At 59.8% G+C, this 57,671-nt stretch carries 45 protein-coding genes, 1 tRNA gene and 1 pseudogene (1 of these 47 running past the window's edge); 22 read left to right on the top strand and 25 right to left on the bottom strand.

Annotated elements, in window-relative coordinates; all coding sequences use genetic code 11:
* On the bottom strand, positions 1-28 hold the 5' end (the start) of the coding sequence (locus tag ACLHZ1_RS16530) for a MurR/RpiR family transcriptional regulator (RefSeq protein WP_408797687.1). 704 nt of this gene lie to the left of the window's left edge; only the first 28 of its 732 coding nucleotides appear in the window; its start codon is at positions 26-28; its stop codon lies beyond the left edge, outside the window.
* 144 nt (positions 29-172) lie between these two features.
* Here ACLHZ1_RS16530 and ACLHZ1_RS16525 point away from each other — a divergent pair, with 144 nt between their 5' ends.
* The 10 genes from ACLHZ1_RS16525 to ACLHZ1_RS16480 all read left to right on the top strand — a co-directional run bounded on the left by ACLHZ1_RS16525 (position 173) and on the right by ACLHZ1_RS16480 (position 8,387).
* A complete protein-coding gene (locus ACLHZ1_RS16525) occupies positions 173-541 on the top strand; it encodes an ArsR/SmtB family transcription factor (RefSeq protein ID WP_427262958.1) in 369 nt (122 codons plus the stop codon).
* A 72-nt stretch (positions 542-613) separates the two neighbouring features.
* A complete protein-coding gene (locus ACLHZ1_RS16520) occupies positions 614-1,111 on the top strand; it encodes a tyrosine-protein phosphatase (protein WP_427262957.1) in 498 nt (165 codons plus the stop codon).
* Between the two features lie 10 nt (positions 1,112-1,121).
* A complete protein-coding gene (locus ACLHZ1_RS16515; RefSeq protein ID WP_427262956.1) occupies positions 1,122-2,138 on the top strand; it encodes an ArsJ-associated glyceraldehyde-3-phosphate dehydrogenase in 1,017 nt (338 codons plus the stop codon).
* A gap of 6 nt (positions 2,139-2,144) precedes the next feature.
* Positions 2,145-3,386 (top strand): organoarsenical effux MFS transporter ArsJ, encoded by a 1,242-nt coding sequence (gene arsJ / locus ACLHZ1_RS16510; protein WP_427262955.1) that lies wholly within the window; start codon positions 2,145-2,147, stop codon positions 3,384-3,386.
* Positions 3,386-4,462 carry an ACR3 family arsenite efflux transporter gene (gene arsB, locus ACLHZ1_RS16505; protein WP_427262954.1) on the top strand — a complete coding sequence of 359 codons (1,077 nt, stop codon included), beginning with the start codon at positions 3,386-3,388 and terminating at the stop codon, positions 4,460-4,462. The genes arsJ and arsB overlap by 1 nt, the downstream gene beginning before the upstream one ends.
* A complete protein-coding gene (arsC, locus tag ACLHZ1_RS16500; protein WP_427262953.1) occupies positions 4,459-4,890 on the top strand; it encodes a glutaredoxin-dependent arsenate reductase in 432 nt (143 codons plus the stop codon). Before arsB ends, arsC begins: the two co-directional genes overlap by 4 nt.
* Positions 4,887-5,435 (top strand): sigma-70 family RNA polymerase sigma factor, encoded by a 549-nt coding sequence (locus ACLHZ1_RS16495; RefSeq protein ID WP_427262952.1) that lies wholly within the window; start codon positions 4,887-4,889, stop codon positions 5,433-5,435. The genes arsC and ACLHZ1_RS16495 overlap by 4 nt, the downstream gene beginning before the upstream one ends.
* A 152-nt stretch (positions 5,436-5,587) precedes the next feature.
* Positions 5,588-7,024, top strand: a complete 1,437-nt coding sequence (locus ACLHZ1_RS16490; protein WP_427262951.1) for a glutathione synthase — start codon at positions 5,588-5,590, stop codon at positions 7,022-7,024.
* Between the two features lie 75 nt (positions 7,025-7,099).
* On the top strand, positions 7,100-8,143 hold the full coding sequence (locus ACLHZ1_RS16485) for a permease (RefSeq protein ID WP_427262950.1): 1,044 nt from the start codon (positions 7,100-7,102) through the stop codon (positions 8,141-8,143).
* A 13-nt stretch (positions 8,144-8,156) separates the two neighbouring features.
* Positions 8,157-8,387 carry a thioredoxin family protein gene (locus ACLHZ1_RS16480; RefSeq protein ID WP_427262949.1) on the top strand — a complete coding sequence of 77 codons (231 nt, stop codon included), beginning with the start codon at positions 8,157-8,159 and terminating at the stop codon, positions 8,385-8,387.
* A 38-nt stretch (positions 8,388-8,425) separates the two neighbouring features.
* On the opposite strand, the gene ACLHZ1_RS16475 is transcribed toward ACLHZ1_RS16480, so the two are convergent.
* The 6 genes from ACLHZ1_RS16475 to ACLHZ1_RS16450 all read right to left on the bottom strand — a co-directional run bounded on the left by ACLHZ1_RS16475 (position 8,426) and on the right by ACLHZ1_RS16450 (position 15,890).
* Positions 8,426-9,277, bottom strand: coding sequence for a universal stress protein (locus tag ACLHZ1_RS16475; RefSeq protein WP_427262948.1), 852 nt, complete (start codon positions 9,275-9,277; stop codon positions 8,426-8,428).
* Between the two features lie 19 nt (positions 9,278-9,296).
* Positions 9,297-10,787 (bottom strand): SulP family inorganic anion transporter, encoded by a 1,491-nt coding sequence (locus ACLHZ1_RS16470; RefSeq protein WP_427262947.1) that lies wholly within the window; start codon positions 10,785-10,787, stop codon positions 9,297-9,299.
* A 717-nt stretch (positions 10,788-11,504) separates the two neighbouring features.
* Entirely contained in the window at positions 11,505-11,768 is a 264-nt protein-coding gene (locus ACLHZ1_RS16465) for a hypothetical protein (protein ID WP_427262946.1), read from the bottom strand.
* Positions 11,769-11,912: 144 nt separating this feature from the next.
* Positions 11,913-13,115, bottom strand: coding sequence for an MFS transporter (locus tag ACLHZ1_RS16460; RefSeq protein ID WP_427262945.1), 1,203 nt, complete (start codon positions 13,113-13,115; stop codon positions 11,913-11,915).
* A 32-nt stretch (positions 13,116-13,147) separates the two neighbouring features.
* A complete protein-coding gene (locus tag ACLHZ1_RS16455; protein ID WP_427262944.1) occupies positions 13,148-14,653 on the bottom strand; it encodes a cyclophilin-like fold protein in 1,506 nt (501 codons plus the stop codon).
* 100 nt (positions 14,654-14,753) lie between these two features.
* Positions 14,754-15,890, bottom strand: a complete 1,137-nt coding sequence (locus tag ACLHZ1_RS16450; RefSeq protein WP_427262943.1) for an alpha/beta hydrolase — start codon at positions 15,888-15,890, stop codon at positions 14,754-14,756.
* A 202-nt stretch (positions 15,891-16,092) separates the two neighbouring features.
* Between ACLHZ1_RS16450 and ACLHZ1_RS16445 the strand changes: the two genes are divergently transcribed.
* Together ACLHZ1_RS16445 and ACLHZ1_RS16440 are read left to right on the top strand one after the other, a co-directional pair.
* Positions 16,093-16,977, top strand: a complete 885-nt coding sequence (locus ACLHZ1_RS16445) for a LysR family transcriptional regulator (protein ID WP_427262942.1) — start codon at positions 16,093-16,095, stop codon at positions 16,975-16,977.
* Between the two features lie 299 nt (positions 16,978-17,276).
* Positions 17,277-17,441 (top strand): annotated as a pseudogene (locus ACLHZ1_RS16440) (efflux RND transporter permease subunit); the annotation flags it as partial.
* Between the two features lie 806 nt (positions 17,442-18,247).
* On the opposite strand, the gene ACLHZ1_RS16435 reads toward ACLHZ1_RS16440, so the two are convergent.
* The 6 genes from ACLHZ1_RS16435 to ACLHZ1_RS16410 all read right to left on the bottom strand — a co-directional run bounded on the left by ACLHZ1_RS16435 (position 18,248) and on the right by ACLHZ1_RS16410 (position 25,458).
* On the bottom strand, positions 18,248-18,943 hold the full coding sequence (locus ACLHZ1_RS16435) for a family 16 glycosylhydrolase (protein ID WP_427262941.1): 696 nt from the start codon (positions 18,941-18,943) through the stop codon (positions 18,248-18,250).
* A gap of 242 nt (positions 18,944-19,185) precedes the next feature.
* On the bottom strand, positions 19,186-19,497 hold the full coding sequence (locus ACLHZ1_RS16430; protein WP_201276436.1) for a PTS lactose/cellobiose transporter subunit IIA: 312 nt from the start codon (positions 19,495-19,497) through the stop codon (positions 19,186-19,188).
* A 10-nt stretch (positions 19,498-19,507) separates the two neighbouring features.
* Positions 19,508-20,887: a glycoside hydrolase family 1 protein gene (locus tag ACLHZ1_RS16425; RefSeq protein ID WP_427262940.1), complete on the bottom strand. Its 1,380-nt coding sequence runs from the start codon at positions 20,885-20,887 to the stop codon at positions 19,508-19,510.
* Between the two features lie 57 nt (positions 20,888-20,944).
* Positions 20,945-22,288, bottom strand: a complete 1,344-nt coding sequence (locus tag ACLHZ1_RS16420; protein ID WP_339332018.1) for a PTS sugar transporter subunit IIC — start codon at positions 22,286-22,288, stop codon at positions 20,945-20,947.
* Between the two features lie 27 nt (positions 22,289-22,315).
* Entirely contained in the window at positions 22,316-22,621 is a 306-nt protein-coding gene (locus tag ACLHZ1_RS16415) for a PTS sugar transporter subunit IIB (protein ID WP_339332019.1), read from the bottom strand.
* Between the two features lie 608 nt (positions 22,622-23,229).
* Positions 23,230-25,458, bottom strand: a complete 2,229-nt coding sequence (locus tag ACLHZ1_RS16410) for a glycoside hydrolase family 9 protein (protein WP_427262939.1) — start codon at positions 25,456-25,458, stop codon at positions 23,230-23,232.
* Between the two features lie 832 nt (positions 25,459-26,290).
* On the opposite strand from ACLHZ1_RS16410, the gene ACLHZ1_RS16405 reads away from it, so the two are divergent.
* The 3 genes from ACLHZ1_RS16405 (at position 26,291) to ACLHZ1_RS16395 (ending at position 32,376) form a co-directional block, all read left to right on the top strand.
* Complete coding sequence (locus ACLHZ1_RS16405; RefSeq protein WP_427262938.1) at positions 26,291-28,969, top strand: glycoside hydrolase family 3 N-terminal domain-containing protein; 2,679 nt, start codon at positions 26,291-26,293, stop codon at positions 28,967-28,969.
* 94 nt (positions 28,970-29,063) lie between these two features.
* On the top strand, positions 29,064-31,037 hold the full coding sequence (locus ACLHZ1_RS16400) for a methyl-accepting chemotaxis protein (RefSeq protein WP_427262937.1): 1,974 nt from the start codon (positions 29,064-29,066) through the stop codon (positions 31,035-31,037).
* A 76-nt stretch (positions 31,038-31,113) separates the two neighbouring features.
* Complete coding sequence (locus ACLHZ1_RS16395) at positions 31,114-32,376, top strand: ABC transporter substrate-binding protein (RefSeq protein ID WP_427262961.1); 1,263 nt, start codon at positions 31,114-31,116, stop codon at positions 32,374-32,376.
* Positions 32,377-32,786: 410 nt separating this feature from the next.
* On the opposite strand, the gene ACLHZ1_RS16390 is transcribed toward ACLHZ1_RS16395, so the two are convergent.
* The 6 genes from ACLHZ1_RS16390 to ACLHZ1_RS16365 all read right to left on the bottom strand — a co-directional run bounded on the left by ACLHZ1_RS16390 (position 32,787) and on the right by ACLHZ1_RS16365 (position 39,388).
* Positions 32,787-33,809, bottom strand: a complete 1,023-nt coding sequence (locus ACLHZ1_RS16390) for a LacI family DNA-binding transcriptional regulator (protein WP_427262936.1) — start codon at positions 33,807-33,809, stop codon at positions 32,787-32,789.
* A gap of 139 nt (positions 33,810-33,948) precedes the next feature.
* The gene (locus ACLHZ1_RS16385) at positions 33,949-34,818 is read right to left on the bottom strand and encodes a MalM family protein (RefSeq protein WP_427262935.1); all 870 of its coding nucleotides are present in this window, start codon (positions 34,816-34,818) and stop codon (positions 33,949-33,951) included.
* A gap of 71 nt (positions 34,819-34,889) precedes the next feature.
* A complete protein-coding gene (locus tag ACLHZ1_RS16380; protein WP_427262934.1) occupies positions 34,890-36,179 on the bottom strand; it encodes a carbohydrate porin in 1,290 nt (429 codons plus the stop codon).
* 63 nt (positions 36,180-36,242) lie between these two features.
* Positions 36,243-37,583: a putative glycoside hydrolase gene (locus ACLHZ1_RS16375; RefSeq protein WP_427262933.1), complete on the bottom strand. Its 1,341-nt coding sequence runs from the start codon at positions 37,581-37,583 to the stop codon at positions 36,243-36,245.
* 903 nt (positions 37,584-38,486) lie between these two features.
* Positions 38,487-38,562 (bottom strand) — tRNA-Thr (locus ACLHZ1_RS16370).
* Between the two features lie 85 nt (positions 38,563-38,647).
* Entirely contained in the window at positions 38,648-39,388 is a 741-nt protein-coding gene (locus tag ACLHZ1_RS16365) for a phosphatase (protein ID WP_427262932.1), read from the bottom strand.
* A 503-nt stretch (positions 39,389-39,891) separates the two neighbouring features.
* Here ACLHZ1_RS16365 and ACLHZ1_RS16360 point away from each other — a divergent pair.
* The 4 genes from ACLHZ1_RS16360 (at position 39,892) to ACLHZ1_RS16345 (ending at position 47,205) form a co-directional block, all read left to right on the top strand.
* Entirely contained in the window at positions 39,892-40,545 is a 654-nt protein-coding gene (locus tag ACLHZ1_RS16360; protein WP_427262931.1) for a TetR/AcrR family transcriptional regulator, read from the top strand.
* 46 nt (positions 40,546-40,591) lie between these two features.
* Positions 40,592-42,916: an acyl-CoA dehydrogenase gene (locus tag ACLHZ1_RS16355; RefSeq protein WP_427262930.1), complete on the top strand. Its 2,325-nt coding sequence runs from the start codon at positions 40,592-40,594 to the stop codon at positions 42,914-42,916.
* Between the two features lie 168 nt (positions 42,917-43,084).
* Positions 43,085-46,147: an efflux RND transporter permease subunit gene (locus ACLHZ1_RS16350; RefSeq protein ID WP_427262929.1), complete on the top strand. Its 3,063-nt coding sequence runs from the start codon at positions 43,085-43,087 to the stop codon at positions 46,145-46,147.
* Between the two features lie 41 nt (positions 46,148-46,188).
* Complete coding sequence (locus ACLHZ1_RS16345) at positions 46,189-47,205, top strand: efflux RND transporter periplasmic adaptor subunit (protein WP_427262960.1); 1,017 nt, start codon at positions 46,189-46,191, stop codon at positions 47,203-47,205.
* A gap of 63 nt (positions 47,206-47,268) precedes the next feature.
* Here the strand turns inward: ACLHZ1_RS16345 and pyk are convergent, their stop codons facing one another.
* Complete coding sequence (pyk, locus tag ACLHZ1_RS16340; protein ID WP_427262928.1) at positions 47,269-48,708, bottom strand: pyruvate kinase; 1,440 nt, start codon at positions 48,706-48,708, stop codon at positions 47,269-47,271.
* 149 nt (positions 48,709-48,857) lie between these two features.
* The gene (locus ACLHZ1_RS16335; RefSeq protein WP_167335478.1) at positions 48,858-49,712 is read right to left on the bottom strand and encodes a MurR/RpiR family transcriptional regulator; all 855 of its coding nucleotides are present in this window, start codon (positions 49,710-49,712) and stop codon (positions 48,858-48,860) included.
* A gap of 342 nt (positions 49,713-50,054) precedes the next feature.
* On the opposite strand from ACLHZ1_RS16335, the gene glk reads away from it, so the two are divergent.
* Positions 50,055-51,023 (top strand): glucokinase, encoded by a 969-nt coding sequence (gene glk, locus ACLHZ1_RS16330; RefSeq protein ID WP_427262927.1) that lies wholly within the window; start codon positions 50,055-50,057, stop codon positions 51,021-51,023.
* A 280-nt stretch (positions 51,024-51,303) separates the two neighbouring features.
* On the opposite strand, the gene ACLHZ1_RS16325 is transcribed toward glk, so the two are convergent.
* Both ACLHZ1_RS16325 and ACLHZ1_RS16320 read right to left on the bottom strand, forming a co-directional pair.
* Complete coding sequence (locus ACLHZ1_RS16325; RefSeq protein ID WP_427262926.1) at positions 51,304-52,662, bottom strand: ATP-binding protein; 1,359 nt, start codon at positions 52,660-52,662, stop codon at positions 51,304-51,306.
* Positions 52,663-52,723: 61 nt separating this feature from the next.
* A complete protein-coding gene (locus ACLHZ1_RS16320; RefSeq protein WP_427262925.1) occupies positions 52,724-53,398 on the bottom strand; it encodes a response regulator transcription factor in 675 nt (224 codons plus the stop codon).
* A 495-nt stretch (positions 53,399-53,893) separates the two neighbouring features.
* Here ACLHZ1_RS16320 and ACLHZ1_RS16315 point away from each other — a divergent pair, with 495 nt between their 5' ends.
* Both ACLHZ1_RS16315 and ACLHZ1_RS16310 read left to right on the top strand, forming a co-directional pair.
* The gene (locus ACLHZ1_RS16315; RefSeq protein ID WP_427262924.1) at positions 53,894-54,778 is read left to right on the top strand and encodes a hypothetical protein; all 885 of its coding nucleotides are present in this window, start codon (positions 53,894-53,896) and stop codon (positions 54,776-54,778) included.
* A 94-nt stretch (positions 54,779-54,872) separates the two neighbouring features.
* Complete coding sequence (locus ACLHZ1_RS16310) at positions 54,873-55,391, top strand: phosphoribosyltransferase (protein WP_427262923.1); 519 nt, start codon at positions 54,873-54,875, stop codon at positions 55,389-55,391.
* Between the two features lie 108 nt (positions 55,392-55,499).
* Here ACLHZ1_RS16310 and ACLHZ1_RS16305 read toward each other — a convergent pair whose 3' ends face one another.
* On the bottom strand, positions 55,500-56,573 hold the full coding sequence (locus ACLHZ1_RS16305) for an AI-2E family transporter (protein ID WP_427262922.1): 1,074 nt from the start codon (positions 56,571-56,573) through the stop codon (positions 55,500-55,502).
* Between the two features lie 15 nt (positions 56,574-56,588).
* Entirely contained in the window at positions 56,589-57,386 is a 798-nt protein-coding gene (locus tag ACLHZ1_RS16300; protein ID WP_427262921.1) for an undecaprenyl-diphosphate phosphatase, read from the bottom strand.
* Positions 57,387-57,671 lie beyond the last annotated feature (285 nt).

The following is a 57,671-nucleotide window of genomic DNA, read 5'->3' as shown; positions in this document are numbered from 1 at the left end:
AGGTGGAGAGGGAGAGGTGATTGAACATGATGGATGCCGCTCGCTGGGGTGTCGGAAGGGGGCATGATGGCAATCATGCCCCCCCTTGTAAATTGGAACCTGGGGAGGATGGCTTGATCATTTCAATTACTCTTGTATAGTTGAAATCATGAAGTGATTGGAGAGGTTCCAAATGAACAAAGAGATCGCCACCAAGGTATTCGAGTCCCTTGCATCCGGCATTCGCCTCGATGTGTGGCGCCTGCTGGTCAAGGCCGGACTGGAAGGCCAGGTCGCCGGCCAGCTGGCCAGCGAGTTGGACCTAGCCCCCAACACCCTCTCGTTTCATCTGAAGGCCATGCTGCACGCGGGCCTGCTCTCGGTGGAGCAGGAGGGACGCTTCTTGCGCTACCGCGCCAACATCCCCCTGATGCTGGGCCTTATCGGCTACCTCACCGAGGAGTGCTGCGCCGGTCATCCGGAGGCCTGCGGTCTGGCTGAGAGCCGTCCCCAGGCAGCCAACAGCCAGTCGCACGCCTCCTGTTGCGACGAGCCGCGCTGACCCTGCCCGGTATCACCGCGTGCTGAGTCCCACTTTTACCCCCATCCTGACGAGACATGGAGTCGTTTTAACATGCACCCCTTTGACATCCTGAACCTGGACAATGGCGCCCGCCTTGTCTTCACCCCCTGCCCCGGCACCAGGGAGGCTTCCCTGCAAGCGTCCCTCAAGACATTGCAAGCCGCTGGGGCAGATGCGGTAGTCACCATGATGCCCGATGCCGAGCTTAGCGAATTCAAGGCCGATAGCTTGCCCGCCGAGTGCGAGGCGTTGGGGCTGGCCTGGTACCAGCTGCCGGTGGAGGATGATTGCGCCCCCGAGGCGCCCTTTGCCGCCGCCTTTGCCAGCCACAAGACGGCGCTGCTGGCGCGACTGGCGGCGGGCCAGACCCTGGCCATTCATTGCCGTGGCGGCTCGGGTCGTACCGGGCTGATGGCAGCCATCTTGCTGCTGGAGGCGGGCTATGCCCCCGCCAGGGTCAAGTCGCTGGTGCAAGGGCTGCGTCCCAAGGCGCTGACATTGGCGCCCCACGTCGACTACCTCAACAGCCACTATTCATTCGCCGATTAAGGAAAACAGCATGACCATCAAAGTGGGTATCAACGGCTTTGGCCGCATGGGCCGTCTCTCCTTTCGCGCCGCCTTCGACTGGGCGGATGTGGAGTTTGTGCGCATCAATGACCCGGCTGGCGATGCCGCCTCCCTGGCACACCTCATCACCTTCGATTCGGTCCATGGCCGCTGGCATCATGAAGCGAGCGCCGAGGGGGACCAGATGGTGATAGGCAACCATCGCATCCTCTGCACTCGCAACAAGGAGATCGGTCAGACCGACTGGTCCGGTTGTGATGTGGTGATCGAGGCTTCCGGCAAGATGAAAACCAAGGCCCTGCTCAATGCCTATCTGGCGCAAGGGGTGAAGCGTGTTGTGGTGACAGCTCCGGTCAAGGAGGAGGGGGTGCTCAACGTAGTGATGGGGGTCAACCACCAGCTCTACGACAAGGCGCAGCACCCCATAGTGACGGCGGCGTCTTGCACCACCAACTGCCTGGCGCCCGTGGTGAAGGTGATCCACGAGCGGCTCGGCATCAGGCACGGCTCCATGACCACCATTCACGACATCACCAACACCCAGACCATACTGGATGCCCCCCATGCCGATCTGCGCCGTGCCCGCGCCTGCGGTCTGAGCCTGATCCCCACCACCACGGGGTCTGCCACCGCCATCACCCACATCTTCCCCGAGCTCAAGGGCAAGCTGAACGGTCATGCGGTGCGGGTACCGCTGGCCAACGCCTCCCTCACCGACTGCGTGTTCGAGGTCAATCGCCCCACCACCGAAGCCGAGGTCAATGGCCTGCTCAAGGCCGCCGCCATGAGTGAGCTCGAGGGGATCATGGGCTATGAAGAGCGCCCCCTGGTGTCGGTGGATTACAAGACGGATCCGCGCTCCTGCACCATAGATGCGCTCTCCACCATGGTAGTCAACGACACCCAGGTGAAGATCTACGCCTGGTATGACAACGAGTGGGGCTATGCCAACCGCACCGCCGAGCTGATGCGCATGGTCGGTCAGATGGACAAGGCGCAAGGATAACCCGCCATGGCACTGACCCGACTCTCCCCTGAGATCCGCCAGTATCTGCTGGTGACCGGCAACTACTGGGCCTTTACCCTGACCGACGGCGCCCTGCGTATGCTGGTGGTGCTCTACTTCCACGGGCTGGGTTACAGCCCGCTGGCCATCGCCTCCCTGTTTCTCTTTTACGAGATCTTCGGGGTGGTGACCAATCTGGTGGGGGGCTGGCTCGGGGCTCGCCTCGGGCTCAACCGCACCATGAACATCGGCCTCGCCCTCCAGGTGCTGGCGCTCGGCATGCTGCTGGTGCCGCCGCTCTGGCTGACGGTGCCCTGGGTGATGGGGGCGCAGGCGCTCTCGGGAGTAGCCAAAGACCTCAACAAGATGAGCGCCAAGGGCGCCATCAAGTCGCTGGTGCCGGGAGAGGCCCAGGGTCAGCTCTACCAGTGGGTGGCCCTCCTGACCGGCTCGAAGAATGCCTTGAAAGGGATGGGCTTTTTCCTCGGCGGCGCCCTGTTGACCCTGCTCGGGTTTCAGGGGACCGTGCTGGTCATGGCGCTGGCGTTGGCGCTGGTGTGGTGCGTCAGCGTGCTGACCCTGAAACGGGATCTCGGCAAAGCCAAGAACAAGCCCAAGTTCAGGGAGATCTTCTCCAAGAGCCGGGCCATCAACACCCTGTCGGCGGCCCGCCTCTTCCTGTTTGGTGCCCGGGATGTCTGGTTCGTGGTGGCGCTGCCTGTGTATCTCGCCTCCAGCTTTGGCTGGGACCACTGGTATGTGGGGGGATTCCTGGCGCTCTGGATCATTGCCTACGGCGTGGTTCAGACCCAGGCGCCCCGCTTTACCGGCAAGCGGGAGGGGCGGGTACCCGATGGCAAGGCGGCCATGGGCTGGGCCCTGGTGCTGGCCCTGATCCCGGCCCTGATCGCCCTGGCGCTGCATTTCGATCTGCATCCGGCCATCAGCCTGGTGGGCGGGCTGATGGTGTTTGGCGCTCTGTTTGCCATCAACTCCTCCCTGCACAGCTACCTGATTGTCAGTTATGCCGGCTCTGACGGGGTATCGCTGGATGTGGGCTTCTACTACATGGCCAATGCCCTGGGGCGCCTGCTCGGCACCCTGCTCTCCGGGCTGGTGTTCCAGCTCTATGGTCTCGAGGCCTGCCTCTGGATCTCCACCCTCTTTATTCTGTTGGCGGCGCTCATTTCAATCGGTTTGCCCCGCCATCAGCCGCCCGTTTCATCCAATCCTCATGGAGTCTCGTGATGAGTACTACAGCCTGCTGCGATCTGCCCGTCAGCAAAAAAATGAGTTTTCTCGACCGCAATCTCACCCTCTGGATCTTCGTCGCCATGGCCATCGGGGTGGGCATTGGTTACCTGTTCCCCCAGGTGGCCCAGTGGAATGAGGCGATGTCGGTCGGCACCACCAATGTGCCGCTCGCCATAGGCCTCATCCTGATGATGTACCCGCCGCTCGCCAAGGTGAACTACGCAACCATGGGCACCATGACCCGCGACCGTAAGGCAATTACCCTCTCCTTGGTGATGAACTGGCTGGTGGGCCCCATTCTGATGTTCGTCATCGCCCTGGTGTTCTTGCATGACGAGCCTGGCTACATGGTGGGCCTCATCCTGATCGGCCTGGCGCGCTGCATCGCCATGGTGCTGGTGTGGAACGATCTTGGTGGCGGCAGCAAGGAGTACGGTGCGGGCCTGGTGGCCCTCAACAGCGGTTTCCAGATCCTCACCTACAGCTTCATGGCCTGGCTGTTCATTACCGTACTGCCGCCGCTGTTTGGCCTGCAGGGCTTCGCGGTGGACATCACCATGCTGGATATTGCCGAGAGCGTGCTCATCTATCTCGGCATTCCCTTCCTGGCAGGTTTCCTGAGCCGCCATTACCTGATCAAGGCCAAGGGGGAGAAGTGGTACAGCGAGCGCTTCATCCCGGCTATTTCACCCATCACTCTGATCGCCCTGCTGGCCACCATAGTGCTGATGTTCAGCCTCAAGGGGGAGATGATCGTCGAGCTGCCCATGGATGTGCTGCGGGTCGCCGTGCCCCTGGTGATCTACTTTGTGCTGATGTTCTTCACCAGCTTCCTGGTGGGCAAGAAGCTGGGCATTCCCTATGACAAGAACGCCTCCATCGCCTTTACCGCCACCGGCAATAACTTCGAGCTGGCCATTGCGGTCTCCATCGCCGTGTTTGGCTTGAGCTCGGATCAGGCCTTCGCCGGCGTGATAGGCCCGCTGGTGGAGGTGCCCGTGCTGATCGCCCTGGTCAACGTGGCCCTGCGCATGAAGGGCCACTATGGCAAAGCGGAGGTCCAGGCATGAGTGACCCCAAGATCACCATCTACCACAACCCGGCGTGTGGCACCTCACGCAATACGCTGGCACTTATCCGCAATTCAGGGGTTGAGCCGACCGTTATCCACTATCTGGAGACACCGCCGAGCCGCGAGACCCTGATCGCCCTGATTGCCGCCATGGGGATGCCGGCGCGCGGGTTGCTGCGCACGAATGTGCCGCCTTTTGAGGCGCTGGGGCTGGCGGAGGAGAAGTTCAGCGATGATGAGTTGATCGACGCCATGCTGGCTCATCCCATCCTGATCAATCGTCCCATAGTGGTCACCCCGCTTGGCACCCGGCTGTGCCGTCCGTCAGAGGTGGTGCTGGATATTTTGCCGAGCCCCCAGCAAGGGGCCTTCAGCAAGGAAGACGGGGAGCGGGTGGTGGATGCACAAGGAAAACGTATCAAGTGACCGGGCCAACGGGCGCGCCACCTTGCCTGATGACGGCGTGGCAGCAGCACGAACATGAGATCTATGGGTGGCTGCTCAAGCAATCTGGCAGCCCGATGGATGCCGATGATCTGCTGCAAGAGACCTTCTTGCGGGCGATCCGCCAGCAGGGGAAATTCTGCGCCATCGAGAATGCCAGGGCTTGGCTGTTTGACGTCGCCAGACATCTGGTGATTGATAGAAGCCGCAGGCAACGCCCTCTGCTGCAACTTCCTGACGGGTTGGTCATGCAGCAGAGTGAGCCTGATGCGGTGGATTCGCTGGCTGGCTGCTTGCCCAGAGCGCTGGAGAAGCTGGCCCAGGCTGACCGGGATATTCTGAGGTGCTGCGATTTGGAGGGGATGAAGCAGGCAGATTTTGCCGCCCAATACGGCCTGACCCTTGCCGCCACCAAGTCCCGATTGCTGCGGGCCAGGGAGCGTCTGCGTCAGCGGCTCTCTCTGGACTGTCAGGTCAGGTTGGATGACACGGGCCGGGTCTGTTGCTTCACCCCAGTGGTGAAGTAAGCCATGACCCATGTTCAGCAGAAGGCCAAGGTGTTCTCCTCGGCCTTTTCTTTGTTTTTTCTTGGTTTCGGCCAAAGAAGCGGGGCTACAGCCATGCCAGCGCTGGATAGACGGTTCTTTCAGGTCAGTGAGCAAACAATCAGGAGCTTATGATGAGTTCTCTTGGCATCCATAAAATCAAAGATGATGCTGTCGAGTGGGCATTAACCCAGGGTGTCGCCTTTAAAGCGTCGCTGCATTCTGCCGTGCATACCCCATTTACCCTGACGCCGACCCCGATCAGCAGAGCGAGCTACCAGCATTTGAAAGGTGCGGCGCAGACGTTGAGCAAGCTGATCTATGCCGTCTCTGAGGATCATGGTTTTTTATACGATGCCATTCATCCCATCACGGCGGGCGATCCCTTCTTTTCAGCCCTGCTCAGCATGCATCAACAGATACACGCATCAGCCACCAAGGCCCCCCGGCTGCCATTGCTCATCATGCGCAGCGACTTTATGGACGACAAACGAGATGGCCACAAGCTGGTAGAGTTCAATGGCATCGCCGCAGGTATGGGGCCATTTGGTCAGCGAATACATGAACTGCACCACTATCTGCAACGGCAATGGCCTGCTGAATATGCGCAGTTGTCACCCGAGGCGATGGGGGAGCTCGTCGGCAATCATGCCATTGAAGGATTGTCGGCAGGCATTGCCGAGGCCACCTTCAAGATCAAGCGTGAGTTTGGTGACCCCGGCCCGGCAAGGTTTCTGATGATAGTGCAGGAGCATGAGAACAATGTGTTTGATCAACACCTGCTTGAGCGGGCACTCCAGCGCAAAGGGATTGAGACCCAGCGCAGAACCTTTCGTGAACTGCATCATCGACTGAGTACGGGCGCCAACGACAGGTTGCTCCTCGATGGGGTCGGCTCCCTCGATACCGTCTATCTGCGGGCCGGATACCAATATTCGGATTATGAGGCGACTGCTCTCAAAGAGCAGCGATGTTGCCAGGCGCTGATGGCGACCCGTGTGTTGATTGAGCGACACAGAGTCGCCGTCAATGCCACGGTCGCCCAGCAATTGGCGACCAGCAAACGAGTACAGATGCTGCTGTCGCGTTTGGGCGAAGAGGGATTCGCTTCATTTGGCTTGACCCCGCAAGAGGCTGACACAGTGAGAGATGTTCTGGGGGAGATGCACCCTGTTACCCCAGATAGCGCCCACTTTGTAGAAGCTGCGCCCGCCGATAGTTGGGTGCTTAAAAATCAGGGTGAAGGGGGTGGGCATTGTCTGTTTGGGGCTGACATCCTGGCAAAATTGGCAACCCTTGACCCACTCCAATATCAGGCCTGGTCGCTGATGGGCCGCTTACATCCCGTTCCCAGAGCCATGCCTGCCTGGATAGTGCGCAGAGGAGAGCTGCATCGGGTGACGGATTTGATCGGTGAACTAGGCATGTTCACCGTTCAGATAGATGGCAATCCTGGCTCTGCCGAGCAGAGCTTCGCTGGATATCTGCTCCGTAGCAAATCGGCCGAAGCGACAGAGGGAGGCGTTCATAGCGGGCAAGGTGTCCTTGACTCGCTGGTATTCAGCGATTGATGGAAGGGGCTGGGTGCAGATCATGAGATCGCGGCGCAAGCAAAAAAACGAAAACTATGAGCATCCTTTGCTGACATGCAACGTCTTCTGGATAACCGCGATGTTGATGGAGCCATTATGTTTCAGATTTTCACCGACTTTGCCAGCTGGCTGGTCTACCAGCAATGGGGCCTGAGCCCGCAAACCAAGCTGGGGGATGCGCTCCATTTCTTCGTGGAGGATGTGAGCAAGATCTTTGCGCTGCTGCTGGTCATGATCTACATAGTGGCCATGCTGCGGGCCTCCCTGAACGTCGAACGGGTGAGGGACTATCTGGCGGGCAGGCACAGAGGCGTGGGCTATCTCCTGGGATCCGGCTTTGGTGCCATCACCCCTTTTTGTTCTTGCTCGAGTATTCCTGTGTTCCTGGGCTTCACTTCAGCCGGTATCCCCCTCGGGATCACCATGGCCTTCCTCATCACCTCACCCCTTATCAACGAAGTGGCCGTCCTGTTGCTGGTCAGTCTGCTTGGCTGGAAGTTCACCCTGATTTACGTGGTGGTCGGCATGGCGGTTGGCATCCTGGGTGGGGTATTTCTGGACAAGATCAAGGCCGAACGCTGGCTGGCCGATTTTGCCGCTGAGGCCCTCAGGCAGGGGCAGCATCAGCAAGGCAATATTGCCCAACAGCACGTAGATACTCCTAGCCTCTCACTGGCCAAGCGCCATGGCTTTGCCAAAGATGAAACCCTAACCATCTTCAAACGGGTATGGATCTGGGTCATTGTCGGTGTGGGGCTTGGCGCTGCGCTTCATGGCTTTGTGCCTGATGGCTGGATTGCCTCACACCTTGGTGCCGGTCAATGGTGGTCAGTTCCGGCTGCCGTGCTGATCGGCATTCCCCTCTATTCGAATGCGACCGGTGTGATCCCGGTCATGGAGAGCTTGATCGTCAATGGCTTGCCCATCGGTACCACACTGGCGTTTTGCATGAGCACGGTGGCGGCCAGTTTTCCTGAATTCATTCTGCTCAAGCAAGTGATGAAGTGGCCGCTGCTGGGCACCTTGCTGCTGGTGCTGCTGGTCTCCTTCACCCTGGTTGGCTGGGTGTTTAACGTCGTATCGCCGTTGATTTCTTGATGAGGAGTGTGAGATGAAACATGTAAAAGTGCTAGGCATGGGCTGCGCCAATTGCAAGCACACCGTCCAGCTTATCCAGCAGGTGGTGGATGAACTGGGTGTCTCAATTGAGCTTGAGAAGGTGGAGTCCTTGCCTGACATCATGAAGTACAAGGTGATGTCGACGCCGGCCGTCGTCATCGATGACAAGGTAGTCCATGCAGGCGGGATCCCGGCCAGAGAGGCGGTACAAAGCTGGTTCTGACACACGCAGGGGCGGGCTATCCCGCCCCTGATGATTGATTATCTCAGCAACAACAGAGAGGCGTTGGTCATTTTCAGTATCCCCGTGGTGGTGCTGCCCACGATAAATTGCCTGATCCGTGAGTGGCCGTAAGCCCCCATCACGATGAGGTTGATCCCCGCCTCGGTGGCATGCTGGCAAATGCTCGGGGCAACCTCCCCCTGAAGCAGACGGGCATCGACCTCGACCCCCGCACTCTTCAACACCTGCCTGGCCTGCGCCAGCTGGCGCTCGTGCTCGTCACTGGGCTCGCCGACCATCACCAGCTCGCACGCCAGCCCCTTGAGCAGCGGGCTGCCGGCGACCAGCGCCAGCACCCTCTTCGCGGTCGGGCTGGCGTCATAGGCAAACAGGAAGCGGCGCGGCGCCTCAAAGCCCGGCTGCACCACCATGATGGGGTTGGCCAGGGTGCGGATGACGTTCTCGATATGGCTGCCGATGAGCGCGTGGTCTCCGTCGTGGGCAGTGCCCCGCTTGCCCATGATCATCATCCGCATGTTGGATGAGAGTGCCTGGGTTGCCTCCACCAGCTGGCCGTGGCGTTGCAAGCTTTCGACCTGGGTCACCCCCAAACCAGTCAAGTAGCCTTGGGCGCTCTCGAGCAGCAGGCGACCCTGCTCCTGGGCCAGGCGGCTGCGCCGATGATCCAGCTCGGCCAGCTCCTCGAGCAGCAGCTCACGGCTGCCCAGACCGATGGCGCCGGAGAGATCGCTCTCCCCCTCAAACGCGTTTTTTTCCAGTACGTGCAGCAGGGTGACCGGCAGCCCTGTGCCGGTCGAGGCCCAGGCGGCGGCGTCGCACACCGCCGCCTGGGCAGGGGAGCCGTCGATACAGGCAAAAATATGGGTCATGATGGACTCCTTGTTGTGATCAGTGGCCAGCCAGCAGCTTTTCCACTTCTTCCGGTTTGTCGTGTACCCCGAAGCGATCGACTATGGTGGCACTGGCCTCGTTCAGACCGATGATCTCCACCTCGGTGCCCTCGCGGCGGAACTTGATGACCACCTTGTCCAGCGCCGTGACGGCGGTGATGTCCCAGAAGTGGGCATAGGTGAGGTCGATCACCACCTTCTCCACCACCTCCTTGAAATCGAAGCCGGCGAAGAACTGCTCGGCGCTGGCGAAGAACACCTGGCCCCTCACCCGATAGGTGCGCACCACGCCGCTGCGCTCGCTGTCGCTCTTGACCAGCATGAAGCGGGCGACCTTGTTGGCGAAGAACAGGGAGGCGAGCAGCACCCCGACAAATACCCCGAGTGCCAGGTTATGGGTAGCCACCACCACGGCGACTGTGGCCAGCATCACGATACTGGTGGAGAGGGGGTGGGTTTTTAGGTTGCGCACCGACTCCCAGGAAAATGTTCCGATAGAGACCATGATCATCACGGCCACCAGGGCTGCCATGGGGATCTGGCGGATCCACTCATCCATGAACACCACCATCAGGATGAGCAGGGTGCCCGCCACAAAGGTGGAGAGGCGACCGCGGCCACCGGATTTGATGTTGATGATGGACTGGCCAATCATGGCGCACCCCGCCATGCCCCCCATCAGGCCGGCGCCGATATTGGCGATCCCCTGGCCCTTGCACTCGCGATTGCGATCGCTTGGGGTATCGGTCAGGTCGTCGACGATGGCCGCCGTCATCATGGATTCGAGCAGACCCACCACGGCCAGACCCGCAGAGTAGGGGAAGATGATCGCCAGGGTCTCGAGATTGAGCGGCACCTCGGGCCAGAGGAAGATGGGCAGGGTATCGGGCAGTTCGCCCATGTCACCCACGGTGTGAATATCGATGCCCATGGTGATGGCCACCGCCGTCAGGATGACGATGCACAGCAGCGGAGAGGGCACCAGCTTGCCCACCACGGGGATGAGCGGGAACAGATAGATGATGGCAAGGCCGGCCGCCGTCATGGCGTAGACCTGCCAGGTGACGTTGGTGAGCTCCGGCAGCTGGGCCATGAAGATGAGGATGGCCAGGGCGTTGACGAAGCCGGTGACCACGGAGCGGGAGACAAACCGCATCAGGCTGCCGAGCTTGAGGTAGCCCGCCGCTATCTGCAGTACCCCGGTGAGCAGGGTGGCCGCCAGCAGATATTGCAGGCCATGATCTTTGACCAGGGTCACCATCAAGAGCGCCATGGCACCGGTGGCGGCGGAGATCATGCCGGGACGGCCGCCGACGAAGGCGATGACCACGGCGATACAGAAGGAGGCATAGAGGCCGACCTTGGGGTCGACGCCGGCGATGATGGAGAAGGCGATGGCCTCCGGGATCAGCGCCAGGGCGACCACGATACCGGCCAGCAGGTCACCGCGTATGTTGGAGAACCACTCTTGTCTTGCACGTTCCAGCATGGGGGGATTTTCTCGCTTGTTGAGGAGCCATAGCACAGAGCATCCACCGACTCGGGGTCAGGTGGCGTTCGGGCAGGATCACATTGTTGTATTGGTATATGACGGATGAACAAACACGCTCCGGTTGTGACAACCAGAGTCAGGCGGCAGGCGCCGCGAAGGGCGGGGTTAGGGCGGCGTGACGGTCACGCCAGAGCGCAAAATAGGCATAGGGGCGGCATGTTAACAGCTGCTGGCGTGCCATGAAAGGGCAAATCGCCCCGGGTTGTCGGTGCATGTTTTCAGTTAGTTTCCGCAAAGCCGCATCGATTTGGGCAAAGAATGTCCAGGACAAGGGGTATCAAGTGGCTTGCATATGGTGACCGAAATTGCGGGGGATCCTTTCTCAAGGTTGAAGGCGAACTTCCCGGCCAACCGCGACAGGCCAAAAAACAGCCGCATAGCGGCTGAAAAGGCAGGTGATGGAAATGGCCACACCAGTAGGCATAGAGTTAAGCCGGTCGTGCTGTTACCCGTCTCGGGGCAGACGATTTGCCATCCCAGATATTCGCTCATGCTCGCAGGGCGTTGGAGAAAGGGTTCATCACAATAACCCCAGCTGATATCAGTGCTATGCCCAACGAAGTGGGCAGACCCAGTCTCTACAGGTTAAAAGTACTATCCCACCAAGGAGGTTAATGCGATACCGATGCCGGGCCAGCGGGCCGGTCGAGGTTATCAGATCGGCACCTTGAGGGAGACCATGTCGATGACGAAGCGGTACTTCACATCGCTCTTGAGCATCCGTTCATAGGCAGCGTTGATATCTTGCATGGCAATCACTTCCACATCCGACACTATGTCGTGTTGGCCGCAGAAATCGAGCATCTCCTGAGTCGCAGCCATACCACCAATCATGGACGCCGCTACCGCCTTGCCGCCGATCACCATGGGCATGCTGTCCAGGGCCGGTTCGAGCGGGCCAAGATAACCCACCAGCACCAGGGACCCCTTGAAACGCAGGCATTAAGATCGTGCACATAGGGCACGGTATCGACGATGAGGTGACATCAGTTGCCGGGGTATCTCTGTGCAACGCAGGGGCTGCACGGCGTCTTGAGCGGGTTGAGTCACGGGATTGGAGCATCATCCGTTCACCTGGGCGGTGTGCAGCCGCCTGCCATTGCCGACCACCAGCGTGGCCACCATCAACAGGGCGGCGCTGCCAATCAAGGTGGCGCCTATGGTGTAGTGATCGAGCAGCCAGCCACCGATGCCAGCCCCCAGCATGATGGAGAGCTGGATGGCGGCAACGATGAGGCCGCCGCCACTCTCGGGGGCATCGTGGATCCCCCGGGCTATCCAGGCTGACCAGGCAACCGGAATGGCGGCATTGATGGCACCCCACAGGGTCAGCATCAGCGCGACGCCCCAGAAGGAGTGCTGCATGGCGAGCAGGCCAAGGGTGATGAGTGCAAGCATCAGAGGCAGCCATCGCAGCAGCCGATAGAGGTGACGATGCAGGGTGGCGCTGGCCACAGTGGTGCCCACGAATCCGGCCATTCCCAGTGCCAGCAGCAGGGAGGAGAGTTCCGGCAGGCTGGTTTGGGTACGCGTCTCCAGAAACGGTCGGAAGTAGGTAAACGCACAGAAGGCGCCGGCAAAGGTGAGCATGACGCCGAGCATGGCCATCGCCACATTGGGTCGCTTGAGCAGCCCCAGCACTTGTGCCACGCGGCGCTCGCTTCGCATCGAGGGCAGGCTGACGGCCATCCACAGCAGATTCAGCACCACCAGCGGGGTAAGCAGCCAGAACACGCCCCGCCAGCCGATGATGCCCCCCAGATAACTGCCGAGCGGAGCGGCAAAGGCGGTCGCGACGGCATTGCCGGTGTACATGAGGCCGAGGGCCTTGGGCACCGAGTCGGGGGCCACCAGCCTCATGATGGTGGCGGTGGCCAGTGCCCAGAATCCACCGACCACCACGCCCAGCAGGGCCCGGGCCAGCATCAGCAGCGCAAAGTTGGGGCTCAGCGCGATCAGGATGAGGGAGATCAGCATCACCAGTGCCAATACCATCAGCACATGACGCCGCTCATGATGGGCGCAGATCCGGGTGACCAGCAGGCTGGCGACGACGGCGAAGAGACCCGAGATGGAGATGGCAAGGCCTGCCTGGCCATCGCTGGCACCGAGATCGCGGGCGATCGGGGTCAGCAGGCTGACCGGCATAAACTCGGCGGCGATCAGCAGGGCCACGCAGAGGGACATGGCCCCCACGGCCCCCCAATGCTCCTGTACCACGGGCGAGTATTCAGCGGGTGCAATAGATGGATGTTCAGTATTCATTTCACGACCTGATATTGAAGGATGGAGGTGCGTCATTTGACGGCTTCAATGGTGAGGGTGCCCGAAGGCTGGGCAGTCAAGGCATCCAGACCCGATACAAGGCGTCCCAGGCGGATGAGGCCGCTCGAGTAACCGAAGTCCCGGTAGTAGATCGCCAGATTGCCCCAGGGGGCGTAGTAGGCGATGTCTCCGACTTGCGGGTCTATCCCCTCTGGCGCCGCCTGAGTCGTCAGCTTGCGCGGCAGGTAGGCAATTTTCTCCGTCTGTGCGTACTCCTCCAGTGCCAGGGTGAGGGGGAGCTGGGAGAAAAAGTCCCGGGCGCTCGGCGTATCGTCGAGCGTCGCCACGGCCGTGCGGCCATTGATGGTCATCTTGATGCGCATGTTGTCTTGTCCGTTGAGGCTGAGGGTGACGTTTTGAGCGAACTCCTGCTGCCACCAGGCCGTGGTGGCGGGGAGGCTCGCCATGGCGAGGGGCTGGCCGATCCGTGGTGTCAGCAAGCGATAGGGCTTGCCGTCATTGGCACGGCTGATCCGCTCCAGTGGCGCCATCCAGGGGTGGTTGGCCAGGGCAAACTTGCCCAGATGAGCCGGCATCAGGGCACGGGCTTGCAGATCCTCTGCGGCCTTGGCAGCTTCCTCCGGTGTCATGTGGATCAGTGGCCAGCGCGGGTCGTATTGCCCCATGTCCAGCACGGCCAGATCGATTGGTCCCAGGCGCCGGCCGATATCGGCAAAGTGGCGACCGTAGCCGCTGTCACCGCTGAAGAACAGGGTTTGCCGGGCACTCTTCAGGGCGAAGGCGACCCAGAGCGTCTGGTTCTTCTTAAACAGTCGCCCGGAGTAATGGCGTGCAGGCAAGAGATGGATGGTCAGTTCGGGATCCAGTTGCAGGGTGCTGTTCCAATCCGCCTCATGTATGCGGGCCTGTGGGTAGCCAAAGAGCTCCAGATGAGCGCCGACACCGAGCCCGCTGACCACCGCCTTGACCCTGGGCAGCAGTGCCTTCAGGGTTGGATAGTCGAGATGATCCCAGTGATCGTGGCTGATCAGCAGGTAGTCAATGTCGGGGACATCCCCGGCGCTATACGGATTACTGCCTGCAAAAGCTTCATTGGCATAGGGCAGGGGGGCGGCATTGTCACTAAAGACGGGATCAATCAGGATGCGCTTGCCCGCCAACTGGACGTAATAGGAGGAGTGTCCGAGCCAGATCACCAGATCCGCATGGCGGTCGAGACGGTGAAGGTCGGTCTTGACGGCAGCGAGGGGGGTGGTGGGAGTCAGATCGTTGGCAGGATTCAGCCACCCCGACAGGATGATCGAGAGGGTACTGCTGTCACCGGTCAGTACAGATGTGGGCTCTAGATTCTGAAATTCACCGCCTCGGTAATGGGGTGATCGGGTGATGGCATCAAGGCGTGCGCCTGAAGGGATGGCCCCCATCTGCGGTTGCCCAATAAAGAGCATGGCCGAGGCGACCAGTGCCGCCGCGATCAACAGCAAGGCCGGCAGTATGGTGCGTGTTTCAGTGGTCATTGCTTAGCTCCCGACATCAGCTTTCGTGCAGCAGACACGTCATGTGACACCGCATCCGATGGAAAACGCGCGGCGGTATGGCCCGCCGCGTGCTTGGCCTTTACTTCAGGTTGGTCTTGAAGAACTGCTCAAACTGAGCAAAGGGGATCTTGCCGGCCTCGTTATCGTAGAGATCCACATGGTTGGCACCCGGTACCACGACCAGTTCTTTTTGCTGACTGCCCACGGCCTTGAAGGCATCTTCGGCAAAGTAGCGCGAGTGGGCGTTCTCGCCGGTGACGACAAGCGTAGGAATCGTGATCTCGCTGGCATAGCTCAGCAGCGGCATGTTCATAAACGACAGCGGCATGGTGGTGGTCCAGGCTCCGTTAGAGTTCACCGAGCGAGAGTGGAAGCCGCGCGGGAGACGGTAGTAATCGAAGAACTCCTTGAGGACCGGATGCGGATTGTCCGGCAGGGCCTCTGGCAGGGTCCGGCTGGCTGCCGTGACCTTACCCTTCTGGTCGACATAGAGATCGTGATTGCTATGGGCAAAAGAGCCACTTTCCGCGTCTTGCCAGCGTTGTTCGTTCAGGTGTTTCAATATGGCGCGGCGATCGGCCGTGGTGTAACGATCCTTGCCATCGCCGACCCCATGCCCCATGGCTCGACTCATGTCATACATCACGCTGGTCGCCACGGCTTTGACGCGAGTATCGGCGGCGGCGGCATTGAGGGCCATGCCACCCCAGCCGCAGATCCCCAGCAGACCGATCCGGGTACGGTCCACCTCCCCTTGCAGACCAAGGAAATCGACGGCGGCACTGAAATCTTCGGTGTTGATGTCGGGTGAGGCCACATCGCGCGGTTGGCCGCCGCTTTCGCCGGTGTAGGAGGGATCGAACGCCAGGGTGACGAACCCGCGCTCGGCCAGGGTTTGGGCATAGAGACCGCTCGACTGCTCCTTCACCGCGCCAAAGGGACCGCCCAGGGCAATGGCCGCCAGCTTGGCGTTTCCCCGGTTCTTCGGCAGATAGAGGTCAGCGACCAGGGTGATGCCATAACGGTTCTTGAAGGTCACCTTGCGATGCTCGACCTTGTCGCTCTGGGCGAAGGTCTTGTCCCATTGGGTCACCATGGAGACGGGTTCAGTGGGGTTCGCAGTTTGGGCATGGCTCATGGTGGAGACTCCGGTCAATGCGGCGCCCAGCAGCAGGGCAGACGCGATAGCGGTCAGCTTCTTGGGGATAACATTCATGGTAAAGCTCCTTGAAATCGGATTTCTGATCCGTGGTACTGGCTTGATGGTGTTGTGAACCATGAGCTGCATTCTAGTTAGAACAATTGGTGATGATTAGGCCGGGTTTTTTGATAACATTAATGCGTATCTGTTCTTAATTGGTGCGTCCAATGGCCGTTGAACAGGCCATGGCTGGCTGAAAAAATCAGGGTGGAACAAGATGACAAGCCGCGAGAATTACAACGATCTCCACGTCTTCATGCTGGTTGCCCGGGAAGGCAGCTTTACCCGGGCGGCTGCCAGACTGGGGCTGGCCCAGTCCGGGATCAGCCGCACCATCCGGGATCTCGAGGCCAGGCTCGGGGTGCAACTGCTGGTGCGCACCACCCGCAGCCTGTCACTGACCCAGGCTGGCGAGCAGTTGTACCGCACGGCAATGAGCGGCTTTCAGTCCCTGGATGCGGGGCTGGCCACCCTCGCCCACTTTCGCGATACCCCGTCCGGCACTGTGCGGATCAACGCCAGCCAGCACGCCATCGACAAGGTGCTGCTGCCCAAGCTGGCCCTCTTCAGGCAGCACTATCCGGATATCCGGCTGGAACTCATCAGCGAGAGTCGCTTCGTGAACATCATCGATGAGCGCTTCGATGCCGGCGTACGGCTGGGGGGCGAGGTGGATGAGGGGATGGTGGCCGTGCGCATTACCCCCGATCTGGAGATGGTGATGGTGGCGACGCCGGATCATTTTCTGCAATACGGCTTTCCGCAGACGCCAGCCGATCTGGCGGTGCATCCCTGCATTGCCTACCAGTTTGCCGATGGCAGCCTCTATCAGTGGGAGCTGTGGCAGGAGGGCAAGCTCGTCAAGCATAGGCCCCAGGGGCAGTGGGTTTTTTCCGACAGCTACATGGAGGCGGCTGCAGCCAAAATGGGACTGGGACTGGCTTATGTACCGGAGGAACTAGTGGTTGACGAGCTAGAACACGGCAAGCTGATCCGAGTGCTAAATAGGTTTAGTCACCGCTTTGACGGTTTGCATCTTTATTATCCTCATCGGAATGTCTCTCCGGCGTTGAGAGCGGTTATTGATGCATTGAAACGCTAGCTGTGCACACCCACCAGGATGTTCACATATCGAATCCTGCGCGCCCTTTATTAATATGATTTGGCCTGAAGAGGCATGTTGGCGTCTGCCTCCAGGAGCCAGGGTGATATGTCCAATGCGTCCCGGCTCAGCCGGACTCCCCAGGGACGGGGTCATAGTGCAGGGGGGAAGGGGCCATGGAACCGTCATGGTGGCAGGCATGGCCACTCAGCTCGAACAGTCTTCCCCTTGCTGCCCGGGCATGGCAGGCGGCGCTGCCGCCATGGGCCTGCGCGATGGCTGCGACGACGGCCAAGCCCAGCGCGGAGACCCAGCATGCCATCGGCACCGGCGTGTTCGGCGGCATGATCAGCGCCACCCTGCTGGCCATCTTCTTCGTGCCGGTCTTCTTCGTCTTCGTCATCGGCACCCAGGAGCGCTTTCAGGTCTGGCGGGCCCGGCGAGCACAGCGCCGATCATTCTGACCGATGCGCGAGGTGGCTGGTCCTGGGGGGGCGATGATCATGCCCTGCGTGCCTGGCACCATTCGGCGCACCTTCGAAGAGGGTGATCGTGCCCTGGTGCTGGGCCTGTGGTGAATGGTCGGTACTGCGGGGGGGGGCCTCCACGCTCGCCGAGCCACTCAAGGTGCAAGCCGTGCGTTCAATAGGCGACAGTCGTCGCCCAGACGCTGGCAGAACCTCGGGCAAGCGCGTTCATCGAGGCGGCGAAAGTGGCCTTCTGGGAGGCCCATTCGACCCTGCTGGTGACCTCTGCCGGGCTGATTGGCCTACTTGCCGTGCTGGTCTTTCTCATGCTCGGCAGCTATCGAACAGACCGCTGAGAGTCTGGAAACGCGGGGGCGGTCTCGCGCTATCTCTTATGGGAAGGGGCGCCATCGCCAAGGTGGGGACGGGGAGGGGCATCAAACCAGAAAGGCACAAAGGGTTGGCTTCGTCTTGGCGCCAACCCTTTGCCGCTCTGTTCCCTCGGCGTCATGGGGATGGCTGCTTGGCATCTGTGTCCTGCACATCGGCATTGCCTATGTGCTCATGGCCTATCCGAAGCTGACAACACCGGTCATTGGGGGGGCTGACGTTCATCTATCCACTGGTTGCGATCGTCACCGACTGGGCGGCCTATGGTCGCCTGCTCGGGGTCGCGCAGGCGAGCGACATGACACTGATTGTGCTCGGCATCCTTGGTATTCGGCTCGGGTGGCGCCTTCCCATCCACCTCACAAGAGGTGACAAGGGTGGCCGCCTGACCCAGCAGGCAGCCACTCTGTCTCTCACTCCCAGGGCGTCACATTGGCGTACTTGTATTTGGCGTAGACGGGCTGGCCATTGTAGGAGCTGGGCGGGAAGCTCGGATTGGCGCTGATCCAGTTGTTCACAAAGAGCTGCATCCAACTGGTGACGGGGCGGCTCTCGCGGCGCACGCTCACCCATTTGTTCTGGGTGCGGCTGAAGACCTGCCAGGTGACTCCCGCCTCGTCGATGTTGAAGGCGTAACGCTCCATGTTCCAGATGGACATGCCGTACTTGCCCAGATCGATGTCCTGGGGATACTGATGCCCCTGGATCCAGACGTTGGTATGGAGCAGGTTGGTGCCCCCCATCAGCTCGATATCGACTTCATAGTGAGAGCTGGTGCCCGCATCCCCGGTGTAGGTAAAGAAGGAGCTGATGGTGCCGGGCACCGATCCTGCCTGCATCTGCACCTCATAACGGCCCTTGCGGGTGTAGTTGTAGGTTCGCAGCTCAGCGCAGCTCTTGTTGCCCCGGTCGGATTTCGCATGGAGGATCGCCATGCCGGACTCCATCCAGACGTTGGCGGCGCGCCAGGTGCAGTCAAATTCCGATCCACCGTTACGCCAGCCGTCGGAGACCTGCCAATCCTGATTGCTCCACCACCATGCCGATGCCTGAGTGGAATATAATCCCCCCGCCAGCAGCAATGCTGACATCAGTCCAAGTTTTTGCATATTTTCCACATTCCTATGTGTTTATTGGTGAGTGTTTTTATTGGTGACTACAAGCAGTATCAGAATAGCCATAAACAAATCTGGAAACTTATGCTGATATCGCGTCATGACAATTTCATGCTTTTGAAATTGCCTGCAAAGGATATGAAATACATGACGACTGGCTGGTATAACCAGAATAAAAAAGCCACCGTAATATTACGGTGGCAAAAGCACGGACTCCCGATCCGATGAGTTACATATCAGCTGGCTTGGCGGCGATAGATCTCGACCAGTTCGGTGGCCAGCTCACGGCACAGAATGGAGGTCATCAAATGATCCTGGGCATGCACCATGACCAGCGTCATCTTGGTCTTGCCTTCGCCCTCATCGGCTTCAATCAGTTTGGTTTGTACGGCATGGGCGGCCTTGCCTGCTTCGGTGGCCTGGAGCAGCAAGGCATCCGCCTCGCTGAACTGGCCGGCGCGGGCCTGACGCAGGGCTTCGAAACAGAGACTGCGAGATTGGCCAGCGTTGACGATGATGCCCATGACTGCTTCTTCAAGATCCATCATTTATGACTCCTTAAAATCCATTATTACGAGAGACGTCGGCGAACCATTCACCACTCTTCTTGACGGTGCGCTGCTGGCTTTCCAAATCAAGGCTGATGAATCCATAACGGTTCTTGTAGGCATTCATCCAGGACCAGTTGTCAATAAAGGTCCACAGGTGATAGCCGCGGCAATTACTTCCTTCGTCAATGGCGGTATGAATCCACTGGAGGTGACCACGAATGAAGTCGATTCGATAATCGTCTTTTACCTGGCCATCTTCACCAATGAATCTGTGTTCCCCCTCGACGCCCATGCCATTCTCGGAAATATAGCTGGGGATATTTCCATAGTTGTCGCGCAGGTTGATCAATATGTCATAGATACCGCGCTCATATATTTCCCAGCCGCGATAGGGGTTCATTTTGCGGCCCGGCATTTCGTAATTCTCGAAGAACCAGTCCGGCAGGAAAGGGGCGCCCGGGTTGATGGCCGTCATGCGTGCCTTCACTCGCCGCGGCTGGTAGTAGTTGATGCCGAGCAGATCGATCTTGCCGGCGGCCAGCAGCTCGCAGTCGCCGCTTTGCACCACGGGCATCTGATCGTGTTCGCGCAGGATGTCGATCAGCTCCTGGGGATAGACCCCCTTCACCGCAGGATCGAGGAAGGCGCGGTTGAAGAACAGGTCGGCAATGAACGAGGCCTTCAAGTCCGCCGGGTTGGAAGAGCGCGGATAGGAGGGGGTCAGGTTCAGGACGATGCCGATCTGGCCCGGCAGGGAGAGTACGCGATAGCGCTTCACCGCCAGGCTGTGGGCCAGCATCATGTGATAGGCCACCTGGGCTGCCCGCTTGAAGTCCATCTGGTTCGGGTAGTGGAAGTCATACAGATAGCCCCCTTCCACCACCACCACGGGTTCGTTGAAGGTCATCCAGCAGGCGACGCGATCACCAAACAGCTTGAAGCAGAGCTCTGCGTACTCGGCAAAAGCCGCCACGGTTTCGCGGCTCTCCCAGCCCCCTTGCTCTTGCCAGTACATCGGCATGTCGAAGTGGAACAGGCCGATGAAGGGCTTGATCCCCTTGGCCAACAGTTCGTCGATCACCTTGTTATAGAAGTCGACGGCTTCCTGGTTGACGGTGTGGCCATCCGGCAGCAGCCGGGCCCAGGAGATGGAGGTGCGAAAGCTGTTGTGGCCAATCTGTTCCATCAGTGCGATATCTTCGCGATAGCGCTCGTAGAAAGTGGAGGTATTGGCTGGGCCTACCTGACCGTGAAAGCGGTGCGGCTCGGTCTCGAACCAGTGATCCCAGATGGTCGGTGCCTTGCCGCCGACGTTGGCAGCCCCTTCCGATTGTGCGGCCGACGAGGCGCTACCCCACCAAAAGCCTTCGGGAAATGTGAATTGCATTGCTGTTTCCTCTTGAAAACCGGGCTGCGGGCGTCACTGCGTCCGCAGCCCCGGTGTTTATGCTTGACTCTGAACCGGTGTAGTCACTGTTGATTCTTCAGGTTTTTCTGCTTCTGCCTCGTCGGCCTCCTGCTTGAGCAGGGTGCGCTCGTAAGCCCGAACGAAGGGGTAGTACATCAGGGCGGAGATCCCCATGCAGATGAAGCACAGAATGACCGGACTTAAGGCCCAGTTGGTCGCCCAGGAGGCGCCGATGGGGGCTGGCGTGGTCCAGGCGGTCAGCATCACGACCTTCTCCACCAGACCCAGATCCACGGCGAACCAGGCCAGGATGGCGTTGATCACGGGCACCAGGATGAAGGGCAGGAAGAAGACCGGGTTCATGATGATGGGGGCACCAAACAGGATCGGCTCGTTGATGTTGAAGAACCCGGGGACCACGCCCATCCGCCCTATGGTGCGCAGGTGCACGGCGCGGCTGCGCATCAGCAGGAAGGCCAGGGGCAAGGTGGAGCCCACACCGCCGATAAACAGGAAGTGATCCCAGAAACCGGGCAGGAAGGTGTGGGGAATGGCCTGGCCGGCGGCCAGGGCGGCCTGGTTGCTGGCGAGGTTGGCCATCCAGAACGGGTTCATGATGCCGGTGACGATCATGGTGCCGTGGATACCGGCAAACCAGAGGATCTGGCACAGCAGCACGGCCAGCAGCACGGCAGGCAGACTGTCAGAGGCGGCCACCAGAGGCTTGAGCATGGCCATGATCGCCTCGGGCAGGATCATGCCTGTGGTCTCCTGCAGCAACATATTGAGGGGATGCAGGGTCAGGATGATCGCCAGTACCGGGATCAGCACCTCGAAGGAGCGCGCCACCCCCATCGGCACCTGCTCGGGCAGACGGATGGTGATGTTGTTGCGCTTGAGCCAGGCATAGACCTCGGTCGAATAGATGGCGCAGATGAGCGCGGTAAAGATACCCTGACCAGAGAAATACTCGGTGGAGATGGTGCCGTCTTTATATTGCGCCGCCACCAGCATGAACGACATCAACGACAGCAGGCCCGTGGTGATGGGGTCCAGGGAGTACTGCTTGGCCAGGCTGGATGCGACTCCTACCGAGATAAAGACCGTCATCAGCCCCATGCTCATGTTGAAGGGCAACATGAGTTCGGCCCGATAGGTGTTGGAAAAATCGAGCCAGGCTCTGGCGAAGCCCCAGGTGGTCTCGCTGGAGATGGGGGGGAAGATGAAGACCAGCATGAAGCTGCCGACGATCATGAATGGCAGCGCGGCAATGAAACCGTCACGGATGGCCAGCACATAGCGTTGCTGGCCCAGTTTTCCTGCCAATGGGCCGATCCGTTGTTCGATCAACTTGACCAGCATCCCATAGAGTGAACTCATAGTGTGTGTCCTTCCTTGTCAGCGCGTTTAACCAATCAGGGACAGGGCGTAGTCCAGCACCTTGTCGCCGCGCTGCATGCCGTAATCCATCATGTCGATAGGTTGTACCTTGATCCCGTGAGCTGCCGCCTTGGCCTGCAATTCGGGTTGCATGTACTTGATCTGCGGCCCCAGCAAGACCACCTGGTAATGAGGCATCTGGTCATCGAACTCCGATGCGCCAAAGGCCTTGATCTCGGTAGCCAGACCCCGTTTCTCGGCTTCTACCAGCATTTTTTTCACCAGCAGGCTGGTGGACATCCCGGCAGAGCAGCACAGCATGATTTTTTTCATGATCATTCCTCAGTTATTAAGTTGAGCTCACTATAGATCGGTGCAACAAAACAGGAAATCGATTTCATGATTTGGAGTTTGCAATTGTGATCACGATCACTTAGCAGGTGAGTTTCATAATTCTGTGTTAGTTATATTTTGTTTTATATCAATGCTTTGTGTGATTTTCATTGGTGCGTTTCATCACTTTCTTATTAGACTTGGTTGGTTGAAATATCGATTTCAAGTTTGTCGTGGTTTTCATGCCGCTCCAGCGTCCCTGCCGGGCAGGTTATCTGCACGGTATACGGCGCACTCTTCCGGCATGGCGGGAGGAAAACCGAAGCGCAAACAGGTGGATAAGAGATGGGCAGGCAGGAGGCATGGCCTGGCCGTGAAGGTCACGACGGGGCGGTCAGGTGCAAGGCAAGAGAGCGAGGAGGCCCTTTTCTGTCTGCTCGATAGCCTTTGCGTGATGGCGTGATGGCGTGATGGCGTGATGGCGTGATGGCGTGATGGCGTGAAACGGGGAGCCAAGGGTGGATACCGGCTCGGGCTCGGCCTTGGGGCAAGGTCGGCAGGGGAGTGAAAAAATGCTCCGTCACGGAGACGGAGCATCGGGAGGGCGATTAGCGGGTCAATCCGCCTTCATCCAGTACGCTGAGGGTCCAGAGGAAGGGGGCATTCCAGTTGATAGTCACCTCGTTCAGGGTCCAGGCGCCAATCTCATCCTTCCAGCAGGTCTGGCCGGTGCACTTGCCCTTGAGGGTGGAGGCAACGGGATCGCTGAAGTTGATGGAGTTGGGTCCTCCCGACATCACGCCCGGCGGTACCAAGGGGGACGCTGGGTCGATGGGGTGAGCCCAGAACCTGTGGTGCGGGTTCTTCAGTGGGCGGCTGCCGTAACCCGAGACATAGGACTGATCGAGCGGGTTGCGGCCCAGCACATAGTCCATGGCGTCAGACATGGCCTGCAGGTATTTGCGCTCTCCCGTGAAATCGTGCGCCAGCCCGAGGAAGATGCTGCGGTTCATCAGGTTGGAGTTGGATCCCCAGGGGTATTCGGTAGCCTGATAGGGGATAAGGTAACCCTCTGTCGCCACGCTCTTCTGGTAACCGTCAGCGGCGGCGATGATGGCGGCGCGCGCCTTCTCCACGTCCTGTTTGCCCAGCGTGTTGGGCACCATGGCCAGGGTGATGGTCCCTGCGCTGCTGAGATCCTGCCAGTAGAGATCACCGCTTGCGCTGCGATCCCCCTTGGGGGCGGCCAGATAGAGAGGGGACTGCTGGACGGCCTGCTTGTACTCGGCCTTGCCGGTGGTGGCAAGCAGCTCGGCGGCGGCCCAGTAGAATTCGTCCTTCAGTTGGGTGTCATCGTAGGGACCGGATCCCACGAAGTTGTCATAGGCATAGACGTCCGGATGACGGTTGGCCGCCTGCCAGGCCCGTTCGGCTGCCTGCAGGCTGCGCTGTGCGAAGGCCGGATCCAGATCTTTCCAGACGCGGGCAGACTGGGCGGCGGTGGCCGCCAGGTTCAGGGTCGCGGCCGTGCTGGGGTGACTCAGGAAGCGAGGCTGCGGATCTTTGTGGGGAGGCAGCGGCATCCCGGTCCAGGCTTCATCGGCGACCTTGTGGAAGGCCATGCCGGAGGCATCGATCTCGGTCAGTGTCAGGTTGTCGAGCTGCCTGGACTGATCTCCCACCGGCGCCCAGACCTTCTTGCCTTCAGGCACCTGCATGGCGAGGAAGAACTCCATCATCCAGCGGGACTCGTCCAGCAGATCGTTGTGGCCGTTGTGCTGTTCCGGGATCTTGGCCTTGCCGTCGGCAAAGGCGCTCTTGTCACCCTCTTTCGCCAGTTGCTCCCGCTCATAGAGGTTCATCAAGGTCCACACCGAGATGCCCCCGTTGACCACGTACTTGCCCTGATCGCCGGCGTCGTACCAGCCGCCGGTCACATCCAGGGTGAAGTCACAGCCTGGCCACTGGTTGCCCTTGGCATCCTGTTTGTTGAAGCAGGTCACCTTCTCAGGTTTGTGCCCTGCCGGGCGAGCGAGATCGGGGCGCTGGACATACTTGGCCTCGATGTCGATGCCGCTGCGCTGTTGATAGAAAAAGGAGAGGGCGTCGAATTTCATGGTGTGATAGATGTCATCACCGATGCTGAACGGGTGGCTCTTCTGGCCTGCGACCTCCAGCACCAGGCCGGTGGCCGGGGCGGTGACCTGACTGAAGTCGGCGATCTGCACATTTTCCCCGGAGGCGGCATTCAGGCCAAAGGGCGTGGTCTTGCCTTCGGCGATGGCCTCACCCTGGGCATTGCGCAGGATCCAGGGGAGCGAGTCCTTGCTGTCGGTGGCGATGGTCGCCCGTTTCAGAGCCTTGCTCAGGTAGCCGACCTGGTTGACGCGCACGTTGGCCAGATCCGATTTCTTGACCAGAGAGGGGCCCGAGAGGGAGGCTTCACCGATGCAGACGGTGGTCGGTGTCTGGGTGCCCATCTGGAGTTGGAACTGGGTCTTCTCGTCCGTGGCGGAGGGCGTGAACTGGATATCGAAAGGCTTGGGGGTGCTGCTGAGGGCGAGGTCCTGCACCATGTGGTTGGTGTAGGGGGCGCCATCATGCTGGATCAGGGCCTTGACGTTGATGTTGCTCTTGGCCATGGCAGTGAAATGGAGCTTGTAGGGCTGTCCTTGCACCAGGCCGAGGTTGGACTGGCCCAGGATGACGTCCCAGGGATTGGCGCCCGACTCGGTGAAGGTGAGGCAGCCCATCTGGTTCTCGGCGTTCAGGGTGCCCCCGGCCGCCCACCAGCCATCGGTTCCCTGGAAGCCCCCGTTGGTCAGCAATTCACCCACAGGTCCGGCAGATGCCGAGGAGGCACCCGATGCCCCTGCGCTGGGCAGGGAGCAGCCATGCAAGCCAATGACGCAAGACATGGCGAGCGTCAGGGCATTAAGCCGAGATATTTTCATTGTTACCCCTTTGATCACAGACGGAAATAATGGCGTCGATTTTTGCACTCGCGCTGAAAATGACCGAGTCATCCAGCGGTCCGCATTTCACTGTCAAAATTTACACACAACCCTTGAATGGAAATCGATTTCACGAGTCAGGTAACAGTAAATTTTGCGGCAAATCAAGTTTGCCTTTATGAACTGTGATGGGGGCTACAAATTTTCGTTTATTGATATATTTATGTGCATAACTGGGGTTCTTTTGAGTTCTTTTTATTCCCCTCCATTTTCCACCAGTTTGGTCATGCCGGTGCCATTCTTGGCAAAGCATGCAGCGATATGATGTGATAGATTGACCGTATTTAGTTGATTTTATTGTTTTTTATTTGCACCTCTCCGCATGTCTTCCCATATTCCCCGCCCCCTCCGGATATTTCGCTGGTGTGAAACAGTCTGGGCTTTGTGAGCTGCATCACTATTTTCTATCTCGGTGGGGTTTTTACCGTGGCAGGGCAAAGATACTGCTGGAATGGTGCAGAGATTTCTGTTTACCATTAAACATTCTTGCAATCGATTTCATGTTTGGGTTGTTTTTCAAGGCGGCTTCCCATGATCGATGAGTCAGGTAATGAATGAGAACATCCGGAGAGTCATAAGGAAAATGCGTAAAACAACAGGTCTCACCAGGTCTATGACCTGCCTATTCATGGGGTGCGGTATCTGGAGTGCCGGGATGGCGGATGAGCTGTCGACCATGCCCTATTTTGCCACCTGGCCGCAGATCCACAGCGCCATTGCCAGGGACGAGGGGATGGAGCGCCAGATCCAGGCTCTGCTCTCCCGGATGACTCTGGAAGAGAAGGTCGGCCAGATGATCCAGCCCGACTTTCGTGAAGTGACCCCAGAGGAGGTCACTCGCTACAAGATTGGTTCCGTCCTCAACGGGGGCGGTGGCTGGCCCGGCAACAACAAACACGCCTCGGCATCGGACTGGGCACGCCAGGCCGACACCTACTGGCTGGCGGCGGAGGCGGGCTTTGAGGGCAGGGGCTATCGCATCCCCTTCATGTGGGCGACCGATGCGGTGCACGGCCACAACAATGTCTTCGCGGCGACCCTGTTCCCGCACAACATCGGCCTGGGGGCGGCGCGGGATCCGGGGCTCATCTACCGTATCGGCCAGGTGACGGCGCGGGAAGTGGCCGCCACCGGGCTGGACTGGACCTTCGCCCCGACGGTCGCGGTGCCCAGGGATGATCGCTGGGGCCGGACCTATGAGGGCTATTCCGAAGATCCCACCATCGTCTATCACTATGCCGGCGAGATGGTGCGCGGCCTGCAAGGGTCGGCGGTGGATCTGCGCGGCCAGCGCCATGTCATCTCGAACGTGAAACATTTCGTGGGGGACGGCGGAACCCAGAACGGGGTCGACCGGGGCCAGAACTTCTATTCGGAAGCGGATCTGCGCAACCTGCACGCCGTGGGCTACTTCTCGGGGCTGGATGCCGGCGCCCAGGTGGTCATGGCGTCGTTCAACAGCTGGCACAACGAGCTCAACCGCGATGTGCTGCCAGAGGACGGGGTTGAGTACAACGGCAAGCTGCATGGCAGCCGCTATCTGCTGACCGATGTGCTCAAGGGCAAGATGGGCTTTGATGGCCTGGTGGTCTCGGACTGGAATGGCCACAGTGAGATCGCCGGTTGCACCATGGGGAGCTGCCTGCCTGCGGTGCTGGCCGGGGTCGACATCTTCATGGTCACGGCGCGCAAGGACTGGATGGCGTTTCGCCAGAGCCTGCTCGATGGCGTGGCGAATCGGCAGATCCCGATGAACCGCATTGACGATGCCGTGACGCGTATCCTGCGGGTCAAGATGCGGGCCGGACTGTGGGAAAAACCCATGCCGTCGGCCCGTGAGCTGGCGGGCAAACAGGGTGAACTTGGCGCCGCGACGCACAAGGCGCTGGCCCGGGAGGCGGTGCGCAAGTCGCTGGTGCTGCTCAAAAACGAAGGCGGGATCCTGCCCCTGAGCCGGCAGAGCCGGGTGCTGGTGGCGGGCAGCGCCGCCAACGATCTGGGCAAGCAGGTGGGGGGCTGGAGCCTGACCTGGCAAGGCAGCGAGAACGGGCACGGTGATTTCCCCGGAGCCCAGAGCGTGCTGGATGCGGTGACCGCCACCGTCGGTGCGGATCATGTGCAGGTGAGTACCGGGGCCGGGGATCTGACGGGAGCCAAGCCCGATGTCGCCATCCTGGTCATGGGGGAGGATCCCTATGCCGAGTGGTTCGGCGACATTCCTGACAACAAGACCCTCGCCTATGGGGATCTCAAGCGCAGCTATCACGAGGATCTGTTGACCCTCAAGCGGCTGAAGGCGGCCGGTATCCCCGTGGTGACCGTGCTGTTTTCCGGGCGCCCGCTTTATGTCAATGAGGAGCTCAATCTCTCTTCCGCCTTTGTCGCCGCCTGGTTGCCGGGCACTGAGGGGGAGGGGATCACCGATCTCCTGTTTAAGGATGCGAAGGGCAAGGTGGCCCACGACTTCCAGGGACGCCTCTCCTTCTCCTGGCCCTTTGGCAAGTGCGCCACCACCATCAATCGCACGCCCACCCATATCCCGGGCTGGCAGCGCCCTACCTTCGAGCAATCCCTCGAAGGGGAGAATGCACCGCTCTTCCCCTATGGCTACGGGCTCAGCTACGGCAAGCCTTCCCCTGTGGCGGCTCGGGTTAGCAACCTCAATACCCTGACCTTGGATAACCGTACCTTCGGTTGCAACGAGAGCGACCCCGCCAAACTGAGCGCCGCCGACAAGGTGCTCGAGCTGTTCGGGCCCAAGGCGGGTGAAGAGCACCGTCTGCGCATGGGCGATGCCAGCAACTGGACGGGGACTGAAGTCTCCGGCAACAGCGTGACCGAGATGAGCTTCATCAAGGTTCAGCCCATCGACTACCTGCGCCAGCAGGATGCGCGCGCCGTCACCTTCCTTGGGACGGACAAGCCGGGTGTCGACTCCGGAGCCACGATCCAGTTGCAGACCACCCAGGTCAAGGGGGCGGATCGTCGCACCTACTTGAAGGGGGAGAGCGAGCTGCAGGTGACGCTGCGGGTGCAGCAGGCGCCAGCGGGCGACATGACGCTGGGGATGCAGTGTGGCTGGCCCTGTGGCAAGTCCATCGAGATCGCACCGGCCTTGCGCCAGTTGCCCCCGCAGCAGTGGGTGACCCTGAGTCTGCCCCTGCGCTGCCTCGAAGAGGGCATGGACTTCGCGAAGGTCAATACCCCCTTCATCTTGGGCACCAGTGGACAGGCGCGCATCGACGTGGCGACCGTACGCTGGGTGCCAGCTTCCCTGCTGGGGGCGACAGGGGAGGTGTCCAGGCTCGATTGCCAGGGACAGCTGACCCGATAACCCCGTCAGGTAAACGCACCAGGATGCCTGCCGGGCTCCTGGTGCCTTGATAACCGGCTCCGCCCATGTGCGGAGGGAGAGGTGGGAGAGAAGGATGTCGATCGTACAGCGGATCAGATTGGGTTTTACGCTGCTGTTGGTGTTGTTGCTGCTGCTCGGGGCCATCAGTTACCTGAAGACGGCCTCCATTCACGGCCGTTTCCAGCAGGTGACCGAGGAGGCGACGCCCCTGGCCCTGACCGCCAGTCGGCTGCGCGCCGCCTTGCTGATGGCGGACAGGGACAGCCTGGCGCATCTCGCCATCCGGGAGGCCTCGACGTTTCCCCAGTCCCGCCAGCGTTTTGCCCATGACAAGGCCCGTTATCAGCAGTACGTCAAGGCGTTCGAGGCCCTGACGCTCGATGCCGAGAGTGAGCGGCAACTCGCCCAGGTCACCGGCCAGGTCCCTCGGCTGTTTACCATCTCGGAGCAGTTGATGAGCCTGCACGAAGAGTCGGTCGAGCTGGAGCGGGTGCTCTCCCGGATGCGTGGCGACCTGCTGCGCCTGGACGACAACTACCGCTCGGCGGCGGAGCTGCTGGTGCGTTATGCGGCGGGGCGACGCTCTTTGCAAAACAAGGCGGAGCTCATCACCAGCGGCATCGCCCGGGATCTCAAGCTGATCCTGCGCGCCGATGGCAACACGGATCTCGTGGCGCTGCAGGCGGTGCTGGCCAAAGACATCGACATCGCAAACCAGCGTCTGGTGCGGATTGTCGTGCCCGATGACGTCAAGGCCAGGTTCACCCGCCATGTGGCGCGCATTCCCCAGCTGGTATTCGGCGACAAGGGGCTGATCGCCACCCTGGTGCGCCACCAGCAGATCAATCAACAGCTGCACAGCTTGCGTGAGCAGCAGGAGGCGCAGAGCCAGCAACTGGGGGAAGCCCTGGACAGGCTCATCGCCATCAGCAACCAGAGCATGCGGGAGGACAGGCAGAGTGCCGACGCCGCGGTCGACAGCGCCCGCACCTGGATAGTGGCGGTGGCCCTGTGTTCCGTGCTCATCGCGCTCATTGTCGCCTGGAGTACGGCCCGCAGCATCCAGGTGCCTCTGGTGCGGATCAATCGCGTCCTCGCCCTGATGGCGCAAGGGGACATGACGCTGCGGGTGCACTACCCGGCCAGGAACGAGCTCGGCGAGGTGGCGAACTCCATCGATCAGCTGGCCCACCACACCAAGGCGCTCTTGATGGAGGTCCAGACCGGGTCTGAGCATCTGGTGAGCGAGACGCGCAAGACTGCCGAGATCGGCGAGCAGGTGGTGTCGCGGGTACAGGAGCAGAAGGCCCAGACCGATCAGGTGGCGGCCGCCATCTTCGAGCTGGAAACCAGTGCCACCGAGGTGGCGCGCTCGAGCGACCATGTGCGCCGGGAGGTGGGTGAAGCCAATGACGAGAGCCAGCGTGGGCGCCATCTGATGCAGGCAAACCGGGATGGCATCGAACAGCTGGCAACCGGCATCGCCGGGGCCATGGCGCTCACCCGCAAGCTGGAAGGCTACAGCAGCAATATCGGCAACATCTTGGAAGTGATCCGTGGCATGGCGGAGCAGACCAACCTGCTGGCCCTCAATGCGGCCATCGAAGCCGCCCGTGCCGGGGAGGCCGGGCGGGGCTTTGCCGTGGTGGCCGAAGAGGTACGGGCGCTGGCCACCCGATCGCAAGGGGCGACCCAGGAGATCCAGGTGATGATCGACAACCTGCAAGGGTGCGCCCGCGATGTGGCGAGCGTGATGGCCCAGAGCCATGGGCAGACCCAGCAGAGCGTGCAGCAGACCCGGGGCGTGGAGAGCGCCCTGGCGGGGATCGCCTCGCGTATGGAGGCCATCAAGGAGATTGCGGATCACATGGCCTATGCCGCTGCGGAGCAGATTTCGGTGAGTCAGGGAGTGGCCCAGCACGTGGCCGCCATCGCCGACGTGGCCCACGAGACCGAGCAGGCCTCCAGGGTCTCGGCGAGCAGTGGCGAGCTGTTGTCGGGGCTGGCCAGCCAGCAGCAGAGTCTGGTGGCCCGTTTCAAGGTGTAGGAGAGAGGCAATGTGGAAATCAGTGAGTGCCCTGTTGGTCTGTGGGCTGAGTACTGCGGCGGTGTCCCAGGAGCTGGTGTTGGAAACCTGGCGCGTGGATGACGAGCCGCTGTGGAAGGCGCAGTTTCTGCCCCGTTTTCAGGCGCGCCATCCCGAGATCAGCCTCAAGCTGCATTCGCAGCGCTCGGCCGATTACGATCAGGGGCTTGCCGAGCGGCTGGCGGCGGGGAAGGCGGGAGATCTCATCACCTGCCGTCCCTATGATCAGTCCCTGCGACTTTTCCAGCAGGGGTATCTGCTGGATCTGACGGACCTGCCCGGCATGGAGAACTTCCCGAGCTTTGCCAAGGCGGCCTGGCAGACCGACTCCGGGGCCCAGACCTTCTGCCTGCCCATTGCCTCCGTGATCCAGGGTTTCTACTTCAATGTCGATATCTTCAACACCCTTGGGCTGACGCCGCCCCGGACCCGTGCCGACTTCTTCGCCGTGCTGGAGAAGGTGAAGCAGGATGGCCGCTATCTGCCGCTGGCGCTGGCGGCCCACGACAGCTGGGTGGTCTCCGAGCTTGGCTATCAGAATATCGGCCCCAACTACTGGCAGGGGGAAGATGGCCGCCTGGCGCTGATCAACGGTCAGGCACGGGTGACCGATGCCCCTTATGTGGCGGCGTTTCGCGAGTTGGCGAGTTGGCGACCCTACCTAGGTGAGCACCCGGCCGATACCACCGAGGCGCAAGCGGTGGATGCCTTTGCCGCCGGCAAGGCGGCCATGATAGTGGCGGGATCCTGGTCTCTTGCCCAGTTCACCGGCAAGGTCAACTTTGGCGCCTTCCCGCCCCCCGTCGCACGGGAGGGGGACACCTGCTACTTCACCGATCACACCGACATGGGGATCGGCATCAATGCGGCCAGCCCCAACAAGGAGGCGGCCATGAAGCTGGTGGAGTGGATGGCGAGCGCCGACTTCGCCGAGCGCTTCTCCAACTCGGTGCCGGGTTTCTTCTCCCTCTCCAACCACTTCTTCGAGCTCAAAGACCCGGTGGCGAGCACCATGATGGGCTGGCGGGATACCTGTGATTCCACCCTGCGTCTGGGTGCCCAGTTCCTCACCCGGGGTGAGCCATCGCTCACCACTGAGCTCTCGGAGGTATCGCAATCCGTGGTGCTGGGTGCCATGACGCCGGAAGCGGCCGCCGCACGCATACAGCAGGGGCTGGCAAGCTGGTATCCCCCCCAGAAGGCGGCAAGAAGATCCCGTCTGTGCGAAGCGGACGAGCCCCTCCCCACGACGGTGGCCAGTGCGGCCACCGGGGCGGAGACTCCCTTCGCCACCCCTTGACGGTGGCCGCGCCCACCGGGAAAGGCACCGCCCGGCGGTGATCTGCATACTTCCCAAGGCGCCTTTAGGCGCCTTTTTCCATCAGGGTGAGGGTTCCAGGCCGCCGCGGGCTGGTTATTTCACCTTCATGGGATAGCGCGTGGTGCGGGGGAAAACATGATGTCTCTGGTTCTGGCCAATCCAGATTGGGGAGGGTACCTGCCGGGGTTGGCAGCATTCAAAGAGATGGAAAGCCCGGCCGCGTCATGTACTTGTGCGGACCCAAGACAGACGAGGGGGGAGGGACGATATGAAAAGCACTTCCCCCTTGCTGGGCAGGGCAGGGCGGTGTCGAGGGGGTGTGGAAAAAGGAAAGCGGCCCGCAGGCCGCTTTCATCTCATGTCGGGCGGAGCACAGCCCCCGTCAGCGTTCATCCCTTGTACGGCAGTGTGGTATCACGCACCACTATGCTCAACTCGGGCAATTCGTCCGAGTTCGGCTCCGTATTCTCGATCAATCCCAGCAGGGTCTTGGCCATCTTGACCCCCATCTCGTAGATGGGTTGGCGCACCGTGGTCAATGGCGGGTTGGAGTAGGTGGAGAAGGGCAGGTCGTCAAAACCGATGAGGGAGACATCTTCGGGCACGCGCAAGCCGCACTGCTTGAGCCCCAGGATGGCTCCGTAGCAGGTCTGATCGTTGGCGCAGAAGATGGCGGAGAATTTCCGGCCACTCTCCACGAGTTTCTTGACGGCATTGAGTCCGCCGACCTCGGCGAAATCTCCCTGGATGACCAGGGAGGGATCATATTCGATGCCCGCGCTGACCAGGGCCTGACGATAACCATGGTGACGCTCGATGGCATCGTTTTGATCCGGCAAGCCGACAATATGGGCGATATCACGATGACCCAGATCCAATAAATAACGGGTTGCCATATAGCCACCCAGTCGATTATTGATACTGAAGGAGTGTACCCGTTCGGTCATGATATTGTGACCGGTGGCAACAATAGGTATTTGCTGTGAAAACTCGAGCAGTGTTTGCTGATTGACGTGGCCGGTCAAAATAATAAGACCATCGACCCGTCGCGCCACCAGTAGTCGCAGCCGTTCGACCTCTTCTTCCGCATTCCAGTGGCCACTGACAATCAGCGGTACATATTCCATACCCTGCAGGGTATGTTCAACACCACGCAACATTTCGTTGGAAAATGGACTCTCAACATGTTGAGTCAATACTCCCAGGGTCATGGACTGACCCGTTTTCAGATATTGCGCCATCAGGTTGGGGCGAAAATTCAATGCTTGAATCGCATCTTCCACGGCCTGGCGTTTATCCGCGGCGACTTTGGCCGAGCCGTTCAATATCCTGGATACAGTGCTTGCCGAGACGCCAGCTCGACGGGCGATATCATAGACAGTGGCTTTTTTTTCCTGAGCTGACTTCGACATCCCCCCTCCGTATTCGACTGTAAAATGACTGGTGGTGGCCAGTATAAAGTAAATATCTTGCTAATAAATCAGCGAGTTAGGATACTCTTTTCCCTTCGTGGTGACAAGCAATGATACGAGTCGCCAAGGGGAAGATGCACTACTGCTGCGCGGCAAAAAAGACCTCTCTTGCCTTGGTGAAGCCTGCCTTTTCTGCGGCTTTGACCCAGGCGAGGGCTTGTTCATAGTCTTTGCTTTCGACTGCCGTGCGAATATGCTGGTAATAATCCAATTCACCCAGTGATTTATCCGATGTGACCATCACGGGTGATATGGTTTTTGTGACCAATATCTCGTTTTTGGCAGTCTCTGCGTCCAGCGACAAATATAGGCGTCCAGTGGCCATATGGGGTACTTCAACATTGATTAGCCGAGCGACATCCGTGGTGCGATCATATTGCATGGCACGCTGGAGATCGTCAGGATTGATCCTGGTATGGCCTTGCATGTCCTGTGCAGTGGTATATATCACCATATAGGCTGCTCGTGCACCGCCAATGGGAGCCGGGATCGTAAATTCCCCCTGGATGCTCTGCCCAGTAATTAATGAACGACCATCATATGTAAAGGTCGAACTGGGAATCGCTTGAACTGCCATATAGTTTTCATCCAGCAACAAGATGCTTGGCAGAAACACAGTCGCGTCGACCGGTATGGTTATTTTGACGCGGGCGGCCTGGGTGAAGGTGGGCAACGAAAAGGCCATCACATAGCTTTTTCCCGAATCAAATGCGTAAACCTGATTGTCAGCGCCAATATTAACCCATCTGCTCTCCTGCCCAAGTGGCTGGAAGGTAAGACCCCTGAATGTTTCAACCGCCACCTTGTTTGACAATTGCATCCTGTCATCTTGAACCTGTTGCTGCAGGGCCGCTGCTGCAGACCTCGGCGGTTGGTCGGAGCCCATGCTGGCACATCCTGCCACCAGCAAGCTGGCAAGAAAAGGCAGGTACTGCTTACTTTTCTTCATATTGTTTCCTTATAAAATGCGGGCCCCCAAGGGACCCGAGATTATAGTGCAGAACAGTGTTCCAACCTAGCTTACCACCACATATCCGCTTGCACTCCGACCAGGAAATCTTCCCGATCTTCTTGCCAGGGGGTCTCATTATTGTGATCGACATAGGTCGCCAGGAGACGGATCTCGGGCGAGGGACCCATGCCGGTATTGACGGTGAAGGTGGGAACCACACTGATCTTGTGGGAGGTACTTCCACGGTCAATGTTGTCAATCATCAGGTTATTTTTTACATAACCCAGTTCGGTCTGGACGGAGAAGAACTCATTGACCGGAAACACCGGGCGCAGTGAAGCGGCATACCAGGAGTCATGGCCACCCATCTCATAGTCGTTGTACTGATACGACAGGGTTGGCAGCAGGTGTACGTTGGCGCCATACCAGCCGCCCCAGATAAATACCCGATAGGATTGATCGCCATCCATCACCTTGGATTGATAGGGTTTGTAACCATCGGCCGCATCCTGCAGCGTTTTCTGGTACAGGGAACCCTTGCGATACATGGCGGTATTGGTCAGGTTCGCCCCCAGCAAATCGCCGGAACCCAGTCCACGGCCCGCCTGGGCGATGAACTTGGAGAAGCCGCCCGGCATGAAGAAGAAGTCATCGCGGGAATAGATGACGGTGCCTTCTGCCCCCTTGGTCGCATATTTTTTACTGTCCCCGTCAAATTCATTGTCGGGCATCTGTTTCAGGGCGATTTCCATATCCCAGGCGCCATACAAGGCGCTGGTATGGAGGGTATGCATGGTGGCATCGGTGCCATTGGCGCGATCGGAGTGGTCGGTATCATTGCTGTTGATGTAAGCAAAATCCCACTTCCCTCCCGCCATCTCCATGCCTTTTATACCGGCGCCGGTGCCTGAGTAGTCAGTGTAAAAAAAGTCAGTGGTCCAGATATAGTTCTCACGATCGTAGTAACGTAACCCACCCCACATGATTCCTGTTGGCGTGATGCCACCGAGTTCCACATAGGTTTCTGATACGCCGCTTTCCCGTGGTGCAGTTCGAGTTTGCAAACCATCGGCATCGGATTCAACCTTGAAGTGAATGTTGACGGATTTTCCACTGCCAATATCCCACAGCTTATTCAGTCCAGCTTCCCAGCTATTATCCAACTCGGAGCCAAGGCGCCCCATGGTTTTATCCATCTCATATTCGTAACCCGCTTTGGAAAAGTTGTCTTTGGCGTCAAATAGTGAGCCGGCACGAATATATCCATGAAAACCAAAACTTTCGGCTGCATTTGATACAGCGGGCAATGCGAGCCCGCAACATGCCCCGACAAACAAGGCTAGCGACTTCAATTTCATCTTATTGCTCCAATCCGTAGAAAAGTGTTTTCAAGCGATCTCTCTTGAAGATTCAATGCCTTATCAATTGATCTTCTGGCAAGGCTGATTGCTGTCAAAGTCTGTTGGGATGGCCGTTTTCAGGGCCACGTTGGTGAAGGCGAAGCGCAGACCGGCCATGGCATCCCATGCCCCACTCAGGTAGAGCGCCTTTTGCACCGAGCCTGTGTTGGCCGCCGGGATGAGAGAGGTGACCGGCAGGGTGCAGCGATACCAGGTGTCGTCATCGGGCACTATGTTGCTGTCCATGGTGAAGAAGGTGCCAAAATCGGGGCCGGCGGTGCCGTCCATCCGGATCTGGATGTTGGGGGAGTCGCCGTAGCTGGAGACTTTCAGGTCGAGCAGCATGGCGCCGTTTTGATAGGCGGAGAGATCCCCATTGGCGCTGTCGGTCCCGAGGAAGGCGGCGCCATTGTCCGGCAGATCCATGGTGATGACCTGGTTTTCATCGGTCAGGGTGCCGCCGAAGCTGGCTGCCGGGTAATCGGCGCTGAGGTCCTGGGCCAGGCTCTTGTCACCGGAGTAGTAGAGTGCGGTGTCGGTGACCACCAGCGCGGGGGCGTTGTTGACGCCGGAGCCTGTGTCCGGATCGGTGCCGGGATCGGTTCCCGGATCTGTGCCTGGGTCGGTGCCAGGATCGGTGCCGTTGCCCGGTGCTTCACAGGTGACCGGGTCGACAACGGGCTTGGCCGAGGTGGTGAGCAGGTACTTGATGTTGGTGATTTCGTAGCTGAAGGCATCCTTGGTGGCCAGATGGAATGGCGTGCCCACGGTGGCGAGGTTGATCGCCGTGGCACCGGGGAAGGGCTTCATGCAGTTGATGGGCAGGGTGAGCGTTTCCCAGTCGCCGGTACCGGCCAGGGCGCCGGAAATGGGCAGGCTGCTGCGGTTGGGGTATTCGTTGTCGATGGAGACGGAGAGTGCCTCCGGGACCGCACTCTTGGTCCGCAGCTGAAACTCGATGAAACCGGAAGCATACTTGCTCAGATTCAGCGGGGTGGTGGATTTGAGCATGAAGGTGCCATCACCATCGCCGGGTACCTGCACATCGGCGGTGTCATCGGTGCCGGCATTGTTGATGAGTACGGCGCTGATGCTGGTCATGGCGACGGGGGAGGCCGTTACCGACTGAACATCCCAATTGTCTTTCTCCGATTGAATGCTGGGGGTGACGTTTGCGCTCGCCCCAACACCGAATAGCAGCAATGCACCATCGCCACTGTCTGGCGGCGTCTCACCAGGTGGCGTTTCGCCCGGAGGCGTTTCACCGCCGTTGCTAGCAGAAATGTTCTCGTCACCACCGCATCCGCCGAGCAAGGCTGCGGCGATCAAGGATGCCAAAAGTCCTTTTTTTGTTGCATTCATACTGACCACTCCAATCAATGGGAAAAATATCCACCGCGATGAACCGTCGAGACTCAAACAGCTTCTGTGCAATCGATGCCAAGACAAATCATGCTGAGCTCATTTTCTTGAAATCGATTTCCAATACAATCTTTATCTCTCATGATGATCGAAGTTTGTGTTGCAAATCACAAAACAATTCGTATTGATACATCACTCTTTACTTGTGCTGATTATATTATGATTGATGTTAACTTATTGATTTAAGGCTTTAATTTATGGTTTTTTTCAATGAGTGCTCCTTTCGGTGTCGCTAGGGCGCTCGGTGAGCTTGTCTTGGCGCTTAGGGGGTGGGGAATTGTGGAGTGGTATGCGGTGTCGACTGATGTGGGTTGTGCTGTTTGGTTTCGATTTCAAGATTTGGTTGTCTACCTTGATCTCATTCCAGCCTCCCCAATACATGAGTCGACGCAGTCAATATCGGGAGCTGGCGCTCAAGAAGAGACGGTTCAGGGCGGTGGAGAGGCAATGGCTCCAGCGGTAGAAAGCATATGAGTCCATTGGCGTGAACCGTAGCGACCCGATTGGATGACGACAGCTAGTGGTGTTCGCATGAATGCGAGGAATTATCGTCGCCAGCTGTGACTGAACATCAGCCTGACAGCGTGTCCGAATTGAGTTGAGCACGACATCAAGGCCAAGCTAAATCAGAGCCGGTAAATGAATTTGAATCTTCTGTGATGAGAAGATGTTTGGGCCAATCCTGGCCTTGGCGTGCTTCAAAAGCTCAAACGATACAAGCCCCCCTGCCTGATGGGCTTTCTTGTGGCTCAAACGGGAGGGGTAGCAAACCGCAAAGGAGGGGGATGGAGCAAAAAAGCACAAAGGGTTGGCTTCGCTGAGAAGCTAACCCTTTGTTTTATATGGTGCCGATAAGGGGAATCGAACTCCTGACCTTCGCATTACGAATGCGCTGCTCTACCAACTGAGCTATATCGGCGTCGGCCTAGATTCCCGAAAATGTCCTGGCAAGTCAATGTGCCTGAATTATTTTTATGAGCCGGCTCATGGTGTTACGGAGCGGATCAGAGATCTGAAAATTCCGGGATATGGGCCCGGCCCCGGCTTTCGAGAAACGCGAGCAGGGCGCGGGGGGAGCGGGCGAGGATCCGCTCTTCGGGGAAGCCGACTGCCGTGACCAGGCGATGGCAGTGTTCGAAGTCGCCGACACTGAAGGCGACATGGGAGTCGGATCCGAAGGTGAGATAGGCCCCCAGATCCCGCGCCGCCTCGACGATGGCGCGGCAGTTGTCTTCACTGCCGGCCCGGGAGTGGCTGAACGAGGAGTTGTTGACCTCAAGGGCGACCCTGTACTGCGCGGCGGCATGCACCACGGCCTCGATGTCGATGGGGAAGGCGGGGTTGCCCGGGTGGCTTATCATGTCGACCCGACCGCTCCTGATGGCGTTGATCATCGCCTGGGTATGGGTGGCCCTGTCACAGGGCGGGAACACGGGCTCGTGGAAGCCCGCCATGATCATGTCGAGGCGGGATTCGTAGCGTTCGGGGAAGTCTATCTCCCCGTCCAGATTCTTGATGTTGGCCTCTATGCCGCGCAGTATGCCCACGCCGTCCACGACCCTGGGCAAGACGTGCAGATTGACGAAATGCCAGAAATGCGGGGCATCGGCCATGTCCGGGCCATGGTCCGTGGTGGCAAACAGCTTGATCCCCTTGGCCTTGGCGATGGGGATGTAGTCATGGATGGTGCTGTAGGCGTGGGTGCTGGCGACCGTGTGGGTATGGGTGTCGACGGTGTACTTCATGGCGTTTCCCCTGGGTGAGCAGAGCCAGATGAGCGAAGCGCCAGCATAGCAAAAAGGGGGAGAGGGGGCCACGCAGAGGGGTTGTCATACTCTGTCACAAATGCCTGCAACTCTGACAAAGTTTATCCGGGAGGCTTGGGTAAGATGTGTTCATCGATGTGCAGCCTGAACTTCCATCGATGGGTTGGGTCAGGATGACGCAACCTTCTTTCCCCACCGTCGCTCTGCGGCGGTTTTTTTTGCCTTCCATTTGTTTTGCAAGCCGAAACGGGCATCCGGCAGCTCGATGAGATGGGTGTTTCGCCATAAAAAAATGCCCAATCAGCACAGGGCTGGTTGGGCGAGACTTAATGTTTAATTGCAGTGGCATAGATATAGAGTCTGTTTTTTGGTCAAAGTTCCCCGCTTTTTAATAAAACATTTCCCTAACCTGGATTCACATTCTCTTGACACCTCAGGCTATGAAACGTACTTTTTAAACATTCGTTTAAGTGAGGTGCACAGTGAGCAAGATTGATACCAAGAACCGTATTCTCGATGCTGCCGAGGTGTTGTTTGCCGAGCGGGGGTTCGCTGATACCTCTTTGCGTCTGATCACCAGCGAGGCCGATGTGAACCTGGCGTCGGTGAACTATCACTTCGGCTCCAAGAAAGAGCTGATCCAGGCGGTGCTGGACCGCTATCTCTCCCTGTTCATGCCGGAGCTGGACACCAGACTGGCCGCCCTGATGGCGCGAGACGAGCTGACCCTGCTCCAGGTATTCGAGAGTTTTGTCGACCCCCTGATGAAGCTGGCCGCCGTGCGAGCCAACGGCCCGGCCCTCTTCATGCAGCTGCTGGGGCGCGGTTACATCGACAGTCAGGGCCACCTGCGTCGCTTCATCACCAGCTATTATGGGGCGACCCTGCAGCGGATCACCCAGGCCATCTCCCAGGCCAATCCGGCGCTGACGCCGGCGGATCTCTTCTGGCGGCTGCACTTCACCCTGGGCACTGTCGTGTTCACCATGGCTTCCGCCGATGCGCTGCGGGATATCGCCCAGGCCGATTTTGGTCAGCACCTGGATGTGGAAGGGCTGGTGCGCAACGTTATTCCTTATCTGGCGGCCGGGGTAGGCGCGCCGACGGAATCGACCAGGTTATCCCTGGCCGTTTAATCAAAACAATAACTTAACGGAACTGTGAAATAGAGGGAACTGAACCATGATCACATTGCTTGTCCTGCTGGTGGTGACCGTCGCCGTCGTGCTCGGCGTCCCGGCTATCCGCAAGAAGTGGGTAACCCGTCCGGTGTTTGCCATCTTCAAGAGAATACTGCCCCCCTTGTCTGCGACCGAACGGGAGGCCATGGAGGCGGGCTCCGTCTGGTGGGATGGCGAGCTGTTTCGTGGCAATCCCGACTGGCAGAAACTCCATGGCTACGGCAAGGCGACCCTGAGCGCCGATGAGCAGAGCTTCATCGACAATCAGGTCGAGACTCTGCTCGCCATGATCGACGACTTCAAGATAGTCAACGAGACCAAGGATCTGCCCGAGCCGGTCTGGGATTATCTGAAGAAGGAGGGCTTCTTCGCCCTCATCATTCCGAAATCCTACGGTGGCCGCGAGTTCTCGGCGATCGCCAACTCCACCATAGTGACCCGCATCGCCACCAAGAGCCTGAGCGTGGCGGTCACCGTCATGGTGCCGAACTCGCTCGGGCCGGGCGAGTTGCTGATGCACTATGGCACCCAGGCCCAGAAGGATTTCTGGCTGCCGGGTCTGGCCAATGGCAAGGAGGTGCCCTGCTTCGCCCTGACCGGTCCGGAAGCGGGTTCAGATGCGGGCGCCATCCCGGACAAGGGGATCGTCTGCAAGGGTCAGTACAAGGGGGAGGAGGTGCTCGGCATTCGCCTGAACTGGAACAAGCGCTACATCACCCTGGCGCCGCGCGCCACCGTGCTGGGCCTGGCCTTCAAGCTGCATGATCCCGAGCAACTGCTGGGGGACAAGGAGGATCTCGGCATCACCTGCGCCCTGATCCCCACCAGCCACCCCGGGGTGCGGGTCGGCGATCGCCACTACCCCATGGGGCTGGCCTTCCTCAATGGTCCGACCTTTGGCAAGGATGTGTTCATCCCCATCGACTGGATCATTGGTGGTCCGGAGTACGCCGGTCGCGGCTGGCGCATGCTGGTGGAGTGCCTCTCCGCCGGTCGCGGCATCTCCCTGCCGGCGCTGGGCACCGCCTGTGGCCACATGGCGAGCCGCACCGTCAGTGCCTACGCCTATGTGCGCAAGCAGTTCGGCATGTCCATCGGCAAGTTCGAAGGGGTGCAGGAAGCCATGGCACGCATCGGCGGTTTGACCTATCAGCTGGAAGGGGCCCGTCGCATGACCGCCGGTTCCCTGGACTTGGGTCAGGCGCCGGCCATCGTCACCGCGATTTCCAAGTACCACATGACAGAGATGGCGCGCCAGATCATGGATGACTCCATGGATATCCACGCCGGTCGCGCCATCCAGCTGGGCCCGAAGAACTACACCGGCTACGCCTACATGGGGATCCCGGTCGCCATCACGGTGGAGGGGGCCAACATCCTGACCCGCAACCTGATGATCTTCGGCCAGGGGGCGACCCGCTGTCACCCTTATGTGTTCGCCGAGCTGGAAGCGGCGGCCGATCCGGATGCCGAGCGCGGCCTCGAGAAGTTTGACGGCCTGCTGATGAAGCACCTGGCATTTGGCACGGGCAACTTCTTCGGCGCCCTGTTCCAGGGGCTGACCCTGGGCCGCTTCAACGGCGCCCCCGTGAGCGGGGAAACTGCCCGTTATTACCGGCAGCTGGCTCGTATGAGCAAGGGGCTGGCCCTGTGCGCCGACGTCTCCATGCTGATGTTGGGCGGCGATCTCAAGCGCAAGGAGATGATCTCCGCCCGTCTTGGCGACGTGCTCAGCCACCTCTACCTGGCCTCCTCGACCCTCAAGCACTACGAGGATCAGGGGCGCATGGTCTCCGACCTGCCCTTCGTCCAGTATGCCCTGGAGCGTAACCTGCACCTCATCGGCAAGGCGTTCGACGGCTTCTTCCAGAACTTCCCGAATCGGGTCGTTGGCGCCCTGCTCAAGCGGGTGGTCTTCCCGTTCGGCATCCACTACCAGATGCCGGCCGATGATCGCTGCCACGCCATCTGCCAGGCCATGATGACGCCGGGCGAGTTCCGTGACCGCCTCACCGCCCTGTGCTACGTGGGCCAGGATGAACAGGATGCCATCGGCCAGATGGAGAGGGCCTTCCTCGCCATGGTCTCGGTGCAGCCTCTGGAGAAGAAGCTTGCCCAGGCCCAGAAAGAGGGGCGCCTGCCCCGCAAGCTGGCCCTGCCCGAACTGGTGAGCCAGGCCCTGGCGATCGCCCTGCTGACCCAGGAAGAGGCCGACCAGCTGCTCGCCGCCGATGCCCTGCGTAGCGAGGCTATCCAGGTGGACAACTTTGCCCCCGGCGAACTGGAGGCCATGGGCCAACCCGCCCGGGTGGACGACGCCGCCTGATCCCGCCATGCCTGCTGTTGAAAACCGGCCGTGATGGCCGGTTTTTTTGTTTGTATTTCGCGCGTTTACAAGGGATGGGATTTCCAGTTTAATGATTTGTCCCCTCACCCTTGGGGCAGGAAGCAGGCTCGCGGAGCGAGCCGATAACAACAACATCAGGAAGATGAAATGAACCTCGCCAAGACGGCGATCGAACGCCCCATCTGGGTGGCGGTCTCGATCGTGCTCATCTTTTTTGCCGGCCTGCTCAGCATGCGCAGCCTGCCGGTGCAGCTGTTCCCGGACATAGAGCGCCCCCATCTCAATATCTTCGTCTCCTGGCGATCCGCCTCGCCGCAAGAGATGGAGTCCGAGATAACGGATCCCATCGAGCAGGAGCTGCAGGGGGTGCAGGGGCTCAAGAGCCTCACCAGCAACAGCTACCCCGGCTTCGTCGAGATGGATCTGGCGTTTGCCATCGGCACCGACATGCAGCGGGTCCAACTGGAGATCATCTCGCGGCTGAACCGGGTCTCCAGCCTGCCGGACAACATAGAGGGCCCCTACCTCAACAACTACAGCAGCAACGATACCCTCACCTTCTTCTTCATCCAGCAGCTGCCGGGGACCGTGGGGAGCCTGGATGAGCAGCAGCCGCTGATTGAGTCCAGGGTCAAGCCGGAGTTGGAGCGCATCCCCGGGGTCTCCACCGTGGAGATAGACGGCATCAATGCCCGCCAGATCCAGATCCGCTTCGACCCTTACCGCGCCGCCGAGCTGGGGGTGGAGATCCCCGAGCTGGCGAGCCGGGCCGCCACCGGCTGGGATGTCTCCGCTGGCACCCTCGACATAGGGCGCTGGGAGTACAAGCTGCGCTTCGCCGGTCGCTACGACGTGGAGAGCCTCAAGGACAAGGTGGTGGACTGGCGCGATGGCCTGCCCATCTACCTGCGGGACGTGGCCGAGGTGCGGTTGACCCGGGAGCAGAACCCTGTGCTGCGCATCCAGAATGGCAACCAGGCCATCTCGGCCCAGATCTACAAGGAGAACGGCGCCAATGCCCTGGCGGCCCTGGAGGCGATCAAGGCCAGGGTGGGCGAGCTCAACCGCGAGGTGCTCGAGCCCGTCGGGCTGCACATGGCGCAGTCGTTCGATGCCTCCCTCTACATCAACCGCGCCATTCACATGGTCACCGCCAACCTGGGGCTGGGGGTGCTGCTCTCCTGCGCCATCCTCTGGGTCTTCCTGCGTCGGCTCAAGGCGACCCTGATGATAGCGCTCGCCATTCCCATCAGCATCATGCTGACCCTCTGCCTGCTCAAGCTGATGGACAGGACCCTCAACGTCATCTCCCTGGCCGGGATAGCGTTCGCGGTGGGCATGGTGCTCGATGCCGCCATCGTGGTGCTGGAGAGCATCTACCGGCGCCACGAGCGGGGGGATCTCGACAAGGCGGGGGCGGCCCTGGCGGGCACCAGCCAGGTGTGGGCGGCCCTGGTCGCCTCCACCCTCACCACAGTGGCCATCTTCTTGCCGGTGCTCCTGCTCAACGACGTGGAGGGGCAGCTGTTCGCAGACCTCGCGCTCACCATCGCCTGCGCCGTCACCGTCTCCATGCTGGTGGCCGTCTCTGTGCTGCCGGCGGTGGCGTCGCGCTGGATGGGGCAAGAGGGGCTGAGGGACCCCTATGGCGATCACTGGCGCCGGGCCACGGCGCGCATCCTCCACTGGACCCGCACCCCGGCGCGGCGCTGGACCATTATTCTCACCATGATGAGCCTGCCTGTGCTGGCGACCTGGGCCCTGCTGCCCAAGATGAACTATCTGCCGGACGTGAAGCGCGACGCCATCGACGTCTGGATGAGCTTCACCCCGGGGGTCAACCTCAAGGCCCAGCGGGAAGAGGTGATAGACACCCTGATCGCCCGGCTCGATCCCTACATGAAAGGAGAGAAGGAGCCGGCCCTCAAGAACTACTACATCATGCGCTACCCGGGCGGGGCCCAGATCGGGGTGCGGGCCAGGGAGGAGGGGCGCATCAAGGAGCTGGAGACCCTGCTGATGCAGGATCTGCTGCAGGGCATCCCGGATACCCGGGCCTTCGGCGGCCAGGGCTCGCTGTTTGGCGGCTTTGACAGCGAGAACGGGGTCGAGTTGCTGCTTCAGGGGGGGGATCTGCCCGAGCTCTATCAAGCGGCCCGGGCGGCCATGGCGATCGTGAAACAGGATCTGCCGGGGGCCCAGGTGCGGCCGGAGCCCTCCCTGGACTTCACCGCCCCCGAGCTGCGGCTGGTGCCGCAAGACAGGCGCCTGGCGGAGGTGGGCTGGGATCGCACCCCCATGCCGACCATCATCCAGACCCTGGGGGACGGCCTGAGGGTCGGCGAATACTTCGACGGCGACGAGCGCTTCGACATCCTGCTGATGGGGCAGACCTCGGGCAACCCGGACGATCTGCGGGCGCTGCCCCTGGCCACCCCCAGGGGCGGCATAGTGCCCCTCGGCGAGCTGCTGAAGGTGGAGCATGATCTGGGGCCATCGGGCATCTTTCGCACCGATGGGCGCCGCAGCCTGAGCCTGCAGATCACCCCGGCACAGGGGATGAGCATGGAGCAGGTGCTCGACACCCTCAAGGAGAAGAGCTTCGCCCGCATCCGCCCCCTGCTCCCTGCCGGCGGCGAGTTGCGGGTGTCTGGCAACGCCGACAGCCTGCAGCAGGCCCTCGGCAATCTGGGGGGCATCTTCCTGTTCGCTCTGGTGATCCTGCTGGTGCTGCTGTGGGGCCTGTTTGCCTCGGTCCGGGATGCCCTGCTGGTGCTGCTGACCCTGCCGCTCGCCACCGTGGGCGGCGTGCTGGCGCTGGTCATCAGCGGGCGGGTGGCGCCGCTGCCCATGGATCTGCTGACCATCATCGGCTTCGTCATCCTGCTGGGTCTGGTGGTCAACAACGCCATCTTGCTGGTGCATCAGACCCGCTTGGCCGAGCGGGAGGGGATGACGCGCCCGGCGGCGGTGGCGGATGCGCTGCAAAGCCGGATGCGCCCCATCGCCATGACCAGCCTGACCAGCATCTTCGGCATGTTGCCCCTGATGCTGAGCCCGAGTGCGGGCAGCGAGATCTACCGGGGGCTGGCCACCGTCATCGTCGGCGGCATGAGCTGCAGCACCCTGTTTACCCTCATATTGCTGCCCGCCTTCCTGCGCCTGGGGGAGCGGGAGCCGGCAGCGGTGGCGCTGCGCCAGCGCGCCTGATGAACGAACGCGTCCATGGAAAGGAGAGAGATGTGAACAAGATGATTGCGGGGCTCGCCCTGATGGCGAGCCTGCCGCTCTGGGCCAAGTCGGTCACCCTGGCCGACGTCACCCGGGGCGATGCCGGAGCCAGCCTCTGGATCAGTGGCACTGTCGCCAGTCGCCAGCAGGCGGAGCTGAGCGCCGAGCAGAGCGGGCGGGTGGAGTGGATTGCCGAGTTCGGCAGCCGGGTCGAGGCGGGTCAGGTGTTGCTGCGCCTCGACGCCGCGGCGCTGCGCCTCTCCCTGGAGCAGGCCCGGGCCGAGCAGGCCAGGTGGGCCAGCAGCCTGCGCTTTGCCAGGGCGGAGTTCGAGCGCCAGGACAAGCTGCGCAAGCAGCACAATGCCTCCCTCAGCCAGTTCGACAAGGCCAGGCTGGAGATGGAGCAGGCGGAGCTGGCGCTGCAGCTGGCGGAGATAGCGGCGCGCCAGATAGAGGATCAGATCCGCCGCAGCCAGATCCATGCCCCCTTCGCCGGGGTGGTGAACCACCACTTCATCCAGCCGGGGGAACATGTGGATGCGGGGGAGAAGGCACTGGCGCTGGTCAACCCGGATGCGCCGGACATCCGCTTGCAGGCCCCCATCGACTGGGCCCTGCGCCTGGCCCCCGACACCCTGCTCAAGGTCGAGGGGGCCGGTTTGCAGGGAGAGGCTAGCTATTACCAGCGGGCGGCCAGTGCCGACCCCGTCTCCCGCCTCATCGAGCTGAGACTCAAGCCGACTCAGGGCAGCTACATCATAGGGGCGCCGGTGCGGGTTGCCCTGCCCCTGGGGGGGCAGCAGGCCATGCTGCTGCCCAGGGACGCCCTGGTGCTCAACACCGAGGGTAGCGTGGTGTACCGGGTCGAGGGGGAGGGGGATGCCCTGACGGTGAGCCGGGTGCCGGTCACCATCTTGTTCGGTGACGAGCACCAGGTCGCCATCAGCGGCGCCCTGACCCCGGGGGACAGGGTGGTGGTGCGCGGCGCCGGGGCCCTGAGCGACGGTGACAAGGTGGAACTCTATCGCGGTAGCTGAGCGGCGTCATTCCCATGCAAAAACGGCTCCCGAGGGAGCCGTTCTGGTTGCCGGTGGCGGGGATCACTCGACCATCATCACCTTGCAGGTGTTGGTGCTGCCGACGGTTTCCATCTTGTCGCCGTGGGTCAGCAACACCATGTCGCCGCTCTGGAGCAGCCCCTTGGCCTTGAGCACGTCCAGGGCCTCGCGGCACACCTCGTAGACGGGGCGGCTCTCGTCGGCATCGAACAGCACAGGGGTGACGCCCCGGTAGAGGTTGGTCCAGGCGAGGGTCTTGGCATGGGGGGACATGGCGAAGATCGGCAGGCCCGAGCTGATGCGGGACATCAGCAGCGGCGTGGTGCCCGACTCGGTCAGAGCGACGATGGCCTGCACCCCTTCCAGGTGGTTGGCCGCATACATGGTGGACATGGCCACCGCCTCTTCCACCGAGGTGAAGGTGTAGTTCATGCGGTGGTTGGAGACGTTCAGGCTCGGGTGCTTCTCGGCCCCCACGCAGACGCTGGCCATGGAGGTGACCGTCTCGATGGGGAACTGGCCGGCGGCGGTCTCGGCGGAGAGCATGACCGCATCGGTACCGTCCAGCACGGCGTTGGCCACGTCCATCACCTCGGCGCGGGTCGGCAGCGGGGCGTTGATCATGGACTCCATCATCTGGGTCGCGGTGATCACCACCCGGTTCAGGCGGCGGGAGTGGCGAATGAGCTTCTTCTGCACGCCCACCAGCTCGGGGTCGCCGATCTCGACACCCAGATCGCCCCGGGCCACCATGACGGCGTCTGAGCCGAGGATGATGTCTTCCATCGCCTCATCGCTGGCGACGGTCTCGGCGCGTTCCACCTTGGCCACTATCTTGGCGTTGGAGCCGGCCTCGCGGGCCAGCTCGCGGGCGTAGCGCAGGTCATCGCCGCAGCGGGGGAAGGAGACGGCCAGGTAGTCCACGTTCATGCGGGCGGCGGTCTTGATGTCTTCCTTGTCCTTCTCGGTCAGGGCCGGTGCGGAGAGACCACCCCCCTTCTTGTTGATGCCCTTGTTGTTGGAGAGGGGCCCGGCCACGGTCACCGTGGTGTGAATGCGGCTGCCTTCGACCCGCTCCACTTTCAGCTGCACCCGGCCGTCATCGAGCAGCAGGATGTCGCCCGCCACCACGTCATCGGGCAGGCTCTTGTAGTCGATGCCGACCTGCTCCTGGCAACCTTCCCCCTTGCCGAGGGCGGCATCCAGGATGAAGCTGTCGCCGATGGCGAGATAGACCTTGCCATCCTTGAAGGTGGAGACCCGGATCTTGGGGCCCTGCAGGTCACCCATGATGGCCACGTGGCGGCCCAGCTTGGCGGCGATGGTGCGAACCTGTTCGGCCCGCTGGATGTGATCTTCTGCACTGCCGTGAGAGAAATTCATTCGCACCATGTCGGCCCCGGCGCGGATGATCCCCTCGAGGATGCCTTCGCGGTCGGTGGCAGGGCCGAGTGTGGTCACAATCTTTGTACGTCTTGGCATGAAAGACTCCAGTTTGAAGTTGATATGACTTGAAATACTGTCCCGGCGGGCAGAGCCCCGATCGCCATCGGAGGGGATCTTGTTGCTAAACGACAATACTACACAATGGCGGCAGGCACACCTAGCGGGGGCCCGGGGCCCCCACAGACTCAGGAGGAGTGGGGTGTATCAAAGCGGGATTCGCGCAAACCTTCCTTGACCTTCTTCAGGTTTTCACGAAATTTCATGCCGCGGCGCAGGGTGAAACCGGTCGCCAGCACATCCACCAGGGCGAGCTGGGCGATGCGTGACGCCATGGGCATGTAGACGTCGGTGTCTTCCGGCACGTCCATGGAGAGCACCAGGTTGCACTCCCGGGCCAGGGGGGAGTCCTTGGAGGTCATGCCGATCACGGTGGCATCGTTCTCCCGGGCCAGGGCGGCTATCTCCACCAGGGCCTTGGTGCGACCCGTGTGGGAGATGAGCACCACCACGTCCCCTTCGCTGCTGTTGATGCAGCTCATGCGCATCATGACGATGTCATCGAAGCTCACCACGGGAATGTTGAAGCGGAAGAACTTGTTCTGGGCATCCCGGGCGACGGCGGAGGAGGCGCCCAGGCCAAAGAAGCTGATCTTCTTGGACTGGGTCAGGATGTCGACGCAGCGGTTGATGGCGGAGATATCCAGGCTGTTCTTGGCGGCATCGAGGCAGGCCATGGTGGACTCGAAGATCTTGGCGGTGTAGATCTCGGGGCCATCTTCCGCCTCGACGTGGCGGTTCACATAGGGAGTGCCGTTGGCCAGGCTTTGGGCCAGGTGCAGTTTGAAGTCCGGGAAACCCTTGGTGTCGAGGCGGCGGCAGAAACGGTTGACGGTCGGTTCGCTGACATCGGCCAGTTTGGCGAGGGCGGCGATGCTGGAGTGGATGGCCGTCTGGGGAGAGGCGAGGATCACCTCGGCGACTTTGCGTTCCGATTTACTGAAACTTTCCAAATTGTTCGTAATCTTATCGAGGGTATTCATTATTACCACCAGGATTTCTTGTAATTTAGCTTCAGTGTCTTGGCACTAAATAGCAGGCTGGGCGGGTTCAAAACCAGGATGATGACTATACAAGACAAGCGTTTACCGGGACTAATCTCGGCCATGTAAAGTATGACTCACGTCTAATTATTTCGTTATTTTAGTTACAAATTTCCACTCACTTCCTGAAAGCGCTTACAAATGTTGCAAAGCAACAACACTGTGAGCCCGCGCACGTTTGTCGCCTCCGGCCGCCCCGTCGGGCGGCGCCTCGGGTAGAATCCGTGCCAAATAATAAGCTCGGGACGCAGCGTCGCCCCGACCCGTAACGAAGGAGTGATTATGCAGCATACCCATGCCCTGGTCGGCGACGTCGGCGGTACCAATGCCAGGCTTGCCCTGTGCGAGCTGGCCACCGGCACCATTTCCCAGGCCAAGACCTATTCCGGGCTGGAGCATCCCAGCCTGGAGGCCGTGATCCGCCTCTATCTGGCGGAGCAGCTGGCGCAGGTGAGCGAGGCCTGCATCGCCATCGCCTGCCCGGTCAACGGCGACTGGGTCGCCATGACCAACCACAGCTGGGAGTTCTCCATCGGCGAGATGCAGGCCCGCCTGGGTCTGGCACGCCTGCTGGTGATCAACGACTTCACCGCCGTCTCCATGGCGGTGCCCGTGCTGTCGGATGCCGACAAGATCCAGCTGGGGGGCGAGGCTCCCCAGGCGGACAAGCCGGTGGCCATCTATGGGGCGGGGACCGGCCTTGGCGTCGCCCACCTGGTCAAGGCGGGGGCGCAGTGGCTGAGCCTGCCCGGTGAGGGGGGCCATGTGGATTTTGCCGCCAACACCGAGGAAGAGGATGCGGTGCTGCAGGTGATGCGCGGCGAGCTGGGCCATGTCTCGGCCGAGCGTTTCCTCTCCGGTCCGGGTCTGGTCAATCTCTACCGTGGCCTGGTCAAGTCCGACGGCCGCGAGCCGGCGGAGCTGGCGCCCCGGGAGATCACCGAGCGAGCCCTGGCGGGGGAGTGCCTCGATTGCCGCCGCACCTTAAGCCTGTTCTGCGTGTTGATGGGGCGTTTTGCCGGCAACCTGGCCCTCAATCTGGGGGCCTTCGGCGGCGTCTATATCGCCGGTGGCATAGTGCCGCGCTTCCAGGAGTTCTTCCTCGCCTCCGGTTTTCGGGTGGCGTTTGAAGACAAGGGCCGTTTCAAGTCCTATCTCAAGGAGATCCCCGTCTTCCTCATCACCCATCCGGGGCCGGGTCTGCTGGGGGCCGGGGCCTATCTGCGCCAGAGCATGGGAATGAGCCTCTGATTCAGTCTCGATTAAGGGGATGGCGCTTATAGTGCTCCCACGCATTCAAGACTCGTTGGCATCACAGGAGGTGGTGTAACGGGTCACTCATTGAATGTGTGTATCACCTGACAGAGTCTGAACTCGCTTGACCGGCCCATGGGCCGGTTTTTTTTGTCCGTGGTTCCCACTGCGGGTTTCAGGTGAGCTCGCCAGCGGACGCTGGCGAAGGGGATTCCTGGTAGGGGGGCTGGCTGGACTGGCGGCTGCCGGTCGCGACGGCGTCTTGCCCCGTCCGGGCTCAGGGGAGCATCAGGGTGAATCTGGCGCCGCCCAGAGGGGAGCCATCCACCCGGATATCGCCGCCATAGCTGTGGACTATTTCGGTGACCACCGCCAGACCTATGCCCTGGCCGGGGGAGCTGTCGGCGCGCACCCCGCGCTGGAAGATCTGTTGCGACTTGGCGGGATCGATGCCGGGCCCATCGTCTTCCACCTCGATCAGCAGGCCCGAGCCCTGGCGGCGTACCTGCACCCGGATCTCGCCGATGGCGAACTTGCAGGCGTTGTCGAGCAGGTTGCCCATCAGCTCCATCAGATCCCCCTGCTCACCGGCGAAGAAGACGTCATCATCGAATTGGAAGCGGGTTTGCAGCTTTTTGTGGCGATAGACCTTGGCGAGGCTGGCCAGCAGCTTCTCGATGAGGGGGACGGGCTCGGTCCCCTTGCCGGCGAGGCGTTTACGCCCGGTCACGGCGCGGCGCAGCTGGTACTGGATCATCTGATCCATGGTCAGGATCTGCTCGTTGATGTTGTCGTGCAGCTCCCGCCCCAGCGGGATGTCCCGGGTCGTCATCTGAATGAGCGCCAGCCGGGTTTTCAAGCTGTGGGCCAGATCGTTCAAGGCATGCTGGTAACGCTGGGTCTGCTGACGCTCGTTCTCCAACAGCTGGTTGACCGATCCGGTCAGGGGGGTCAGCTCGCGCTCGTAGTCCTGGGAGAGGGCGTCGCGCTTGCCCGCCCGGATCTCGTCTATCTGGCGCGCCATGGTGCGCAGGGAGGAGAGGCTCCAGAAACTGGTGAGCAGCAAGAGGGCGCCGAGCAGGAGGTAGGCGATCAGGGCGATGCGGATCCGCTGATAGAGGTAGACCCGTATTTGCTGCTGGTACTGGTTGGCGGAATCTATCATCACTACGTAATAGGTGACGGGGCCCTGACCCAGGTTGCGCATGAAGCGCAGGCTGTAGATGAAGTAGCTGTTGCCGCTCTCTACGGTGATCTGCTTGAAGACGTAGTCGTGGTCCATCTTGCCGAGGTAGCGCATCAGATCCGGACAGAGGGTGGGCTTGTTCTCGATCACCTCCGGCTTGTGCAGGCTGGACCAGCTCATCTGGCCATCGGCACGGCAGATCAGGGTATCGAGGGAGGGATCGACCGCCATCGGACTGAGGTCGTCGAATCCGGCCTGCCCGGGCTGGTTGGGGAGCTTGGCGGAGAACAGCTTGGAGAGATTCTCCTGCATCTGGGTGCTGGTCCGCTTGGCCAGCTCCTCCTGTTTGGCCAGGTAGAGGGCATAGACGGAGAAGGCCAGGATGAGGGCGACGACCAGCATGGTGCTCAGCATCATCTTGGCCAGCAGTGAGCGGCGAATGAGCATCATGGCTCCGGTCACCTCGATGGGGGCGGGGCAAGGTCCCGCCATGTTTGGGGCCGCGCCCGCGTCAGCTGCATGACAGGTTGAAGATGTAACCCTGACGACGGATGGTGGAGATGGGCAGTATGGTCCCTTCCGGATCCAGTTTCTTGCGCAGCCGGCTCACCATCACCTCTATGGTGTTGGGGTCCCCTTCACCATCCCCATAGAGCTGATCGAGCAGCTGCTGTTTGGAGACCACCTGGCGGGCGTTGCGCATCAGGTATTCCAGGATCAGGTATTCGAAACTGGTCAGCACCACCACCTCATCGGCGATGGTCAGCTCCTTGCGCGACAGATCCAGCACATAGTCCCCTGCCTGCACCCTGGGGGAAATGAAGCCGGCGCTGCGCCGCACCAGGGCATTGAGACGGGCCAGCAGCTCGTCTTTCTGGAACGGCTTGACCAGATAGTCATCGGCCCCCGCCTCCAGCCCTTCGACCTTGTCCTGCCAATTGCCGCGGGCGGTCAGCACTATGATGGGGAAGGCAATCTGCCGCTCTCGCAACTCTCTGATGAGCTGCAGGCCATCCATGTCCGGCAGGCCGAGGTCGATGATGGCCACGTCTATGGGGTAGTCCTCGGCATAGTGCAGCGCCACCTGGGCGCTGTCGGTGCCATGCACCTGATTCTGTGCCTCGGTCAGCAGGGTGGTGAGATGGTGATTGAGCAGCTTGTCGTCTTCGACCAACAATATTTTCATAAGGTGCACGATCATGGGGTTCCAGGCTGTCAATTAGAGAATTTATATCGGGGAGAGTCAATCAGCATCCTAGCAGGCGTGCCTGTATCGGGACTGAATCAGGAGGTCTTAAAGGGGATCGCCCACCCCCCCTGCCGTCAGCGCCCCCGGTGGCAAATGGGGCCTTGCATCGCCCGTGACACCCGTTTTTCAGGGACCGTTGAGCCATGGTATGCCGCTTTGTCCCCCACAATGAGCGGCACTCATGACGTGATCTGCGTTCGTTTTTCCCCGCTCTCGACTTCCTTCCGCCGTCTGGCCGGTTATGATGGCCATCGGCTGACACCGCCATAGACAAGCGGGCCAGTGGCGGCTTGATGCGCCACTGTGAGTGGTTTTCAGGAGGGGAAACCGGGCGCCTCCTGTCGCCTGGACATCCGGTTTGCGGTGATGGCGGCAACATCTGCCCTGCCTGCCCATCGCCTGGTATCGGGTGTAGCGAGAGGATGTGCGACCATGAGAGACCCGAAGCGTCATCGCTTCTTTTATGCCAAGTTGGGCAGGGCAAATACCCTGGCAGAGAGATGCCTCAATGGCGACACCCCCATAGGGTGTATGGCGGTCCCGATCTTTTTTGATCTCAGGGCAGACACAAGAGCACAATTTGAACGTGAAGGATCGGCCAAAGAACAAGGAAGAAATTTTTTCTGGTGCTCTGATCATCCAGAGAATGCCTTCATCATAGTGCTGCATCAGGCTGAATTGCATATATTGCGTCCAGTGGCAGAGGCTCAATTTTTTCGATGCTCGAAAAAGTTCGGATATGCTGATGCTGGCGATTATGTGAAATTTCTGCCGGTCGAAGCGATGAGGAAATATCCCTTCAGTGAGATCCCCTTGATATTATCCAGCATGTCGGCAAACGCCTATTATTATATGGGGACTTTCAGGGAGATTACCGACTATGGAAATGTTCTTGCATTGCAACACCTGGTTGGTATCGATGCTATGCCGGTGACAACAGCGCAAGATATTATTCGTTGTTTGAGCAGTACCGAACTGGAAACCCTGACGGCAAAGATCTTTGAAGAGTCCGGCTGCTTTGTTCCATCCTATATGGGCGGCGTTCTCAAGGATGTTGATATCATCGCAAGAAATACATCAGAGAACATCATACGTGTGTTCGATACGGAGATAGCTCCCCGCCAGGGGGTCTCCATACAGGTGAAGAGATCGACGGGTAACACCAGCCAGCCAGGCTGTGACATTCTGATATCGGGTGAGCGAGATGCCGAGACGGTTGTCACCTTGGCCAAGGCCAGTCCACGAACCAAACGGTGGCTCTCTGACTCACTTCACTGGTTGCCCAATGAGGCGAGAATCATGTTTGATTTAGAATAAAATCATACACGCCATCTCGGACAATCGCCTTGAGAGCACGGGCAGTGTCACGCATCGTTCGCAGAAGAAATATCCATTTCCGGTAGAGGTTATCATGAGAAATAGCAATATTGGTGAGCTGGTACTGAGTGAGCAGCAGATCCGGCAAGGCGTGACCATAGTGGCTGAAAAATTGAACGAACATTATAGGGATGCCGTCATCATCACCATAGTCCCAGGTGGCATATTGTTTACCGCCGATCTGGTCAGGCAGCTTGATTTTGATATATGCATGGACTATATCTCTTGCCCCCATATACCGGGGGAGAGGCATAACCAGTCTGATATCGTATTTCATGACAATATCGGCATTGAGGGCAGGGATGTCATCATGATCGATGATGCCATCGAATCAGGCGGGACCATGAAGCGCCTGGTGGAGCATATCCGTGGTCACTATGGGGTCAAGTCCCTCTCGATCGCGACACTCCTGGTCAAGCCAGGCCGAATAGATATTCCAGTACCACAGCATTATGCGTTTGAGATGAAAGATGACGCGTTGCTCGTCGGCTATGGCTTGCCCTGGCAAGACAGGATGAGAAATATTCCCTATATATCAAAACTGGTTAAATAGAGGGTGGCGAGTATCGCCACCATGACCTAAGGCGGGGGAGAGGCAATAGATCTGGCATGCCTCTGCTCATCAAATAGGCACCTAGTCCATATCCCTCTCTGCCCGATATTATTCATGAGCATTATGCTCATTGACTTGGCTGTCACGGCCCAATTCATCGGCAAAGATCAACCAGGTGGTGATGAAGAGTGCGGCAATGATGGGCCCCAGCACAAAGCCATTGATACCAAATACAATGATGCCTCCCAAAGTGGAGAGCAGGATCAGATAATCGGGCATCTTGGTGTCTCTGCCCACCAGGATGGGCCTGAGGATGTTGTCGACCAGGCCGATCACTAAGGCGCCAAAGAGGGTCAGTATGACCGCATCCACCAGGTTGCCGGACGCGAACAGATAGACGGCGACCGGCCCCCAGATAAGGCCAGCCCCCACGACGGGGATCATGGATAACAGCGTCATGACCACGCCCCATATTATCGGGCCCTGGATGCCCAGGACCGCAAAGATGATCCCGCCCAGCAGACCCTGCAAGATGGCGACGGCAAAATTCCCCTTCATGGTGGCCCTGGCCACTTCGGAAAACTTGGCAAGCATCAACCTTTCCCGGCGATTGCCCAGGGGGAGGGCATCAATGATCTTCTCGACCAGATGTTGGCCGTCTCTGATCATGAAGAAGGCGACATACAGCATGATGCAGATATCGAGTATCAGGCTGAATGCCCCTTGCCCCACGCTGAAGGCGTGCTGCGCTATGTAGCGCGTAATAAATACCGCCGCATTGGTCAACTGATTCCTGACCTCACCATAATCTATCCCAAGGGAACTCATGATGTCGTGCAGCGCGGGAAAGGAGGCCTTGATGGTGTCCAGATATTCACCAAAATTAATCTTTCCCGCCTGCATGGTCTGATAAAGACCATTGATCTCTTTCATGAAGGACCAACCAAGAAAGAGAACGGGCACTATCAGCACCACCACGCACAGCAACAGGGTCAGCAGTGATGCCCCATTTTTCCCCAACTTGAATTGATGCCGGATTTTCTCATTGATGGGCAGGAAGAGAACACCAATCATGCAGGCCCAGAAAATAGCAGAGAAAAATGGCATCAGCATCCAGATGAAAAAGCCACTGATGATGGCCAGGGCAAGCATGAAGGATCTATTTTCCAATGATGCAATCATGATTCAGTCTCCTGATTATTGCAGGCTGAAGACAAGCAGCAGTACGCCGAGTGCCAGGCGATAAATGACAAATGGCAGCATCCCCATGCGCTCTATTATTTTCAAGAAATAATGAATGCAGGCATAGGCGGCGACAAAGCTGACGACAATACCGACCAATAATTCACCCATGTCTATGTCTGCTGGACTCGTCATCAATTGCCAGCCCAGATATAGACCGGCAAGGGTGATGATGGGAATGGACAGCAGAAAGGAGAATGTCGCGGCCGTACGGCGATCGAAACCCAGCAAGAGTGCCATTGTCATCGTGATACCGGAACGGGAAGTACCAGGGATCAGGGCGATGGCCTGCGCCAGGCCGATTTTCAATGCGTCCTTGACCCCGATATCTTTCATCTCCCTGGCGAGCGTGGACTTGCGGTCCGCATACCAGAGCAACAGGCCAAAGAGGAGGGTGCTGATGGATATCACCAGGGTCGAGCGTGCGCTGCCTTCAATGAATCCCTTGCCGACAAGGCCCATGACGGCCGCTGGTATGGTGGCCAGGATCAACAGCCAGGCGAGACGGCCCTGCTCCGTGCGCTGGCCGCGCAATGAGCGCCGCCAACCCTGGATGAGGGCGCCGACATCGCGCCGAAAATAGATGACGACCGCAGACAGGGTGCCGACATGGACGGCGACATCAAACGCCAGGCCCTGATCCTGCCAGCCGAAGATCCTGGAGGGTAATATCAAGTGCGCAGAGCTGGAGATGGGCAGGAACTCTGTCAATCCCTGGATCAAGGCCAGGAAGACGGATTGAAAAATGTCCATCAGATAACAAACCTCTATTTTTAGGGCCAAATTTATCACCCTTGTCTTATTGATGCCAAGGCAACTTTTATTTGAAATACGCGGTGTTGTTCATGTGATATTCACATCGTGCTTTGTGCAATGACGGTACCAATATCTTTTCCCATTGAACAAAATGGAACCTGATTACCCATGATTAGCAGTCAGTTACCACGAACTATACTGATCTTACGTACAGTTATCGAGGTGCGAGATCATGGCCAAAAGCAAAATCCAATTCCAGAAAGGCTACAGCCTGTTTGAGTT

The organism is Aeromonas sobria (assembly GCF_050266975.1).
Lineage (GTDB): Bacteria > Pseudomonadota > Gammaproteobacteria > Enterobacterales > Aeromonadaceae > Aeromonas > Aeromonas sobria_B.
The sequence above is the reverse complement of the archived record's forward strand: the minus strand, read 5'-3'. Positions and strand labels throughout refer to the sequence as shown.

Coding starts and splice junctions, on each gene's coding strand:
- ACLHZ1_RS16480 (WP_427262949.1), top strand. CDS start 8,157: ATGAAACATGTAAAAGTGCTAGGCATGGGCTGCGCCAATTGCAAGCAC.
- glk (WP_427262927.1), top strand. CDS start 50,055: ATGCAGCATACCCATGCCCTGGTCGGCGACGTCGGCGGTACCAATGCC.
- arsJ (WP_427262955.1), top strand. CDS start 2,145: ATGGCACTGACCCGACTCTCCCCTGAGATCCGCCAGTATCTGCTGGTG.
- ACLHZ1_RS16365 (WP_427262932.1), bottom strand. CDS start 39,388: ATGAAGTACACCGTCGACACCCATACCCACACGGTCGCCAGCACCCAC.
- ACLHZ1_RS16345 (WP_427262960.1), top strand. CDS start 46,189: ATGATTGCGGGGCTCGCCCTGATGGCGAGCCTGCCGCTCTGGGCCAAG.
- ACLHZ1_RS16300 (WP_427262921.1), bottom strand. CDS start 57,386: ATGGACATTTTTCAATCCGTCTTCCTGGCCTTGATCCAGGGATTGACA.
- arsB (WP_427262954.1), top strand. CDS start 3,386: ATGAGTACTACAGCCTGCTGCGATCTGCCCGTCAGCAAAAAAATGAGT.
- ACLHZ1_RS16380 (WP_427262934.1), bottom strand. CDS start 36,179: ATGAAATTGAAGTCGCTAGCCTTGTTTGTCGGGGCATGTTGCGGGCTC.
- ACLHZ1_RS16420 (WP_339332018.1), bottom strand. CDS start 22,288: ATGAGTTCACTCTATGGGATGCTGGTCAAGTTGATCGAACAACGGATC.
- ACLHZ1_RS16375 (WP_427262933.1), bottom strand. CDS start 37,583: ATGAATGCAACAAAAAAAGGACTTTTGGCATCCTTGATCGCCGCAGCC.
- ACLHZ1_RS16445 (WP_427262942.1), top strand. CDS start 16,093: ATGACAAGCCGCGAGAATTACAACGATCTCCACGTCTTCATGCTGGTT.
- ACLHZ1_RS16435 (WP_427262941.1), bottom strand. CDS start 18,943: ATGCAAAAACTTGGACTGATGTCAGCATTGCTGCTGGCGGGGGGATTA.
- ACLHZ1_RS16335 (WP_167335478.1), bottom strand. CDS start 49,712: ATGAATACCCTCGATAAGATTACGAACAATTTGGAAAGTTTCAGTAAA.
- ACLHZ1_RS16355 (WP_427262930.1), top strand. CDS start 40,592: ATGATCACATTGCTTGTCCTGCTGGTGGTGACCGTCGCCGTCGTGCTC.
- pyk (WP_427262928.1), bottom strand. CDS start 48,708: ATGCCAAGACGTACAAAGATTGTGACCACACTCGGCCCTGCCACCGAC.
- arsC (WP_427262953.1), top strand. CDS start 4,459: ATGAGTGACCCCAAGATCACCATCTACCACAACCCGGCGTGTGGCACC.
- ACLHZ1_RS16460 (WP_427262945.1), bottom strand. CDS start 13,115: ATGAATACTGAACATCCATCTATTGCACCCGCTGAATACTCGCCCGTG.
- ACLHZ1_RS16320 (WP_427262925.1), bottom strand. CDS start 53,398: ATGAAAATATTGTTGGTCGAAGACGACAAGCTGCTCAATCACCATCTC.
- ACLHZ1_RS16325 (WP_427262926.1), bottom strand. CDS start 52,662: ATGATGCTCATTCGCCGCTCACTGCTGGCCAAGATGATGCTGAGCACC.
- ACLHZ1_RS16490 (WP_427262951.1), top strand. CDS start 5,588: ATGAGTTCTCTTGGCATCCATAAAATCAAAGATGATGCTGTCGAGTGG.
- ACLHZ1_RS16430 (WP_201276436.1), bottom strand. CDS start 19,497: ATGATGGATCTTGAAGAAGCAGTCATGGGCATCATCGTCAACGCTGGC.
- ACLHZ1_RS16475 (WP_427262948.1), bottom strand. CDS start 9,277: ATGACCCATATTTTTGCCTGTATCGACGGCTCCCCTGCCCAGGCGGCG.
- ACLHZ1_RS16520 (WP_427262957.1), top strand. CDS start 614: ATGCACCCCTTTGACATCCTGAACCTGGACAATGGCGCCCGCCTTGTC.
- ACLHZ1_RS16390 (WP_427262936.1), bottom strand. CDS start 33,809: ATGTCGAAGTCAGCTCAGGAAAAAAAAGCCACTGTCTATGATATCGCC.
- ACLHZ1_RS16525 (WP_427262958.1), top strand. CDS start 173: ATGAACAAAGAGATCGCCACCAAGGTATTCGAGTCCCTTGCATCCGGC.
- ACLHZ1_RS16425 (WP_427262940.1), bottom strand. CDS start 20,887: ATGCAATTCACATTTCCCGAAGGCTTTTGGTGGGGTAGCGCCTCGTCG.
- ACLHZ1_RS16350 (WP_427262929.1), top strand. CDS start 43,085: ATGAACCTCGCCAAGACGGCGATCGAACGCCCCATCTGGGTGGCGGTC.
- ACLHZ1_RS16515 (WP_427262956.1), top strand. CDS start 1,122: ATGACCATCAAAGTGGGTATCAACGGCTTTGGCCGCATGGGCCGTCTC.
- ACLHZ1_RS16400 (WP_427262937.1), top strand. CDS start 29,064: ATGTCGATCGTACAGCGGATCAGATTGGGTTTTACGCTGCTGTTGGTG.
- ACLHZ1_RS16450 (WP_427262943.1), bottom strand. CDS start 15,890: ATGAATGTTATCCCCAAGAAGCTGACCGCTATCGCGTCTGCCCTGCTG.
- ACLHZ1_RS16305 (WP_427262922.1), bottom strand. CDS start 56,573: ATGATTGCATCATTGGAAAATAGATCCTTCATGCTTGCCCTGGCCATC.
- ACLHZ1_RS16415 (WP_339332019.1), bottom strand. CDS start 22,621: ATGAAAAAAATCATGCTGTGCTGCTCTGCCGGGATGTCCACCAGCCTG.
- ACLHZ1_RS16385 (WP_427262935.1), bottom strand. CDS start 34,818: ATGAAGAAAAGTAAGCAGTACCTGCCTTTTCTTGCCAGCTTGCTGGTG.
- ACLHZ1_RS16485 (WP_427262950.1), top strand. CDS start 7,100: ATGCAACGTCTTCTGGATAACCGCGATGTTGATGGAGCCATTATGTTT.
- ACLHZ1_RS16405 (WP_427262938.1), top strand. CDS start 26,291: ATGGCGGATGAGCTGTCGACCATGCCCTATTTTGCCACCTGGCCGCAG.
- ACLHZ1_RS16455 (WP_427262944.1), bottom strand. CDS start 14,653: ATGACCACTGAAACACGCACCATACTGCCGGCCTTGCTGTTGATCGCG.
- ACLHZ1_RS16470 (WP_427262947.1), bottom strand. CDS start 10,787: ATGCTGGAACGTGCAAGACAAGAGTGGTTCTCCAACATACGCGGTGAC.
- ACLHZ1_RS16310 (WP_427262923.1), top strand. CDS start 54,873: ATGAGAAATAGCAATATTGGTGAGCTGGTACTGAGTGAGCAGCAGATC.
- ACLHZ1_RS16315 (WP_427262924.1), top strand. CDS start 53,894: ATGAGAGACCCGAAGCGTCATCGCTTCTTTTATGCCAAGTTGGGCAGG.